Genomic DNA, 42184 nt, shown 5'->3' with positions numbered 1-42184 from the left:
GCCTTTGCGCGCCAGCGTGCGCCACGAAGACAGGTATTCGCCCGAACACCATAACGATCTGCGACTTGCTGAACCGTTACGCCTGGATGCAAGCTTTCTGAAACAAATCAGTGCCTTGAAAGCAGTCGACCACTGGCGAGGCTTGCCGCGCTTACTCTGATCGGTTGTGAGAAAATCTAATCGAGGCTCCATGGAGAAACTCCGCTATGTATATTGGCGAAATCTCAATGACAGATCAGAAAAACGAAAAATAGATGGGACCAAAACACCGCTACACAGCAGCAGAACAGCTCACCTGAAAGCTTCTTGCCATACCCTGGCCAAATGGCAACGATAGTTTCGAGTGATTTGCAGGTTAAGCAGTTCAGGCAAAAATAATTCGTGATTATTGGCGCAAGCAATTGGGCAAAAACCGTGACCAGACATTGGTCGCCAGGTATTGGCAAAAAAATGCTACTGGCTTTATGTCGGGTTAAGTTGCAGTCATATTGCCAAAATCATCTCAAATCGTGAAACTTCATATTTTGAGGCATTAGATAATTATTCAAACCATAATCATCTCTTCTTCAAGGTGAAAGTATATTCATCATTAAAACAGCCTGATGAACCCGGCTATGCATTATAATTTATCCGGCCGATTACGACTAAGAATAAAGATTATATACAACGTGGAAAGGCTGGATGGCGGAGTGGTTACGCAACGGATTGCAAATCCGTATAGTCTGGTTCGATCCCAGATCCGGCCTCCAATTATTTATATTATTGCAAATTCCCTTCCTATCCCAGCCATCTATACACTGCTGAATTTTGTCATTCATTATTTAATGATTGACAAAAAATAATACGTGAACAAAATAGCAACAACCTACTTGATGAGTCCAAAAAATCACTTGGATTGAAACATATTTCATTGCATTGGTTTGTTTATGGAGTGCTGTAGATTGCAAAAAGACAATGCACAATGTCTGTCATTTTATTAATTTAAGGAATACTCATGTTAAAAGTAATTGCGCAGGATTTTATAAAGCCAGAAAAAATCCAGATTGTTTTACCTCTTTACAAAGAGCTGGTTGAGAAAACCAAATGTGAGCCATTGTGCATTGCTTATGATCTCTACATAGATCAAAAAGACTCCGGCCATTTTATTTTTATTGAAGAATGGCCGGATAGAAATGCTCTGGATCAACATTGTGCATCAGAACATTTCATGCGACTTGTACCACAAATCAATGCGCACCAACGGCAGGCTCCGTCCTTTATCATGATGGACGGATTTCCGTTACCGTTTACAACATTTCCTGCTGGATAAAAATGACACTCATAATACGAACCGCACGGATTGATGATGCAGCAGGAATGAGCGCTGTACTGCGCGAAATTATTGCCAGCAACGGGCGTGAACGCCCCGCAGATATTGATTTTATTATTTTCAATTATATCAATAACCCGTCTAATATCTTATGTAGTGTCGCTACAGACGAAACTGCCGAAATTCTCGGCTTCCAATCGCTCATCCATGCACGCGAAGGAAATCGTTTTAATGTACCGCAAGGTTGGGCAATCATCGGTACACATATCAGTCCAAGAGCTCATCGACGAGGTGTAGGCAAAGCTCTTTTCTCTAAAAGCAGGATAGCTGCCGAAAAAGCCAATATCGAAAAAATTGATGCTTATATCGGTGCAGATAATATAGCCGCGCTATCTTATTATGAATCCATGGGGTTTAAGACTTATCGTGAACTGGATAACGTTGTACAAAAGGCCTACTCGGTTTGTTCAGATAGTTCGTAAAAACCGCGCTTCCATCCTGCAACCACATATCCAAAAAACATCTCAACCTGTCAGTTGACAATACTAATATGACGATAGAAGAAATCATAGCGACAGGTAAAGTTTCCTCCGGTAAAAAAGCGGGATATAATCTTGAGCATCCAAATGCCGAAATTAAACAGCCAATCTACCATTGGACAGACACCGCAACTGGTATTTGTAACTGACCGGGGTTACCTAAAACCTACGCTCTTCACATTGTGGAGTGCTTTGAACCATTTTTCGGGACCTGTAATTGTACATTTTTGGGGTGATCAACTAACTGAAAATGACTGGAGCGAGGTCAAACGGGTAGCGCAGACTAGCCCCCTTGTAACTCTCAATTGTTTAGCTTTAACCGATGAAGATATCGGTGGCAGAAAACAAAACGACACTCGGTTGACTGCTGCGATGTTGGGTCGTTTACGAATAGCTGAAAAACTTTCCGGTAGAATCCTCTATATTGATGGTGACACACATGTAAGAGGTGATCTGGCACCCTTGTTCTCAATCGATCTTAACGGCCATCTTATCGGTGCAGTTCGGGATTTTGTCGTTGCCAAATGGGCGGCGCTTGATCTTACGGTTACTAAAAAGCATTCTCACCGTATTGCATCACTGCAAAAACTTCTCGGCCAAAATGATATCTCAAAATATTTCAATTCCGGCGTTCTCCTCATTGATACGGATGCCATTCGGGCTGAGCCAAATGTTTATGAGGCGATGCGAAATGTTACTGCGGCCAATAATTACGAATTGGCTGATCAGGATCATCTGAACAAGGTCTTTAATGGCAGAACCCTTATGCTTAATCCCGCCTTCAATTCGTCGTGGTCGCGCACGAGGCGGCAAAGAAATAATAGTCTATCTCTGGGTGGCAGTCTTGATGAGTGCACGTCATCGCCAGATTGTATTGTCCATTTTCATGGCACGCCAAAACCTTGGATAAAGGCGCGAAAAGATATTTGGAAAGCCCGCGGACGCGCAGTTTGGCGCTACCGGCGCGCTCAGAAAGAATTCCAACGGATATTTCCAGATATTAAATTCTAGAACACTATAATTTCTTGATTGTTCAAAATTGCAGAGGCGGACACTCTTCCTGCCCTGCCAAAACCAGATACGTTTATATGATACACTGAAATCAAACACCGGCCATTAAAATAACCGGCATAGCCTCATTATCCAAACTGTCCCTGTTTAAAGACATTGTACCTTACTAACCATTCTCCCTATCGGTGAATGGCAGTAAAGGAACAGGATATGAGCATAATGTCTTCTGTCAAAGATTGCTTCGTACCCATTCATAAAAAGGGCTATCCATTTTTATGTCTAGGCCTTATTGCCACTGCCGGACTCAGCATGCTGTCCGCTTTTCTTTTCTGGCCAGCTTTCATCATTACTATCTGGGTCGGATATTTCTTCCGTGATCCTTATCGTATCACACCAGTATCCGAGGGCATTGTTGTTTCGCCTGCCGAAGGTCGTGTCAGTATGATTACTGAAGTGGCACCGCCACCAGAGCTTGGTTTGCCAAATGAACCGATGCTGCGCATTTCCATTTTCATGAGTATTTTTGATTGTCATATAAACCGCATTCCAGTCAGCGGAACAATTAGCCGTATCGCCTACAAATCAGGAAAATTCTTCAATGCAGAACTGGACAAAGCCAGCGATCATAATGAAAGAAACGGGCTGGTTGTTGAAACCCCATATGGCCTGATTGCAGTTGTGCAGATTGCAGGGCTCATTGCCCGACGTATTGAACATTGGGTCAGCGAAAATGAAAAAATGGAAGTTGGTGACCGTTTCGGGCTTATCCGTTTCGGCTCACGCCTTGATGTCTATCTGCCGCTTGGAACACCATTAAATGTATCAGTTGGTCAATTTGCAATCGTTGGCGAAACTGTGCTGGCGCATTTAAATGATAGAACAAATTCTAAATATTACAAAACCAGCTGAACACAACAACCACGCCCATGACTAAATGGGAGTGGTTGTTTTTGATCTGGCGAGACAGATTACTTTTTGCCGTAACCGCCACCGGTTGGTGTAATAACCGTAAAGGCTTCGCCAGCTTGCAACACGACCTGATCGCAACCTTGCAGAACTTGAAAGGTGCCGTCCAAGCGACGCACTTCATTACGCCCAAGTTCACCTTCTTCGCCGCCTTCCAGCCCGAATGGCCGCACGCGGCGATGTCCGGAAAGAATGGCAAATTCCAGCTCTTCCAATGCACGGATGGTGCGGTGAGTACCGTCACCGGCTGTCCATTGACCACATCCGCCTGAGTTTTTGCGTATATGGAAATCTTCCAACATAACAGGAAAACGCGACTCCAGAATTTCAGGATCTGTCAAACGTGAATTGGTCATATGTGTGTGCACCGCATCCGCGCCGTTAAAACCTGGCCCTGCCGGAGCACCCGAACAAATCGTTTCATAATACTGATATTCATCATTCCCGAATGTCAGATTATTCATTGTGCCTTGTGCGGCAGCCATCGCTTTGGTTGCACCAAACAAGCAGTTGGTGACAGCCTGACTGACTTCCACATTACCGGCAACAACTGCAGCTGGATAATGCGGCGACAACATCGAACCTTCTGGCACAACAATTTTAATCGGGCGCAAGCAACCGGCATTCATCGGAATATCGCCTTCAGCCAATACGCGGAAAACATATAGAACAGCCGCACGGGTTACAGGCTCAGGTGCATTGAAATTATTCGATTGCTGTTTTGAAGTACCGGTAAAATCAACGATTGCTTCACGGTTTACACGATCGACAGTAATATTGACTTCAATTTTACAGCCCTGATCCATTTCATAAGAAAAACCACCATCCGGCAATTGATCCAGCACACGGCGCACACTTTCCGCAGCATTATCCTGAACATGCCCCATATAGGCTTTCACGACATCTTCGCCGAAATAGCCAATCATTTTGCGCAGTTCAGTGACGCCTTTTTCATTAGCGGCAATCTGTGCTTTCAGATCATTGACATTTTGAGTCAAATTGCGAACCGGATATGTCGCACCGTTCAATAAATCAGCCAGTGCATCTTCACGGAAGTGACCTTGATCGACCAGTTTAAAATTGTCGATATAGACACCTTCCTGCTCGATATTGACCGCTAATGGCGACATTGATCCCGGCGCAATACCACCAATATCGGCATGGTGACCACGGCTGGCGACCCAGAAGCGGATTTCTGTTTCTGTATCATCGAAGACAGGTGTACAAACGGTCAGATCCGGCAAATGTGTTCCGCCATTATAAGGCGCGTTAATCAGGAAAACATCACCCGGTTTAATCACCGGATTTTCACGAATTGCAGTTGCAACTGATGCATCCATCGAGCCCAGATGCACAGGCATATGCGGTGCATTGGCAACCAGATTGCCGGTCGCATCAAAAACAGCACAGGAAAAATCAAGGCGCTCTTTGATATTCACTGAATAAGCAGTATTTTGCAGCGTTACGCCCATCTGTTCAGCAATCGACATGAACAGATTATTGAAGATTTCCAACATCACCGGATCAGCATCCGTACCAATCGCCACACGTTGCGGTAAGGCTTTTATACGGGTCAGCACCATATGATCATGACCGGTCAGACGTGCCTGCCAGCCATCTTCGATTACAATGGTCTGGTTTTTTTCAATGATAATAGCAGGGCCGGTTACGGTCTGGCCGCGCTGCATGGTTTCACGCACAACAACTGATGCATCATGAAAAGCGCCATGCGAATAAAAGCGGGTATGACGGGAGGCTGTGGCTTCTCCTGCTTCACCAGCAGAACTTTGCGCTTCGCCTTCACCAGCGCCACCACCGACGGTTTCAAGCTCTACCGCATCAATCACCAGTGCTTTATTTTCAGCAATAAAACCAAAGCGGCGCTTATGTGCCGCTTCAAACTCAGCGCGCAAACGTTCTGCTGCATCCACTGCCGGATAGGTAGCATCAATCGAAAGCACGGTATCTGTACCAGAATAACGGATATGCGCACGCAAATGCGTAGTTATAACGTCTTCTTTAACGCCTTGCGCCATTAATTCCGCTACACATTCTTGCGCCAATTCGCTACCAAGGGCGAATAATTGCACAGGCGCATCTTTATCAAGATCAACGCCCAAAGCTTTTTGGCGGGTGGCACGAATATCGGCCAAGCCCATTCCATAAGCAGATAGCAAGCCTGACATCGGATGAAGCAGAATATTTTTCATACCCAATGCATCAGCGACCAAACACGCGTGCTGCCCGCCTGCCCCACCGAAGCAGTTTAGCGCATAACGGGTGACATCATAACCGCGTTGTACTGAAATTTTCTTGATCGCTTCAACCATGTTGGCAACGGCAATGCGGATGAAGCCATCGGCAACGCTTTCAGGCGAACGGCCATCGCCGATTTCGTCCGCCATTTGCGTGAATAATTCACGTACCCGTTCCACATCGAGCGACTTGTCTTGATTAGGCCCAAAAATGGATGGAAAATAATCCGGCATCAATTTGCCAAGCATCACATTGGCATCGGTCACTGCCAAAGGCCCGCCGTTGCGATAGCAAGCTGGGCCCGGATTAGCACCAGCAGAATCAGGACCAACGCGGAAACGCCCAGCATCAAAATGGAGGATCGAGCCGCCACCGGCAGCAACCGTATGGATCAGCATCATCGGCGCGCGGACACGTACACCTGCAACTTCTGTTTCAAAAGCACGCTCATATTCGCCATCAAAATGGGCAACATCTGTCGATGTCCCCCCCATATCGAAACCAATAACCTGATGGAAACCAGCCGTTTCACCGGTACGCGCCAGACCGACCACACCGCCCGCAGGGCCGGAGAGAATCGCGTCTTTACCCTGAAACATATCCGCCGCCGTCAAGCCGCCGGACGACATCATGAACATGACGCGCGCACCCGTGCGCTCCACGTCCAGTTCGCGTGAAACCTGCGCCACATAACGGCGCAAAACCGGTGACAAATAAGCATCAACAACGGTTGTATCACCACGGCCAACCAGTTTAATCAGCGGGGATACTTCATGACTGACCGAGACCTGTTCGATGCCGATATCGCGCGCGATTTTGGCAACTTTGGCTTCATGTTCCGGAAATTTGTAAGCATGCATGAAGATGATCGCGACAGCATTATAGCCTTCAGCTTTAAGCGCGCGCAAAGCGCTTTCAGCCTGGGTTAAATCAAGCGCTGTATCAATGCTGCCATTAGCTAATATACGCTCGTCAATTTCCACAACCTGATCGTAAAGCGCTTCCGGCTTGATGATTTCAGTTGCAAAAATATTCTTGCGCTCCTGATAACCAATGCGAAGCGCGTCTCGGAAACCCTTGGTGGTCACGAGTGCCAGTTTTTCGCCCTTGCGTTCCAGCAATGCGTTGGTTGCAACCGTTGTGCCCATACGCACTTCACCGATAGCACCTGTCGGAACCGGTTCGCCATCTTGCAAGCCAAGATGTAAGCGAATGCCCTGAACAGCAGCATCTTTATAAGCGGACGGATTTTCTGAAAGCACTTTGCGGGCATGAAGCTGCCCTTGAGGGTCACGGCCGATAACATCCGTAAATGTACCGCCACGATCAATCCAGAAGTCCCAGACTTGCGAAATCTGTGGTGCCGTTCCGCTCATTATCGGATTCCTTGTGAAAAATTTACCATTATCCGGAGTGTTTATCAGAAAAGATTGTTTCATTTTATTGACAAAATGTCGATAAGATGGTGACATAAAATACATGAGTTTGGGAGCAAGGCAATATGAGCAATAAAAAAACCAGTGTGAAGGCCAGCGGGAAGGATGGTGGCAATTCAGCATTTGCAAACATGAATTTGCCCGAAAGTACTTTGCCAGAACATTTGCGCAATGCCCCCTCCATCACACCCATTGTTTCTTCTGCTCATTTAGCTGAAGGTGGTTCCACCGCATTATCAGAAGTCGAATATGGCTTGATTCTTGCCTCCCACGCCTTTTCCCGCTGGATGGTTCGCTGCATGGCGGCAGCAGGATTGCCGGGTCTCTCTCCGATTGAAATCCTGATTCTGCATTCCATCCGCCATCGCGGACGTGAAAAAAAACTTGCTGATATCTGTCTTGTTCTTGATATTGAAGACACGCATATTGCCACTTATGCCCTGCGGAAACTGGAAAAAGCCGGACTGCTCACCACTGGTAAAGCAGCAAAAGAAAAAACTGTTCGTATAACAGAAAAAGGTGCTGAAGCCTGTGCGCATTACGCGCAAATCCGCGAGCGCTTGCTTGTGGGACCAACGGCAAGTGCACGCCCATCTGAAGAAACCCTGTCGGAAGTAGCGGCTCTGCTACGTTTCATGTCAGGTGCATTTAATCAGGCAGCCCGTTCTGCCATTACACTATAAAGGATGACCGGAGTGAACGACGCACAGCTTCGCCAAACAGCTGAAATCCAGCCATTGCTGGAAGTCAAAAATCTCTCCGTCGAGTTCGGCACTGCGCGGGTCGTCGACCAATTGAGCTTTTCTGTCAAACCCGGCAAAACTTTAGCCATTGTTGGCGAATCCGGCTCCGGCAAATCCATCACATCGCTTTCAGTAATGCGTCTGGCTGACATGCAAGGAGCGCAATATCCGGAAGGCGAAATTCAATTTACTGGTTCCAAAGGCAGATTAGACCTGCTTGAAACTGAGCAGAAAACGATGCGTCGCATTCGTGGCAAAGAAATTGCCATGATTTTCCAGGAGCCGATGACCTCGCTTAATCCGGTTTTCACCATTGGTGACCAGATTGCCGAAGTGTTGATGTTGCATGAAAAATTATCGAAAAAAGATGCGTTGAAAGAAGCGCAGCGCCTGCTTGAAATGGTGCGCTTGCCCGATGCGGCAGGCTTGTTGTCACGCTATCCGCATCAGCTTTCCGGCGGCATGCGTCAGCGCGTGATGATTGCGATGGCGCTCGCCTGCCGCCCAAAACTTCTTATTGCCGATGAACCAACCACAGCACTGGATGTCACCATTCAGGCGCAGATTTTGCACATCATTCGTGATCTCCAAAAAGAACTGGAGATGGCCGTGATTTTCATCACCCATGATATGGGTGTTGTCGCTGAAATGGCCGATGATGTGGTGGTAATGTGGAAGGGCAAGAAAGTTGAGGAAGGCACGGTTAATGATATTTTCGCTAATCCTCAGCATGCTTATACAAAAGTTCTACTCTCTGCCGTGCCAAAACTTGGCAGCATGGCCGGTGAAGATTTCCCGATCAGAACACCGGTCACGATCCTTGAAGACGGCAAGCCTGTTCAGGTCGGCGAAACGCGTATTCAAAATACAGCACGCCCTGAACAGCCGCCGCTCTTGTCGGTACGCGATCTTTCCGTTCGCTTTAATATAAAGAAGAATATTTTCGGACGTGTCACTCATGTCTGTAATGCTGTGTCGCAGGTCAGTTTTGATATTCATCCGGGCGAAACGCTGGCATTGGTGGGTGAATCCGGTTCGGGCAAATCCACGATCGGGCGCACCATCCAGCAGTTGCAGCAGCCTCTTTCCGGCGATATGCGTTTTAATGGCAAAGCCTATTCCGAAATGAGTGCCGCTGAACGTTTCCGTATGCGCCAGCAAGTGCAATATATCTTTCAGGATCCGTTTGCGTCGCTTGATCCACGTAAAACCATTCGCTTTTCCATTGCCGAGCCAATCCGCACGCATGGTCTTATTCTAGATGAAGCTTCCATTACCAAGCGCGTTGACGAATTACTTGAGCGGGTCGGCTTAAGCTCTGCTGTTGCCAACCGCTATCCGCATGAGTTTTCCGGCGGACAGCGTCAACGTGTATGTATCGCACGTGCGCTTGCATCAAACCCGAAACTCATCATTGCAGACGAGGCTCTTTCCGCACTTGATGTGTCCATTCAGGCGCAAATTATCAATCTGTTCATGGATTTACAAAAAGAGCACGGGCTCGCATACCTCTTCATCAGCCATGACATGGCAGTGGTTGAAAAGATGAGTCATCGCGTTGCGGTTCTTTATCTCGGCCAGATCATGGAGATGGGGTCACGCCGGCAGGTTTTTGAAACGCCGTCTCATAATTATACTCGTCGTTTGCTTTCTGCCGTTCCTGTGGCCGATCCGCTGGCACGTACCAATCGTGTTATGCTGGAAGGTGAAATTCCAAGCACCACCAGACGGATCGAAGACAAGCCGCAAATATGGCAATATGAAGAAGTGGCCAATGGCCATTTTATTGCACTCAACACATAAAACCAGACAGCTGAATATTTAAAAAAGGGAGTCGAGAGCATGAGACTAAAAACCATTTTCTCCAGTCTGGCATTGGCGACAGCATTATCTGCCGTTGCCCTGTCAGCCTCACCGGCATTTGCTGCCGGCAAAATGACCGTATCCTCACCGCAAGATCCGGGCAGCTGGGATCCGATTGACACTTTTTTGGTCAACTGGGCATCCGTTGCCACCAATATCTATGACGGTCTGGTCTATCGCGGCCCTGATCTGAAAATCGTCCCGGCTCTGGCAACATCATGGGAAGAATTAGACGAAGGCAAGCGCATTCGTTTTCATCTTCGTGAGAATGTAAAATTCCACAATGGCGAAGACTTTAATGCTGAAGCCGTAAAATTCACTTTTGAACGCCTGCTCGGTGAAGAAGGCGGCAAGGGCCCGCAGCGCTCCAATTATGTAGCGATTGATAAAGTTGAAGTCATCGACGATAAAACCGTTGATTTCCACCTGAAAGACACCGATCCGGTTTTGATGACCAAGCTGGCCGGTTATGGTGCGATGATCGTCCCACCAAAATATATTCAGGAAAAAGGCGATGATTTCTTCAACGCCAATCCTGTCGGTACCGGCCCGTTCAAAGTCACCAGCTATAAGCCAAAAGTCGGCATCCAGATGGAAGCATTTGCAGACCATTGGGGCGGCGCGCCAAAGCTTTCCGAACTGGAATATCGCTTTATCACTGAGCCTGCAACGGCTGTTGCAGAACTGCAAGCCGGTCGTGTTGATCTCGTGATCCCGCCAACCATTCCAATCAGCATGATCCCAACCATTCAGAGCGATCCGATGCTTGAGATCGTGACAACTGCCGGCCCGACCGTTCATTCTTTACGCTTTAACACCCGTGACGGCATCACCGCTGATCCGCGTGTGCGTAAAGCTTTAATCCTCGGCGTTGATCGCGACACCATCATCCAGTCTATTTTGGGTGGTCAAGCAGAACCGATCGGCAGTCTGCAAGGCTCATTATCTTTCGGTTATGATCCTGAACTGAAGCCGCTTCCTTATGATCCGGAAGCTGCCAAAAAGCTGCTTGCTGAAGCAGGTGTTAAACCAGGCGCGAGTGTTCAGATCGATATTCGCGGTAATGATGCGACTTTGAACGAAGTTGTTCAGGCAATCTCCAGCTATTTGCAGATGATCGGCATTACGGCGACCATCAAACCATACGAAACCAACGTTCTTCTGAATGACATCATTCCGCAGGGAAAAACCGGCGCGATGTTCCAGCAGTCATGGGGCGGTTGGACATTCGATTATGATAATACAGCTTATTCCATGTATCACACCGGTGAAAAGTGGAACCCGTATGATGATGATCCGAAGATGAATGAAATGCTTGAATCCCAGCGCGCGATCACTGATCGGGTAAAGCGTGAAGTCATCTTGAAAGACATAGCAAAATACGCCGCCGAACGCGCTCTGGAAATGCCGCTTTATAACCAGAAAGCAATTTACGGCATCAACAAACGCGTCAAAGATTTCGTACCGGCACCAGACAGCCGTCTGCGTCTGAATGAAGTCAGCGTCGATTAATACAACAATAAACCGCGCCGATTTTGATCGGCGCGGCAATTCCTTGATATTATAAAGGATCATCATTTTGGCCGGTTTTCTGATCAAACGAATTTTACAGGCGATCTTTGTCGTCATTGTTGTGACACTGACCGTCGCTTTTGCAATCCGTCTGACCGGTGATCCGGCGCTGATGCTCACCCAAGGCGCAGGCAGTGTCACCGAGGCCGATCTGGAGCGTATCCGTGAAGGTTTGGGCTTGAACCAACCATTCATCGTGCAATATTGGAACTTTATTAAAGGCCTGTTCACGCTTGATTTTGGGCGCAGTTTCCTTGGCGGAACACCGGTCAATGTGCTCATTAAAGACGCGCTTCCTGCCACTTTGAAGCTTGCCTTTGCCTCGATGATTGTTTCTATTATCGTATCCATTCCGCTCGGCATTAAGGCCGCAACATCGCGCGGCAAATGGGCAGATCAGCTGATCCGTATCCTATCGCTCGTCGGCCTGTCATTTCCAAATTTCTGGCTTGCAACTATGTTGGTGCTCGTCTTTGCCGTCAGCGTACAATGGCTGCCGCCAAGCGGCATGAACGGCTTTGAAAGTTACATCATGCCTGCGGTCACGATGGGCATTATTCTCACCGCCACCAATGTGCGACTGGTGCGCACTGCGATGCTCGAAACTTTACAATCGCAATATATCATGGTTGCCCGTGCCAAAGGTTTGAGTGAAAACAAAGTTCTCTACAAACATGCCTTGCGCAATTGCGCTATTCCACTGATCACTTATTTCGGCCTTCAATTTGGTGGTCTGCTTGGCGGCATTGTGGTCGTTGAGCGCGTGTTCAGCTGGCCGGGCATGGGAACGCTGGCTTTTGATGCCGTTTCCGGCCGTGATTACCCAGTATTGCAAGCAACCATCACCGTATTGTCGCTCTTGATTATCGGTGTCAACCTTCTGGTCGATATTGCCTATGGCCTTGTCGATCCACGCATCCGGACGGAGTAGAATATGGCCGCGAAAACTTCCTCTTCCCTGCTGTTCTCCCGTTTGCTCAGTCTTGAATTTATTCTTGGCGTTGGTCTGACAGCAATCATCTGCTTAGCCGTTCTTTTTTCCGGCCTGCTCTTTCCAAATGGCGCGGATAAAATTGATCTGATGGCGCGTCTTACCCCGCCATTTACCAACATCGCGCATATTTTCGGCACTGACCCCCTTGGGCGTGACGTGCTGGCGCGCGTGGTCACAGGCGGTAAAATCTCGCTGATGGTCGGCTTTATATCAGTCGCTGGCGCTGTGGTTTTTGGCGTTATCATGGGGCTGATTGCCGGTTATTATCGCGGGTTCTGGGATATGTTGGTCATGCGCTTTGCTGACGTGCAATTAGCGCTTCCTTTCATCCTGCTGGCGATTACTTTTATCGCCATTGTCGGAGGTGGGCTGGTGAATACTATCGTCCTTCTGATTGTCTCACAATGGGTGCAATATGCCCGCCTTGTCCGCGGTTCGGTACTGGCATTGCGTGAACGCGAATTCATCCTTTCTGCGCGTGCAATCGGCGTGAAAGACTGGCGCATCATTTTCCAGCATCTACTGCCTAACTTATTGGGTCCTGTTATCGTGTTAATGACCCTCAATGTTGCCAATAATATTCTGCTGGAATCCAGTCTGACATTTTTGGGTCTCGGTGTTGATCCGACCATTCCAAGCTGGGGCGGGATGCTGGCTGATGGCCGCACCTATTTGCAAACCGCATGGTGGGTGAGCGTTTTCCCAGGGTTAGCAATTTTGCTGACCGTTCTAGGTCTTAACCTTCTCGGCGACTGGCTGCGTGACAGCCTTGATCCGACAGGGAGAACATCACGATGACCATTATTTTTGAAAATAGCTTTGAACGCAGCATTGATCAATTACTGGCTTTATGTGGCTCTCCGGCAATGCACGGCGCTTTCATTGAAGCATGGCTTTTTGACGACGAACAAAGCCGTAAAACAACAGAAAAAAAGCTGAACGCACTTGGTGTTGAGGCTAAAATACATAGTGCCTATAAGCCACTTGTGCATTTTTTTCTTGAGGGTGTTGATTGTACATCCGTCAAAGACATCAAAATCGCTTATCCATCGCATGAAGCCTGCGCGCCAAACCGCTTTTTGCTGGAAACCTATCCGCTGACAAAATTGGTCGGTCGTGCAAGTGTTGATTTTACACCGTCCGGCAAAGAAGACTTCATCTATTACGTCGAGCTGACCTATCAGGACGGTCGCGTAGAGAGCCACGAAGTCTTTGCACCCAATCGCGTTCATCAAGATGCTGTTGGCGAAACACTTTTGTCACCAACAGGCTGGCTAAAAATTACCCGTACAGATGGCACAACATCAGAGCGCTTTGAAACAGATTATGAAAAGATGTTTCATGCCGGTATTACAGCTGTCACTACCTATCCATGGGGGGTGAGCGAGCCATATTTTGAAGAGCTTAATATTAGCGTTCGTCTGCCTGCAAAAGACAAAAAGCTGGCCTATGCCGAAGAAGCCATTAGCTTAAGCGAAGCTTTGCATGAAGATTTCTATTTCTCTCTTTTAGAAGTTTTTCAGAAAAAATCCGGTCGCCCACTCGGTGATCGCGGGCTGCAACCGGGGCAAATTGTACCTGAAATCACCTATGCAGACCAAGCACCTTCCATCTGCATCACCATCCGCCCGCTTTCGACCATTGATGCAACAGGCGACGATCAAAAGCTTGAAACAGCTCAAACGCCTCTTTTTGCGGCTCAAATTTTAGCAGAACTTGAGCAAATCGGTGGAGAAATTTATCAAAGTAAATCCCGTTCCGGCCGCACGGTTCATGGACGCTATATCAAAGGCAGTGATCAGCCAATGATCATCAGTGCCGGCCAACATGCCAATGAAACAACAGGTGTTGTTGGTGCCTTGCGTGCGGCTCGTCAGCTGAAAGCCCGCAGTTCGGCGCATTTCACCATTTCGCCGCAAGAAAATCCGGACGGCTACGAGTTACACCGTCGTTTATGTGCCGCTAATCCGAAACATATGCACCATGCAGCGCGCTATACCGCGATGGGTGATGATCTGGAATATCGCAGTGTTGAAAATAATGGCGACAAGCTTTGGGAAAAAGCGATCCGCATTCAGGCCGAAAAATTAACGGGTGCAAAACTGCATGTCAATTTGCACGGCTATCCGTCGCATGAATGGACACGCCCGCTTTCAGGTTATGTCCCACGCGGTTTTGGCATGTGGACACTACCTAAAGGCTTCTTTCTGATTGTTCGCCATCACAGTGAATGGCTAAAACAATCCGAAGAGCTGGTTGATCATGTCACCCGCCACCTATCCGCCATTACAGGACTTGTTGACTATAATAATTCGCAAATTGCATTGTTTGAAAAGCATGCCGGCGAAACCGGCTTTCGTATCATCAATGGCTTTCCGTGTCTGATCAGTGTCGATGACCGTCATATGGTGCCGATGACACTGATTACGGAATATCCGGATGAAACCATTTATGGTGACGATTTCATCCGCGGTCACACTGCACAGATGGAAACCGTTCTTTCCGCTTATGATGCTTTGCAAAATTTAAGCAGAAAAAACTTGCTGGTATAAATTATGAACGGCGTTTCTTTCACTAAGACGCGCCTTTACTTTAAAAATCATTTTGGAGATTTTAATTAGCGGCGTTTGAATTTTTAGTACAAATTTCACTCAAATAATGAGCCGTCGTTTTGTTCTCGTAATTCCTCCTCACTTGAGGCGAACAGGTACGCTCCAGAATGAATGCTTGCATTGATAATTTACTATTATCAATGCAAGCCGTATTTCAAACCTGACCCCACCTATTCGCGTTAAAAATTTATGCATTAACGCCTGTCGGCTCGCCAATGGATAACATTAAACGATTGGCCCAATTGAAAAATGCCGCACCATGAATGACATCGCTTATTTCTGCATCATCAAAACCGGCTGCACGTAAACGCACGACATGATCTTTATTAAAGGCAGGTGGTGTTGCGGTGAGCGCAACAGAGGCAGCAACGATCGCATTCCATCGCTCTCCCAGATCAGCATCAATCCCCTCATCAAGCAAGCGCTGCACATCTTCTTCCCGTTTGGAAAAATGCGACGCAAAACGTGCATGAACTGATGCGCAATAAATGCAACCATTAAATCGCGACGCGGCGGTTGCTGCCAACTCACGCTCTGCACGGGCTAGGCCATCCTTGGTATTGTAAAAAATATCTTTGTCTGTTTTTGTGCGTGTTTCCAGAATATCCGGATCCCGCACCAATAATGTGAAATATGGATTTTTGGCACGAGCAGGCTCTACCAGAGCTTGCCTGTGTCTTTCGCTCAGTTCACCTTCTGCCAAAGGTGCCAGCCAAGGCGTCCAGCCGACTTGAGCTTGTGTAAAAACAGTCGGTCCGTTCTCAATATGGGGTTCGATCACTTGTTCTGTCATGGAATTGCTTTCAAAAATTAAGCTTCGGCCAATATTTTCAGTCCGCTGACCACACGCAACTGGAAAGCCAGAAAGGATATAAGCTGGGACAAGGTGATAATGCCGGTTGCTGACCAACCAGCATTGGTGAGAATTTTCAAACGGTCAGGGTTTGCATCACGCGGATGAAAAACGAGAAAATGTGCGTGCGTTAGAGCTGCCCACAAGCGCTGTGACACGACTTGCGCATGTTCTTTAGATTGTACAAAGGACGGGCCATCCTGATCTTCTGCACTTAATGGCCCTTGTGGGAAGTGCCCATAAGGCCCTTCTGCTTTATTTGTTTGCGCAATTTTTCTGATTATATCAGCAAGTTGTTCACCATCAGGCTGATTTTTCAGCTTTGTTTCATAAAGTTTGCGGCTGGCCACGTCCCCATGTAGCTCTGAAACAAAAAGTCCGACTGCAAGGCGCTCGGTAATTGAAATTTCGGTCTCGTTGGCGGGTTGAAACAAAACCTCCCAACTTGCTTGTGCCTGCTCTTTGGTAACAGGTCGTCTTGCCCTCAAATGATCAAGTGAAGAGCCGGCTTTAACACCGGCCAGCTGATCAATAATATCCTTATTATGCGCGCTCATGTTTGCTCCTCATTCTGCTGCTACAAGCTTTGATGATGATTGTTTGTGCCAACCCAATGCCGGAGCGACATATTGCGCAGTCAGTTCAATAGAACGCAAAATATCTTCATGCGGCGGATCAATTGAATGCACCTGAAACACCAGATCGGTGCTGCGTGCCAAAGCAGTATCCTGCTTTAATGATGCGATAACATCGTCGGGTGTGCCGACGTGACTATCAAATACGCGGATCAGATCTTCGACATTGCGTGCTTGAACAGGGAGCCCGCGTGCTGCCATTTTAGCCGCAAAATCACTCAAGCCATATTCTGCCAATTGTAGTGCACGTTTGCGATCTTCTGCAACAAACAAGCTGCGCGAACCAAGGATTCGCGGCGTTTTTCCTTCCGGAAGTGCATTCAGATAAGCATCGATGATCGGGTTTTGAATATCGGACAAAGACGCATCCGGATTTTGGGGATCGCGCGGTTGGGTGCGTGACAACATCAGCCCGTCACCACTAAGTCCTGCTAATTTTGAGCCTAAAGCGGAAAATGTTGCGAGCCAGACATGATTGATGAGATGTGGCGCTGTCGGATAAAGATGATTGCCACCATTTAAGCGAATGCCACTCCAAGCGTCACGCACAAGCTGAAGATTGGCAGCATAAACCTCGCCTCTTTTGTCGCTGTCGACCCCGAAAGTTTCAAAAGATTCCCGTGTGCCACCGGTACCAAAGCCTACTTCCAATCGGCCATTGGACAGCAAATCCAGAACTGAGGTATCTTCCGCCACACGGATCGCGTTTTCCATCGGCAGTGTAATAACACCAGTGCCAAGACGAATATGCGATGTACGGGCACTGACATGCGCCAGAAAAACGGCAGGGGACGGCAAGCCGCCTTCGTCGGCATGAAAATGGTGCTGAGCCACCCATGCACTGTCAAACCCGTGTTTTTCAGCATGGATTATTTGTTCACTTACCAAACGATAACGCTCGCCCGCATCGGCCTGATCCAGCACCCGCGTAAAAAATCCGAGCCGTTTGGGCTTGGTTGAAATCGTCATAATCTAATCCTCGACCTATCAGAAATCAGTTGATGCAGTATGTGTGCTTTTCATCATGAAAAACCCAAAGATCGACATCATTCATGCAACCGCTGATACAGTTCCTTGTAAAACCGGCAGCAAATATTGTTTTTCACTCAAACGCCTAACCTGTGGTGTCTTCCCCGAAAAACGCTCATTGCGTCGTTCAGCTTGTTTTGCAGGATCAGCCACCGGCGCACTGGCAATAAGCTGGCGCGTATAAGGATCCTGCGGATTATCCAATACGGAGCTGACAGAGCCGGTTTCAACGATGGCACCATTACGAAGCACAATGACCGATCGGCAAATATTACGCACCACCGCCAAATCATGACTGATAAAAAGACAGGCAAAACCATATTCATTTTGCAAATTTTCCAGTAATTGCAAAATATCTGCCTGAACGGATACATCGAGTGCCGATGTCGGTTCATCGGCAATCAATAATCTTGGTTTTAGAGCCAAAGCACGGGCAATCGCGATACGTTGGCGCTGACCACCTGAAAGTTCGGACGGTAATCTCTTTTCCCAACCGCGCGGCAACCCAACCTGCTCAAGCAATTCCGCAACACGCGTTTTAATCTCTTGCGCGGTGAAATCAGTCTGCGTTTGCAAAGGTTCGGCAATGGATTGCCCGATTGTCACGCGCGGATTGAGTGAGCTTGCAGGGTTTTGAAAAACCGCTCCTATATGCTTGCGCCATTGTTTAGATTGGGCTTTTAAACCACCATCAATAAAGGCATCCGTGAAGCGGATGGAACCTGCATTGGGTTTCAGTAATCCCAGCAGACTTCTGCCAATCGTGGTTTTGCCTGAGCCGGATTCCCCGATCAGCCCCATGAAGGAACCGGCATGAATGTCAAAAGATACACCTTTGACAATCTCTGTGCGCCGTCCAAAGCCACTTGCATAGGCAAGACGCACATCACGCAGCTCGACAATGACCGGTGCATTTTTTGCCGATATGATTTTTGGTTTTGATCGTGCAGTTTGCTGATCCGGCACTGCTGCTAATAATTGGCGCGTATAGTCTTGTGATGGTTTGGCAAATAATGTGTTTGCTGATGCAGTTTCGACAATTTCACCCTGACGCATCACAATGACACGGTGCGCCAAATCAGCGACAACGCCCATATCATGGGTGATCAACAATAGTGCCATTTGCTTCTCTTGGTTGAGGCGATAAAGCAGATCAAGAATGTCCTGCTGCACGGTCACATCCAAGGCCGTTGTTGGTTCATCGGCAATCAGAATTTCCGGATCTCCGGCCAGCGCCATTGCAATCATGATGCGCTGCAACTGACCACCGGAAAACTGATGCGGGTAGCGCGACAGTCGTTTTTGTGCATCATTAATGCCAACCTGATTTAACAATTCGGCAGCACGCTCCAACCGGGCCTTTCGGGGCATTTCCGGTTTGTACAGGCGAATGGCTTCATCTAACTGAAAACCTATTGAAAAAACCGGATCAAGTGCGCCAGCCGGATCTTGAAAGATGACCGCAATGCGTTTGCCACGAATATCCCGCATGACTTGCTTGTTTATATTAATCAGATCATGCGTAGCAAAACCTACAAATCCTGTAACTTTTGCATTGCCCGGCAACAGGTTAAGAATAGCCATCGCAGTTGCAGATTTTCCTGAACCGCTTTCGCCGACAATGGCTAATATTTCACCTTTTGCCAATTCAAAGCTGATATTTTTGACTGCCTCAACATAGCCATTTCCATCCTGAAAACGAACCGACAAATCATTAACCGTTAAAATTTCCTTTTTAAGCGCTAGCGGCATGTCACACCAACCCTTCATCTACCCAGCGGTCAAGGCGTGGCAGGGTAACGGCATAAACCAGCAAAGCTTTGCGCAGATTTTCAATTGCTACAAACTCGTCAGGGCCATGTGCCGACCCGTTTTCAGCCGGAATGAAATCCGGTCGTGCATTCACAGCCTCGCCTTGAAACAGAAGCGACGGATCGCGTCCGAAACCCGGACCAAAGGTGATTGAATTTGGCAACACGCGTGCATGGGTTCCGCCACCCATGGAAAAGGGTTGGGTTTTTGCTTCAGCCACTGTGTCAAAACTATTTTGCAGCAATTGTACCAAGGAGCTGTTCTTGTCAAAATGAACGGGTTTGGCGTCGCGCTCAATGTCAATATGACCTTCAAACGGACGGATATTTTCTTCCAAAACTGTCAGTAATTGGCCAACATTGGTCGATATCGGATAACGTATATCCAGATGCAATGTGATACCATTTTCATCACCACTAATAAGACCACCATTGAGGGTCAGTTTTCCTGTTTGTTCGTCCTCATCAGCCACACCGGCACCTTTGCCCCAAGGATCGGCCAAAAGACCTGCGATCAGTTTGGCAAGTTCAAGATCGGCACCTTGCAATGTGTCTGCTTCAATCAGTGCACGTAACAAAAGCGGAATAGGATTAAGCGTATTTTCCGGAAATGCTGCATGTCCTGATTGCCCGCGCGCATGCAAGATAAGGTCGGCGCCATCTTGTCCTACACTAATCTTTTCCCTCAGATCAGCTGAAAGGGACGCTATTTTTTCTTCCCACGTTTTAATATCTCGATCTTTTAAGGCCAAAGTTGCTGATGCAGGCACCGCATTGGCGGCCACACCTGCTTTTAATCCCGCAAGGACAGATCCTTGAACAGGCAAGCGAACCACAAGATTTAGCCCGCCTTTTTGTGCATAATTTACCGGAAACCCGCCGTCAGTAATGATGGACAAGCGCGGCACTGGGCCGTGTTCGGCAAAATACGCAATATCTGCCATCGATGTTTCTTCCGCCCCGCCATAAACAATGCGCAAACGACGTTTGAAACCAACACCAAGCTCACGAAAAGCGCGCAGCAAATAAAGGTCGAGTAAGGCTGGCCCTTTATTATCCGATGATCCTCGACCAATAATGAAGCCGTCCCGCTCAAATGGTTGATATGGCTCGAAAGTCCAGTTTTCACCCGCTGGCACGACATCAAGATGAGACACCAAGCCGATATCTTCATCGATAGATCCATCATCACCCAAGATTGAAATGGCATAACCATCATGACGCTCTGTTTTAAAACCGAGTGCATGTGCGCGTTCAATCACGCGATCAAATAAACGTGCCACTTCAGGGCCGAAGGGCGCATCAGGCGCGGCTTTATCGGCGTCACTCACACTTGGATAGCTCACCCAATCAATCAGATCGGCAATAAATTCTTGTTTATGTGCTGCAAACCATTCATCGATACGACCGAGAAAAGCCTGTTCGTTGGGAGAAAGAACACTTGCTTCTTGTAACTGATTTAAAAAATCGCTCATCTTAATTTCCTTTCAAAACCATATACGAATGGCTGTTATGGCTTCAGATCTTTGATCGGAGTGATGGGGCGGGCATTAAGGGTGCGCGCCAAACCTTCACCAACAAAATTAATGGAAAGAACCATCGCAACAATCGCGATGCCCGGCGGCACCCATAGCCACCATTGATAGCTGATTACGCGCATACTCTGCGCTGCAGAGAGCATATTGCCCCATGAGGCTTGCGGCTGGCGCACACCAAGACCTAAAAAGCTTAGCGCTGCCTCTGCCAAAATACCGTGTGCTACTGCCAAAGTGGCATAGACCAGAATGGGACCATAGGCATTGCGCAGCAAATGATGTGCTATAATACGAACATGGCTGACGCCCATCGCTTTGGCGGCCAAAACATATTCACGCTCGCGCAGCGACAATAATTCAGCACGTACAAGACGCGCCAGACCGGTCCAGTTCAAAATGCCGATAATGAGAATAACATTCCAGACACTGGCACCGAAAATCGCTGCAAGCGTAATTGCGATGGCATAGAACGGAAAGCACATGACCACTTCAGTCAAGCGCATGATACCTGCATCAACAATACCGCTGAAATAACCGGCAAGACTGCCAAGAAAAACGCCGATGACCAATTGCACCAACACAGCTGAAAGGCCGACAAGAACCGAGACACGACCGCCATATAAAAGACGCGACAACACATCACGACCAATTTCGTCGGTACCTAGCCAATGAATGGCATCCGGCGGTGATTCAATCGAAAAAAGATCAACATCTTCCGGATTGAAAGGTGCAAGCCAGGGGGCAGCAACGGCAAGACCAGTCAGAGCGAACAAAATCACAAAGCCGCAGAAAAAATAGCGGTCAGCAATGAGGCGTTGCCATATTGTGCGGCTTACAGGCAAAGTTTCTGCAACAATTATACTCATCAGCCGAGCCTCACACGTGGGTCGATCAGGGCGTAAAGCACGTCAGCAAGCAGATTGGTCAGCAAAGTGATCAATGCCAGAAACAGCACAATGCCCATCAAAAGTGGATAATCCCTGCCCTGCACCGCCTCAAAACTAAGACGACCAATGCCGGGCCAGCTGAAAATAGTTTCAGTTAAAAGGGTAGCCGAGAGTAAGGCAGGTATTTCCAGACTGACAATCGTGATCAACGGCTTGGCGGCATTGCGAAGCAAATGCGGCGTAATCACGGATCGGCGTGTCAAACCTTTGGCAAATAAAGCCCTGATAAAATCCTGTTCAAGAATGTCACTGATGCTGGAGCGCAAATAACGGCTTAAAATGGCAATATTGGTGAGCGCCAAAACAGATGCAGGCAATATCAAATGACTAATAACATCAATAACATGTGCCATACCGGTATAATTGGTACCTAGTGTTATGACACCCGATGTTGGCAACCAACGCAGATTAACCGCAAATAATTTGATAAAGACGATTGCCAGAAAGAAGGCCGGTATTGAAACCAGTATAAAAGACAAGACCGATGCAATGACATCGACACTGCTATTGCGGCGCAGGCCAACATAAAGTCCAAGCGGCAAAGCAATCACAAGTGTCAAAGCAAGGGCTGCGCCAGCCAGCAATGATGTGTTGCCAAGACGCTCGCCGATAAGCTTTGTCACCGGTGTGCCGTGCTGTAAAGAATAACCAAGGTCACCCGTCACAGCGCGTGTTGCCCAGCGCAGATATTGTTGCCAAACCGGATCGAGATAACCGGCACGCAATAACATTTCCTGTTTTTCTTCCGGTGTCGTTTCCGGACTGATCATACCGACAAACGGATCACCCGGCTGAAGTTTGACCAGCACAAAAACCACAATCGAAATACCGACAATGACCGGTATCGCAATCAATAGACGGCGCAGAATATAAACAATCATAAAGCAAGCCTTTAATGGAAGCCGGATATTTTTATATCCGGCTCTTCATTATTTACTGACAGTCCACTCAGCTATGTCGGCGAATGGTTCATAGGGGCGCGCAGAGTGATTTGTTACGCGTTTACCCAGTGCAAAGCCTTCATTCGGAATGTAGAGCCAGACATGTGGCACTTCATCATTGACACCGCGCAACCAGCCTCCAACGTTTTTTTCAAGCTCTTCAGGGTTGATGGTAGAGTTAAAAGCAGCCGCCAATTTATCGAGTTCCGGTGTTGAAAACCGTTCCCACCAAAAATTGTTTTCATACTGTGCAGGCCGGAATGTACCGCCCATCAACACACCATCATAGCTCTGTTTCGGATCCTGCAAGATTGCCAGCGTCGTATTAAAATCAGCGGAGTTGAGAACCACGTCAATGCCGATTGCCTTGAGATTTTGCTGAATAATAGGTGCTGATAATTCACGGGTGCGATTGCCGGTCGGATAATTCAGCGTAAATGTAAATTTCTTTCCGTCTTTATCGACAAAACCATCATTGTCGCTATCCGTCCAACCAGCTTCCGCGAGCAGCGCTTTGGCTTTTTCTGGATCATAATCGTAAGGATTAAGATCAGATGGATAATAAGGGCTTTGAGGATGAGCCTTGGCATTGAAAACCTGTCCATGACCGAAAAGCAAACGATCAACAATTGCTTGACGGTTAATGCCGTAAACAATCGCTTGACGCACTTTTTTATCTGCGAGTTTCGGATTGCGGGTATCAAAAGGCATATATTGCCCGCCCGGGCCATATTGCTCGACAATTCGAATGCCCGCATCACGATAAGTTTGAAGATCGCGCTCGTTCCATGATGAAATTTCTGCGATATCGAGCTCGTCGTTAATCAACTCGCTTTGAGCCGTCTGCGCATTGGAGATTTTAAAAATAATGGTTTCAGTTTTTGGCTGACCACCAAAATAATCATCATTACGCACCAGTTTAACATATTGATCGGAAAGAAATTCAACAAATTTATAAGCACCCGTTCCAACCGGATTACGCAGTTGCTCTGTTGCTTCATTCCATGTTTTAACAGGCACCTTTTCCCAAATATGTTTGGCCAATACAGGCTTATCGGTAAAATGCGCAAAAACGGCTGCATATGGCGCTTTGAACGTAAAGCTGACAGTATTGTCATCGATGACCTTTATACCGGAAAGCTCCTGGCTTTTGCCTGAGTGATAGTCTTCATAACCTTCCAGTTGCTTGACAAAATCAGGTGTATCACGCGGAAAATCAGGATGTGCCTGTGTGCCATATGTGAAAGCGACATCCTCGGCCGTAAAGGCTTGCCCATCATGCCATTTCACATCCTCGCGCAAATGCAACGTCAATGTGCGACCATCCGTTGAATATTCATGAGATAACGCCAAGGATGGCACAGGTTGCTGCTTTTCATCCAGTGTATAAAGGCGTCCAAAAACCGAAAAAATAATCGCACGGTCATAGTCAGTAAAATAAAGTGTTGGATGAAATGTCCCGCGCGGATTGCTCCATAAGGCATAACGGATCACGTCGCCGTTTTCTGCAAAGGCCGGCAAAACACCACCCAGTAAACTGACTGAAGTTAGAAAGGATATTAAAGTCTTTTTCATTGCATGATCCTGTATGATTAGGCTGGTGCTCTTCGACACTGATGCCTAATTCTTGACCATGAAGCTCCGCCATGAACAGAAAGAAAAAATCATTTTATAAACAAATCTAAGAATATAATTTCTTAAATGGGTAGCGGTAAAAATATTACCGTAAAATATAAAACTACATTAAAATATAAATATGAAAATAAATCCTAAAAATATCCAAATTTATAAAATTAAAATAATTCAATATAAAAAAATAGCCATCAATCAATACATAAGAATTATTTTAATTCATTAAAAAACACCCAGATTCGGCCTCTCCGAGTGTAATACGGAAAACTAAATTATCATATAATCAGAGTAACGCTTTACAATCTTTAGCAAAAGAAAATTTAGCTTATCACACGTAAAGCTCATGCGAGCATTTATTTCTTTTATCCGGCAAAGGTGGAAGGATTGCATCTTTAAGCGCTATAGATGCTTTATGCTTCAAAGTTTCTATTTGACCATTATCCTGTTCCTCTACCAGACGGCCATCTTCCATGACGATAATACGATCGGCAAATCGTTCGACTAACCTCAAGTCATGTGTCACAAACAGATATGAAACACTTTGACTCTCTTGCAGTTTAGCGAGCAATTTCAGAGCAGAAGCTTGCAAATGCGTATCAAGATTTGAAACTGCCTCATCAAGAATGATCAATTTCGGGTTGGCTGCAAGCGATCTGGCGATACAAACACGTTGCAACTGGCCACCACTGATCTGTGACGGCAACTTATTGATTAAGTCTTTCGGCAATTCGACCATTTCAAGGAGTTCGGCAATACGTTTAAGTCTTTGTTCAGAACGCAGTTCAGTAAGATGCCTTAAAGGTTCTTCAATGATCGAGCGGATTGTCATACGCGGATCGACAGCACTTGGTGAATCCTGGAAAACCATCTGCACGTCGCGTCGAAACAAACGGGTTTGCTCGCGGTCAAGCTTGCGCGTTGACGTAGCCCGATAAAGAATTTCGCCTGTTTCAGGGTATTCCAAACCGCAGATCTGTCTTGCGAGGGTACTTTTACCACAACCGCTGCGTCCTAATAATGCGATTGTCTCGCCTTCTTGAATAACAAAAGAGACGTCATCAAGAATAAGACGTGGCTCGCTTGCCCCCATCAGAGAATGCGTTTGGTAATATTTACTGATATTTTTTACTTGCAATAACATCAGACTGCCAGCTCCATGCCGTATAGCGATAAATGAGCAGACACCAGCATTCGCGTGATGGGGTCTTTAGGTGTTTGAAAAATCTTTTCCACGGGTTTTTGTTCGACCAAGATACCGGTATCTATGACGGCAACCTCATCGGCGACTTTTGCAACAACACCCATGTCGTGCGTGATCAACAAAATGCCGAGACCTCTTTCATGTGCAAGTTTTTCGAGTAGCTCCAAAATTTTTATCTGAACGATCAGATCAAGATCTGTGGTCGGTTCATCGGCAAAAAGGAATTGCGATTTACTTAGCAAAGCAATGGCAATCATCATGCGTTGCAGCATACCGCCGCTCATTTCGAACGGATAAAGATCAAGTATCCGTTCGGGCTCATCAAGCTCAACCGCTAGCAAGGTATCATTGATCTCAACCATCTCGTTATGGCTGTTACGTCCGAGCGCTGAAAGTGTCTCGGCAATATGCTGGCGCATTGTACGCACAGGATTGAACGCACTGCGTGGGTTTTGCATAATACTAGCCACGCTACGCCCCCGCAATTCTTTGGGGGGTACTTGTTTGCCGTCAAGATGAATGGTTCCGTTAACTGTCTTGACACCCGGCGGCAAAACATCGAGCACTGCTGAACATGTCATCGACTTGCCCGAACCACTTGCGCCGACAAGAGCGAGTATCTTTCCTCGTTCAATCGTCAACGACAAATCCGCTACAATCAAATGAATATGGGTATCGTGATAATAACCGACGGAAAGATTGCGAATTTCCAGTATTTGAGAATTTAATGACATGTTTCTGCCCTCAGATTGGGATCTAGTCTGTCTCTCAGGGCGTCGCCCAGAATGTTAAAAGCCATAACACTGAAAAACAAAATGAGGCCTGGCCAGAAAATAAGCATCGGTGATGTCCAGACAAACTGCCGTGCATCATTGATCATTACCCCCCATTCTGCAGTGGGCGGAGTAACACCAAGACCAAGAAAAGACAGTCCGGAAACATGGAGCATCATATGACCGATATCTAAAGTTGCTAAAACCATCAACTGCGCGATTGTTGCGGGAAACAGATGCTTCATGAATACACGCAGACGGCTGGCTCCGCTGAGCCTTGCAGCGAGAATGAACTCTCTGTGTCGAAGCGAAAGCACGATGCCGCGCACGATACGCGCGTACCATGCCCAGTGAGACAAGGCGATGGCAATGATTACATTGACAATTCCGGTTCCAAGTATACCGATCATAAAAAGTGCCAGCACCAAAGTTGGAAATGTCAGGAAAACATCTGTAACACGCATAATGATCTGATCGGTACGTCCTCCTACAAAGCCCGAGAAACCGCCGATGCTGATACCAAGGGTAAGTATAATCACCAGGGTTATTGCAACTGCGCCTAAGGAAACACGCGCCCCTGCTATCAAACGGGAAAAAATATCTCTGCCCAGATGATCTGTGCCCAGCCAGTAAGTGCTGTCAGGAGATTGTAAGCGCTGCCCGATATCAACAAAATCCGGATCGTGCGGAGAAATCCATGGTCCGGCGATTGCTGCCATCACGAGTAAAGCAATAATGGAGAAAGAGAACCACAAAAGTAAATTGCGGCTTAACGTTCTTGATGCACTTTGTGCAATGATCTGATTTTGCATCATTACTGTACACCCTCTGCTGAAAGCCGGATTCTGGGGTCTGCGATGGCGTAGATGATGTCGACAATCAAATTACACAGAACAAAAATAACGACCATGAGCAATGTGAAACATTGAATGACAGGGTAATCTCTGTTGAGAATAGCTGAAACAGCATATCGCCCAACACCTGGCCAGCCGAAGATGCTTTCGATGATCAATGCGCCCCCGATCAGTTCGCCAATATGCATGCCTATTGCTGTGATGATCGGAAGCCAGGCGTTACGCAAAATATGTGAATGCTCAACACGTCTTTCCGACAAGCCTCGCAATCGTGCATAACGCACATGACGCTGTCCGCTGACCTCAAGCATACTCGCACGCAAAAGCCGTGCGTTAATTGCCAAAGACATGAAGGAAATAGCGATTACCGGCATTATAATATGGGAAATGCCACCTTTTCCCATCGGAGGAAGCCAGCCGAGGTAAACCGAAAAGACCAGAACCAATAAAAAACCAAGCCAGAAGTTCGGCATGGAAACGCCGACAAAGGCGATTAAGCGTACAATCTGATCCGGCCATTTCTCACGATGACGTGCAGCCCACATTCCAAGCGGAACAGAAAGGCCTATGGTTAACAGAAGGGCAACACCGGCAAGTTGAAGCGTGGCCGGAAGAAAGTGAAGAATATCAGGTAATACAGGGCGCTGTGTGGCGTAAGATATGCCGAAATCCAAACGGAGAGCGTTCCACAACCAGTCTAAATACTGAAAGATGATCGGTTGATCAAGCCCCAGTAATTGCCGGGCATGCTCCAAAGCCTGAGGTGTTGGCGGAACCTTTGACAGCCGAAGATAATCCATTGCCGGGTCGCTAGGACCCAGCCTCAGCGTTAAAAATATAAAGAGCGATGCACCAAGCAACATCGGTATAAGAAAAAGTACCCGCCTGAAAATGAAAGCTGCCATGTCATTTAATCTGCTTTTGGCTTGAGTTGTTCAAAAGGTACTTCACTCGACATTGCACCAAATGGAATTACGCCAACTTCCGGCTTTGCAACGGCAATTGCTGTCACAAATGTGAGCGGCAGATAAACAGCCTCTTCATGCAGACGGCTAAGAATGTCCTTATATAGTTGTTTTCTGGTTTCTTCATCACCTGTCGTAAAGACCTGTCCGATTTTGGCATCAATTTCCGCTTTATCTGCCAATCCTTGCTGTGCCTGAAAATCTGCATGGGAGGGAATACGCATTGAACTTACAAACGCATGAGGATCAAAAGGCGAGCCCCATGTACGATTGAAGATCAAACCAAATCGACCGTCACGCTGACGTGCATAAACACTGCTTTCTTCTTCCCCGGTCAGTTTGACATCGATTCCGATCTGTCGAAGATCAGCCTGAACAACTTCGGCAATTGATTTTGCGATTGCATCGGTGCCAATAAAGTTCAGCTCAACGGTTAGTGGTTCCCCGTTTTTCTGACGAATATCTCCCGGTTTGGCTTCTTTCCAGCCCGCTTCATCCAGAAGATCTGTCGCAATGCCGACATCATATTCATATGGTTTAAGGCCGATATCGGCATAAGGAACGTTGGTTGAGAAAAGCGTGTCCGCTCGCTTTTGGGTGCCATAAAGCACCTTATCAATCATCTTGTCCTTATTGACAGCATGATTGATTGCCTGCCTTACAGAAAGATCGTGAGTTGGCCCGGTCTTTGTATTAATCGCAAAAACCCAGGTTTCCATCGGATCAGATAATTCTGTCGTATAGAGTCCCATGTTTTTGAAACGTTGAAATGTATCAGGATAAAGTGGCCCGTCCAATCCATAGATAAAGTCAACTTCACCTGTCTCAAATGCAATAGCACGCGTATTTGGATCAGGAATGACTTTTACCGTAATATGTTCATATTCAGGCTTGGCGCCCCAATAGAGATCATTGCGGACAAATTCATCCTTTTCGCCAAGCTTTGTTTCCGTGAGCTTCCATGGTCCGGTGCCAACCGGTGCAACGATACCATCTTTTGTACCGCCGTCTTTAAATTGAGAAGGCGCAATAAATCTGAACGGACGCGGCAAAGCCAATTCCTGAAGAATCGGATAATAGGCACCTTTAAGCGTTAGCTTTAACTTGTACGGTTCAATCGCTTCGGCCGAAACAATCTGATTGGCAAGCTCGAGCCATGCATGTCGTTCTCTGTTTGCCAAAACGGCGTCAAAATTTTCTTTTGCAGCCTTGGCATCAAAAACTTCACCATTTGAAAATTTAACATCCTCACGGAGTTTGAAAATATAGGTTTTGCCGCCATCTTCAACCTCCCATGACTCTGCCAGCCATGGCTGCACGCTACCGTCGCTCATATAGCGGACCAATGGCTCATAGACCATATTCTGTCCGATCATTTGATTAGGCGTGTAAAGATGCGGATTGAGAGGGCCGACATTAACTGGCCATGCGAAATTAAGTTTGGTTTCAGCTGTCGCAATTCCAGTAGCTGAAATTGTCAAAGCGAGAGACATTGCAAGCGAACGAATGAATTTATTCAATGTAGTTCCCCTCAATAAGTATGACGAATCTTATTAAAGTGCATACTCGTAAAGCAGGCAAGCGGAAACTTAAGAATATTAAGCGTTCGACAAAGATATTTTATTTAATAAAAGTCTTTATTACTGTTTCTTAGATTGGATAGCCAACCTCACAGTGTTGCTACCAGCAACGCGAATAGCCTAGCAACGAAATACCCAATAGCTTTATCATCCATTCGCTGAACGACATGAAGGCAGCCAAAATGTGCAACGCATGGATGCTTATCTTTTTTTGCTGGTGCCGGTTGGCTGCTGGCACCCATGTTTTTAGCTAAAGGCATATATAAAAAGGGCAGTCATCAATTGGTTCACAATCGGCAAAAATCCGATCGCGACAATAGATACATAATTGCATAGGTCAGCTGTTAGTCCGCCCATAAAAATCTTTTATGCGTCGTGATATACAACCGTTATTCATACATCTTTTTAGACTATGGCAGATAAATATAAAGCACTATGCGCAGGCATATTGGCTCAAGTCTGCCAGTGGTTTTCTCATCTGTAATTTTCATATTTTATTTTGAAAAAATTAGATGATGATTGATTAATTCAATAACTTATCTAACGTATATGAGGAATAATTATAAATCTTTATACGGTGTGGGGTGAATATGTGCACGCGAGTTCTTTGGTCCGACACGCAAGGCTTAGTGATCGTTGGCAGAAATATGGATTTTCATAAAGATCTTATGACAAATCTTTGGACGCAACCACGAGGTATCGAAAGAAATGATGGCGTTTACGGAGATCTGAAGTGGACCTCCCAATACGGAAGTGTCGTCGCAACATGTTTCGATATGATTTCAGTAGATGGTGTGAACGAAGCCGGTCTTGCAGGGCATATTCTATGGCTGACAGAATCCGATTATGGTGAAATAAACCAAGATCGGCCTAAACTCAGCCAAGCCATCTGGCTCCAATATTTCCTCGATAATTTTGCAACCGTTGCGCAAGCCGTTGCATGGGTTAAAGAGACAAATGTGCAAGTTGTACAAATGAAAGATCCGACAGGAGGCGTCGCGCCTGCTTTGCATCTGGCGATTGAAGATTCAACGGGTGACTCCTGTATTATAGAATATGTTGCCGGGAACCCTGTTGTTTATCATAGTGCCGATTATAAGGTGATGACAAATTCACCAACCTATGATCAGCAACTGAAAATACTTAAAGGAATTAATGGCTTTGGTGGTTCACAACCATTGCCGGGCTCAACGAAAGCAACTGATCGTTTTGCACGAGCCAGCTATTATGTCAGCCGTTTGCCTGAAGCCAAAAATCAGGTTCAGGCGGTTGCTTCCATGTTGAGTATCATGCGCAACACGGCTCAGCCGTTCAGAATTCCGGATCCAGAGGCACCGGAAGCATCGCAAACTTTATGGCAAACCATCATTGACCTGACAAACAAACGATATGTTTTTGAATCGACCACCCGCCCGAACATTGTCTGGGTAGATTTAAAAGATTTGAACTTCTCAGAGGGCTCAGATCAAATGAAGCTTAATCTGGTTGATGATTTAGCTATTGAGAACGGAATTGTAAGTGAAGTCAGCAAAGACTTTTCAAGTGCCGGAGAGTTAAAATTTCTCACCGTTACGTAAGCAATGAGATTATCTAATATTTGATAACAAATAGCATCAGGCATTAGGATTCTTCTCTATTGATAATTTAAATGCCTGATGATTTATTATAAAGAATAAAAAGACAAAATAATAGCTGAATGAGGTTTTAAATATTTTTAGAGCTATCCAAGAAAAACTTACTGATTGCAAGAACGGACACTAGAGCGTGTAGCACATTATCTTATCCACTCCGCTTACTCTAACAGTTTGTTTTTACGCATGTCTTTATCCCAAAACCGATGCCCACTTTTGGGAGAGATGCTTTAGTGCCCTGCCAGGCAAAGAACCCATTGATTTTGAATTATCAAATTGTCCATTTTCGGTTAAGGACAGAAATCAATCTTCACGATCTGAACAAAAAGAATAAATGTCACGCCTTTATCCATTTTTCGCGAAAAAACTTTGAAAACCACGCGTTGATGACGGATGCATTTTGAATGGATTGCTCGTCGTCATATAGAATGGGACATCGGAGCATTTTGAGTTTTGAAGCCTCTGGTTTGATTTAATGCTTCATTATGCGGCTTGTTTTTAATGTTGCAAGCGGCGTTGTCGAATAGTCAGATTTATGATTTTCTGCCTTTCTCTCCGAATTGTCTTATCGCGTCCGAAGTAGACGTCAGCAGCTGTGACGTTACTTAAACTTTCGTGGTAACCCTGATTGTTGTAATATTCCACGAAGGCTCAGATTTGGTGCTCGAGATCTCCTGGCAGGCAATAGTTTTCTAATAGAAAGCGATTTTTCATGGTCTGATGCCAGCGTTCGATTTTCCCTTGGGTTTGGGGGTGGAAGGGAGATCCGCGGATATGCGGCATTTTTTGTTCATCCAATCATTCAGCTCCCCCCAAGATGTAACAAGAGCCATTATCACTGAGTAAGCGCCGTTTATTGCAAACAACGGCCTGATCACAGCCTGACGCTTACAAGGCTGGCTTTATCGTGTCTGTGACGGCATCAGCACGCATGTTTATGATAGCTTCCAGGCGATGATGTAACGGCTATAATCATCCGGAACTGTGCCGAGATTATACCAACCCCACCCCCAGCCGATGATCTTGAAGTCGGTAAAATTTGTCTGCCACAGCTGATTGATAGCAGTGGTTTTATCGTGGAATTCCTTGGCTGCCTTTATTACCACGTAATCAGGTGCCGTTATCAGGTCTGCCGCCTTCAATATGCGGTAAGTTGATGATTCAGATATAAAATACCGCTTCTCCCTGTATGCCCTTACTCGATATGGAGCGGCACAAGCGAGATCGAGGGCAGCTCAATCTCCCAATCGAAAGCAAAATACGAAGTTCCAATCTCGTTAAGATCAAGAGCGAAACTCTCATCACGGGCCAAGAGATCTGAACACAAGTAATGATCATCCAGCAGGAAACCGGACGTCCCGTACGATTCGAGATTAAGGCGGAGGTCAGGGCAAATTTGTTCGGCTGGCTTCAGCAAAAGTGGCGGCGTTCGAGCATCTGAACGGGGGTGCGTAAGTAGCAGTGGCTGACGGTATCCTCGCTGAGCTCTAATAAGCTTGCACGACTTTTGAGCTACAAACCGGACAAGCAACTCACGGCCCCCATTGCGTTGTATCCTGATATTATCACTTATGGCAAAAGGGCCATTTTGCCATGAGTGATTATGGCGGCAACATTATAAGTGATTAAGGCCTACATTTAGCGTGTGCCAATTTTTAACCCAAGGACACGCGGTATTGCTGCTGCAGCACGCATCGCCCAAGGTGCCTGCACACCATTTTCATCAGCTTCCTCACATGTAATGATTGCTTTACGTACCAATCGACCACCAATAGTACGGAATGGTTCCGGTGGCAATTTAGGCACCGATCGAGTACAAAATGGCAAACTTGTCCATTCATCCTTAATATCTAGCACAAGTGAGGCCAAACACTGCCCGCCAATATAGGTAGGGTTCACACCATGGCCTGAATAACCACATCCATAATGAATCCGAGTTCCTGGTCGTGTACGGAAAAAAGGTAATCTATCGGCAGAAATTTCAATCCCACCACCCCACACCTTTGCAATCCCAGTATCATCAAACATCGGCAATAATCGCCTTAGCCCTCTGGCAGCTCGTTGCGCAGAACTTAGATCATTTGTCAGTTCAGGCGCTGTAGAATTGCCATTAAAGCTAATTGGTCCAGAACCGGAACCCATCAACATACGGCCATCTGCGGTTTTACGAAAATAATGAACGAACATTCGCAGATCAGCGATCCCCTGATCCCCTGTCCATCCCATTTCCTCCAACTTATCTGGCGCTTGTTCTGTCATTAAAGCATAGCTGGAGAAAACCGTTAAATGTGGCTTCATATCCGGTTCGTTTGCCAAGGCAGTATTAGTTGCCAAGACAATATCACGCGCAAGAATTTCGCCTTGCGGAGTGCGTAACCGATTAATCGTCCCCTTATCCAAACCTAGCATAGGGGTATTTTCATAAACCGATACGCCTAATTCAATGACAGCCTTCCGTAAGGCACGAGCTAGCCGAGCAGGCTGAACATTTGCACCTTCCGGCAAATACATACCACTTAGAAACGCCGGCGAAGAACAGTAATCGGCAACCATTTCTTGTGTCAGTGCCTGTGCAGTATCACCAACACCTAATTCTTGTGCAACTTTCACATGTGGAAGGATCTTTGCTTCCTGAGTTTTTGTTGTAGCAACACGAACATTGCCGGCTTCGCGCCACCAAACATCCCGCCCCGGAGCTGTCGCAAAAGTTCGTATACCATCCTGAGCTTTTGTTCCGGCACGCGCAACAGCAAGTGCCGCATCACGACCTATTGTCTGTACCATTCCAGGAAGACTAGCCCAATATCCGTGAACCTTACCGCCATTTTTACCACTGGCGCCTGCCCCACAAATCGATGATTCAATCAAACCAATTTTTAAATCGGGTGCACGTTCTTTAAGAGCAATCGCAGTCCAAAGCCCCGTAAAGCCTCCCCCCACGATTGCTACATCAAACTCAACCTTCCCAATCAGTGGTGCAGCAGAAGAAATGCTCCCTTCTGCCTTCAGCGCTTCATCCAGCCACCAAGACTGCTCAGATGGGATTATGCTATCTTTTTGCACAGACCTTATCTCCGCGTGATTAATAACCACTCATTGGAATGAAAAATCAGACGAGTGCCTGAACCTGAATTTCGACGAGAATATCATCTGCTGCCAGACGAGATTCTACAGTTGCGCGAGCTGGTGTCGCATCACGATCAACCCATGCTTCCCATGCGCCATTCATCGCATTAAAATCGCCGACATCTTTAAGCCAGATATTCGCATTAACGATTTTTGTTTTATCGGTACCTGCCATCGCAAGATAAGCATCTATCTGTGCAAGAATATCCGCTGTCTGTTGAGCGACATCTCCGCTGCGATCTTTTGCTGTCAAACCAGACATAAATGCAAAACCATTTGCAACCAAAACCTTACTCAAACGGCCGGTATTTTCGTGGCGTATAATCATAGAAACAGTTACCCTTATGCTAAGCGTTTAGTGTGAATTTTCAGCTATTAAAGATGAGAATCGTGGATACCGATTATCCAAATAATCCGCGTTGTATCCGCGCCCGAATTCTCGATATTATGATTAAGACTGCTGGAAAATTGAAAGCTATCGCCCGTAGCCAGCTCTGCTGTTTCAGATCCCACTGTCAGCAAAGCCGTACCTTCCAATACGTATCCACCTTTATTCCCCGGCCCGCTCAACACATCTTCACTACGTGCACCAGGGGGCAACGTCAGGATCATGAAACGCATATTATGATTAGATTGTGGAGACAGTAATTCTTTAGAAAAACCGTTGGTACCAACCACAATTTTAGGCCGGCTATCTGCACGACGAACGAACGAAGGATCCGCGACAAGTCTTGACTGGGTCATATCTGTAAATTCCCAGACATTAACACCCAATGCGTCACGTAGTTTTTCCATCGTCTTCATAGAGGGATTTGAATTACCACGCTCAATCTGACTGATTAACCCTGAAGAAACCCCTGCTGCGTCGGCCAAATCCGAAATTGTCATATTTCGTTCCGCACGCAACTCTCGCAAACGCTGACCGATTTTTTCTGATCGCTCCTGCTGTGGAACGTCACTTTCTTTCTGTTTTAAATCAACCATCATTTTTCACGTCTATTTCACTATATTGAAAATATATAAATCACATAAAAATAAAAAAGCAACTCATTTGACATCAATACATATAGATATACCCTACAAATAATTGTAAAACAACAATAAAATTCAACTTATAAAATTTTTTAGGCGGCACGGAATTCAAATAACAACAAACGAGCTTGACATAAATTTCATTATAGTGAAGATTTTCATTTAATAATTTCGCTCAACCATGCGCTTTTATAGAGGGGGAGTCATAATGAAACTGAGCACTCATAAAAACATCACCAATCAAAACAAGATTGATCGTCGTCATTTTTTAGGGCTGGGCATTGGGGGGCTTGCGTCTGTAGCATGGGGACTGCCCTCATTGGCACAATCATCATCCAATGCAGGCACTCCGCCTTCCAAGCCAACAGGCGTGGTAATTGTTGGCCTGTCGCAAGAGCCGGTCGCCTTTCACCCTTTGATGCCAGGCGTTGAAGTTGACGAGGTCGTATGGACTAATGTTTTCAATACTTTATGGGTTGCTCAGCCGGATGGGACTTTAATGCCAGATTTGGCAATTGAAGTTCCGTCCGTTGAAAATGGTGGCATTGCTGAAGATGGCCTCCTTTGGACAGTCCGTTTACGGGAAGATGTCAAATGGCATGATGGTCAACCCTTCACAGCAGAAGATGTTCAGTTTTCACTAAACCTCATCAATGCTGACGGCTTTCGTTCCAGAACACGAGTAGGCCATGAGTTAATCACAGAGATAAAGGTCAAAGGCACACATGAAATCTCATGGAGAATGTCAAAAGCCTTTTCACCTTATCTTGCTCTGATGGCCAATACACAAATTGTACCTAAACATTTATTGGATGGCGAAGCTGATCCGAATGTAACAGCATTCAACAATGCTCCTGTCGGAACAGGCCCATTCAAATGGGAAAGCCGCACACCAGGCGACAACATCACCTTAACTGCAAATGAAAACTATCATGGTGACGGGCCTTATATGGCTAAGGCAGTTCTCAAATATGTCCCAGACATGACCGCTCTCTATGCACAATTCCGCACCGGTCAGGTTGATACAGTCATTATTTCAGGCATTCCTCAAAATTTCTATGAAGAAGCAAAAAAACTGACCAATCAGACGGTCTTCATTTCGCCAAGCGGCAACATCGAATGCGTTATGCCCAATATGGAGCATCCTGCAATGCGCGATAAGGCAGTTCGGCAAGCGCTTTATTATGCCATGGATAAACAGGCCATTATCGATGCTCTTTATTATGGCGTACCCGCGGGTACAGAATCTTTTATGCCCCGAGAGTCCTGGGCTTACAATCCTGACTTGCCTTCGCAAACATATGATCCAGACCATGCGAATAAGCTGCTGGACGAAGCTGGTTGGGCAATTGGCACCAACAATATTCGCAGTAAAGATGGCATCCCTCTAGAATTCACGATCTCAACGACCACTGGCCACGAAATTCGTGAACAAGTTCAGCAACTACTTATGCAAGATTGGGAAAAAATCGGTGTCGCACTAAAAATTTCCAATATGCCAGCAGCAGTAATCTGGGGTGATTTTTATGTACGCTCACAATTTGAATCGCTGCTGGTTGGCACAGCATTCCGCACCGGCATGGATCCAGATCCCGCAGCCCGTTTTGCCAGCGATGCAATTCCGATCAAAGGCGGGAGTGGCGGCAATTACATGCAATGGCAAAATGCAGAAGCCGACAAGTTAATGCGTGATGCTCAAGCCAGTTTCAATGCAGAAGAACGCAAGGCGCTATACCACCGCCTTCAAGAAATTACGCGTGAAGAGTTACCAATACTCCCAATCTTTCAATACGCACCAATCGAAGGCATCAAAAATGGCCTGCAAGGTTTCCGCCCAAATATCAATGCCCGTCAAAATGCATGGAATATGGGGCAATGGTATTGGCAAGCGTAAATTCAGTTAATTAAGATAAAAAGCGGGTTTCCGACGTGAGCACATTTGTTCTTCAACGTTTAGCACAAGCGGTTGTATTACTGATAATCGTATCGATAATCGGTTTTACTATATTGCATATGGCTCCAGGGGGCCCGCTTTCTCAGTTTGCAGCTGATGGCAGCATGACCCAAGCAGACTTAGATCGTCTAGCTGATCAGCTAGGGTTAAACCGCCCACTACCGGTACAATATCTCGAATGGTTTTATCGTATGCTTCAAGGCGACTGGGGGGTATCATATCGCGATAAACAACCAGTATTGAATGTTATATTCTCGCATCTTGGTGCAACTTTCGAATTGATGCTCGCCTCCACCTTCCTTGCGGTCATACTAGGAATTTGGATCGGTACAATCGGGGCGATCCGACGCTATTCGCTTTTTGATAGTATCACTACTATCGGGACAATGATTGCACTTTCCATTCCTACATTTTGGTTTGGCTTGGTTATTATCTATGTTTTCTCGGTCGATCTTGGATGGCTACCTGCAGGTAATCGCTACACAATCGGTGATGGCTCATTTCTTAATCGCCTCCATCACCTTATTGGGCCAACCATTGTCTTGGCCTTAGTCTCCACAGCTATATGGAGCCGTTATATGCGCTCCTCAATGCTTGATGTCATTAATCAAGACTATATCCGTACCGCCCGCGCCAAGGGTGTAAGCGAACGCAATATTTTGCTGCATCATGCAATGCGCAATGCACTCTTACCAATGATTACAATTGCCGGCATACAAATTCCAAGCCTTTTATCGGGCGCGCTTGTGACAGAAACCGTATTTGCATGGCCGGGCATGGGACGCTTATTTCTCGACTCTATAAGCTATCGCGACTACCCCGTTGTCATGGGAATTTTGATGTTCGCAGCAGTCCTCGTCATTCTTGGCAGTCTGCTTGCGGATATATTTTACAGTGTCGCCGATCCGCGTATTTCAAGGTAGCACGATGACCACCGTTGAGACAATCACACCATCACGTCGTAGCTTGTTGCAAAGCCCTTTCATAAAACGATTTATGCAGCATCGCTTGGCAACATTCGGCTTCGCAACCATCATTTTTATGGCACTGGCCTGCGCGATAGGACCTCTGCTCCTGCCTTATTCAGATACATTTATTGATATCAAGCAACGCTTTGCGGCACCATTTAGTGGCACACATATATTGGGCACCGACCAAATGGGCCGTGATATACTTGCACGCTTGTTGATGGCTGGGCGTATCTCGCTATCAATTGGCTTTTCCGCGATGCTTGTCAGCATGGTCATCGGTATTTGTGTTGGTTTAGTTGCTGGTTTTTATGGCGGAGCAATCGGTGCAATTTTAATGCGTGTTGTCGATGCAATGTTATGCTTTCCATCAATTTTTTTACTACTCGCCATTTCAGCGATGATTTCGCCATCAATTCCCTCAATCATTTTGCTGATCGCATTCACCTCATGGATGGAAGTTGCTCGCGTTGTGGAAGCACAAACCCGCTCATTACGTAACCGAGATTATGTGATGGCCGCTCAATCCTATGGTGCCTTGAACAAACGTATTATGTTGAGAGAAATACTGCCCAACGCAATCGCACCTATTGTTGTGGCTGCCACTTTGAATGTAGCGCATGCCATATTAGCTGAAAGTTACATCAGCTTTCTCGGCTTTGGCATCCAGCCCCCAACTCCAAGCTGGGGCAACATGTTAAACAGTGCCCAAAGCTATCTCACCAGCGCTCCTTGGTTAGCCATTATTCCAGGTCTCGCCATTACACTCGCCGTAACTTCTTTTAACTTCCTCGGAGATGGTTTGCGTGATGCCCTTGATCCGAAAATCAATACTCAATGAGAAAGGCGGCGACCCGATGAACATATTAGCAAAGTCTGCCACTCTTCTTTCCGTAAAAGATTTAACGGTCAAATTTCGCAACGATAAAAGCTGGACACAAGTTGTTCACGACGTTTCCTTTGATGTCATTAAAGGTGAAACCGTTGCGTTGGTTGGAGAATCCGGTTCGGGAAAAAGTGTGTCCGCCATGACAATCATGGGACTTTTTCCAGCTACACAGTCAATCAGCTCCGGCTTGGTCAACTTTAATGGATATAACCTCAATACATTATCCACTGAGGAGCGGCGTGCATTTCGCGGAAGCGAAATGGCAATGATTTTCCAAGAACCAATGACTTCTCTGAACCCTGTGCACACAATCGGCACGCAGATCAGTGAAGCTTTATTGTTGCATTGCAATATGAACAAACAAGAAGCGCGCCTAGAAACGCTCCGTTTATTAGATCGCGTTCGTATCCCTGATGCAACCCGTCGTTTCGATGAATATCCACATACATTATCAGGTGGCATGCGCCAACGCATTATGATTGCCATGGCACTAGCCAGCCGTCCTAAACTCCTGATCGCGGATGAGCCAACAACCGCACTCGACGTCACCATTCAAGCGCAAATCTTGTCACTCATTAAAGAACTGCAAGATGAAGATGACATGTCTGTGCTTTTCATCACCCACGACATGGGTGTTGTTGCCGAAATTTCTGATAAAACTGTCGTGATGCATCATGGCCGTGTTGTTGAGACGAATGACACCAAAAAAATATTTTCTATGCCTGAAAAACCCTATACACAGGCACTTCTGTCAGCGGTTCCAAGATTAGGTTCAATGGAAAACGCTACTTTACCAAAGCGTTTTCCAATTGTTGACCACACAACCGGCATCACAAAAACACCGCCAGAAACACGAAACACAGTATCACAAGATGCTCAACCATTATTAGACGTTTGCGGCCTTACAACACGTTTCAATCTCACGGGTGGTTTTTTTAACCGCACAGTCGGACGTGTACATGCTGTTGAAAATGTATCCTTTCAGCTTAAAGCTGGTGAAACCCTTGCTTTGGTTGGCGAGTCCGGTTGCGGAAAATCGACAACAGGCCGCTCAATCTTAAGGCTTCTCGAGCCAATGAAAGGGCAAATCAAATTCAACGGCACAGATATTTTAAATCTTGATCAAAAAGCCATGCGGGCAAAGCGCCAGCAAATGCAGATGATCTTCCAAGACCCTGCTTCCAGCCTCAATCCAAAACGTAATGTCGGAGCCTCGATCATTGAGCCGCTTTTAGTAAACAACTTAGCGACTTATGAAGATGCGCGTCTTAAGGCAGAGGATTTATTAGAGCGGGTAGGTTTACAAGCATCTATGTTTGAACGCTATCCGCATGAATTTTCCGGAGGTCAAAGACAAAGAATTTGTATCGCACGCGCCTTGGCCTTGTCCCCTCAAATGATTGTTGCTGATGAAGCAGTTTCAGCCCTCGATGTCTCGGTGAAAGCGCAAGTCATCAATCTTATGCTGGATCTCCAAGATGAAATGAACATCGCCTATTTATTCATTTCACATGATATGGCCGTTGTAGAACGTGTCAGCCATCGTGTAGCCGTCATGTATCTTGGTGAAATCGTGGAAATTGGCCCACGTTCCGTAATTTTCAATAACCCTCAGCATCCATATACGAAAATGCTTTTAGAGGCTGTACCCGTTCCGGATCCGGAAAGACGTCAGCTGCGTTCGCCCCTGTTGAATAAAGAATTAGCTAGTCCAATCCGTCCAAAAAATTATATACCACCGGTTCGTAACTTCATATCAGCGGCGGAAGATCATTATTATATGGAGTGGAATTGAAAAATTCGACACATACACTAGCATATTCAAGGTAAGTCGAACTAGAATGACAGTACCAGTCTTGTTGTATCAGACGTCAGCAGCGCATTCCTAAAATTACAGTAAATAATGAACAATAATACCCAGACAATTTTACTCTATCAGCTGTCTTCAAGCTATATTAGAGCGAGGCGTCCAATTGGGATCAGTATAAAACGTGTATCATAACTAAATCGCGCCTGCATGACAGCAAGATCATTTATACTGGCTGTTAATAACTTATACCAGTCTTACCAGAATAGACGGAAAAAAAATGATGGGCATTAAATTAAATTCGAGGGTTTTAATTTCCATCCTTCAGTATAATCCACTTTAAATAATGAAATAATTGCAATAATTAAATCAATGCAGAAATTAAAAGGATATAACCTTCGATTAATACTCATAAATTATTCATTGAAACTCATATGAACATGTAATTCTGGCTCTGTTCCCTTAGTTTCGGCGTAAACATCTGCAGCGATAATAGGGAATGACCGACAGCCGCCCATCTCTTTATCACCGCCATCGTTTTCCTGCCGAGATTATCGCGGAAGCGGTGTGGCTGTATTTCCGCTTTCCGCTAAGTTTCCGCATGGTTGAAGACATGCTCGCCTATCGTGGCATTCTTGTTACCCATAAAACGGTACGTGAATGGGCGGAGAAATTCGGTTGAGATTTATGCCAATACAATCTGGCGTCTCACCCCACGTC

32 protein-coding genes, 1 tRNA gene and 2 pseudogenes are annotated in these 42184 nt (G+C 46.4%); 17 read left to right on the top strand and 18 right to left on the bottom strand.

Going from position 1 to position 42184, the window contains the following annotated elements:
* The first annotated feature begins 675 nt into the window (after window positions 1-675).
* The 5 genes from ACI0FR_RS13505 to ACI0FR_RS13485 all read left to right on the top strand — a co-directional run bounded on the left by ACI0FR_RS13505 (window position 676) and on the right by ACI0FR_RS13485 (window position 3768).
* Window positions 676-749: transfer RNA gene (locus tag ACI0FR_RS13505), tRNA-Cys, on the top strand.
* Window positions 750-994: 245 nt separating this feature from the next.
* Window positions 995-1309: a putative quinol monooxygenase gene (locus tag ACI0FR_RS13500; RefSeq protein WP_404907107.1), complete on the top strand. Its 315-nt coding sequence runs from the start codon at window positions 995-997 to the stop codon at window positions 1307-1309.
* Between the two features lie 47 nt (window positions 1310-1356).
* Window positions 1357-1791: a GNAT family N-acetyltransferase gene (locus ACI0FR_RS13495; RefSeq protein ID WP_374833400.1), complete on the top strand. Its 435-nt coding sequence runs from the start codon at window positions 1357-1359 to the stop codon at window positions 1789-1791.
* Between the two features lie 132 nt (window positions 1792-1923).
* A complete protein-coding gene (locus ACI0FR_RS13490) occupies window positions 1924-2859 on the top strand; it encodes a glycosyltransferase family 8 protein (protein WP_404907111.1) in 936 nt (311 codons plus the stop codon).
* A 210-nt stretch (window positions 2860-3069) separates the two neighbouring features.
* Entirely contained in the window at window positions 3070-3768 is a 699-nt protein-coding gene (locus ACI0FR_RS13485) for a phosphatidylserine decarboxylase (RefSeq protein WP_374833396.1), read from the top strand.
* A gap of 59 nt (window positions 3769-3827) precedes the next feature.
* On the opposite strand, the gene ACI0FR_RS13480 is transcribed toward ACI0FR_RS13485, so the two are convergent.
* Window positions 3828-7457 (bottom strand): hydantoinase B/oxoprolinase family protein, encoded by a 3630-nt coding sequence (locus tag ACI0FR_RS13480; RefSeq protein ID WP_404907114.1) that lies wholly within the window; start codon window positions 7455-7457, stop codon window positions 3828-3830.
* Window positions 7458-7648: 191 nt separating this feature from the next.
* Here ACI0FR_RS13480 and ACI0FR_RS13475 point away from each other — a divergent pair, with 191 nt between their 5' ends.
* The 6 genes from ACI0FR_RS13475 to ACI0FR_RS13450 all read left to right on the top strand — a co-directional run bounded on the left by ACI0FR_RS13475 (window position 7649) and on the right by ACI0FR_RS13450 (window position 15241).
* Window positions 7649-8200, top strand: coding sequence for a winged helix DNA-binding protein (locus ACI0FR_RS13475; RefSeq protein WP_374833496.1), 552 nt, complete (start codon window positions 7649-7651; stop codon window positions 8198-8200).
* A 12-nt stretch (window positions 8201-8212) separates the two neighbouring features.
* Window positions 8213-10063: an ABC transporter ATP-binding protein gene (locus ACI0FR_RS13470; RefSeq protein WP_404907116.1), complete on the top strand. Its 1851-nt coding sequence runs from the start codon at window positions 8213-8215 to the stop codon at window positions 10061-10063.
* A gap of 39 nt (window positions 10064-10102) precedes the next feature.
* The gene (locus tag ACI0FR_RS13465; protein WP_404907118.1) at window positions 10103-11635 is read left to right on the top strand and encodes an ABC transporter substrate-binding protein; all 1533 of its coding nucleotides are present in this window, start codon (window positions 10103-10105) and stop codon (window positions 11633-11635) included.
* Window positions 11636-11702: 67 nt separating this feature from the next.
* Complete coding sequence (locus ACI0FR_RS13460; RefSeq protein WP_374833388.1) at window positions 11703-12626, top strand: ABC transporter permease; 924 nt, start codon at window positions 11703-11705, stop codon at window positions 12624-12626.
* A 3-nt stretch (window positions 12627-12629) separates the two neighbouring features.
* Entirely contained in the window at window positions 12630-13487 is an 858-nt protein-coding gene (locus ACI0FR_RS13455) for an ABC transporter permease (protein WP_374833386.1), read from the top strand.
* Complete coding sequence (locus tag ACI0FR_RS13450; RefSeq protein WP_404907120.1) at window positions 13484-15241, top strand: M14 family metallopeptidase; 1758 nt, start codon at window positions 13484-13486, stop codon at window positions 15239-15241. Before ACI0FR_RS13455 ends, ACI0FR_RS13450 begins: the two co-directional genes overlap by 4 nt.
* 247 nt (window positions 15242-15488) lie before the next feature.
* On the opposite strand, the gene ACI0FR_RS13445 is transcribed toward ACI0FR_RS13450, so the two are convergent.
* The 13 genes from ACI0FR_RS13445 to nikA form a co-directional block, all read right to left on the bottom strand.
* Entirely contained in the window at window positions 15489-16094 is a 606-nt protein-coding gene (locus ACI0FR_RS13445; protein ID WP_374833382.1) for an alkylhydroperoxidase domain protein, read from the bottom strand.
* A gap of 17 nt (window positions 16095-16111) precedes the next feature.
* A complete protein-coding gene (locus ACI0FR_RS13440) occupies window positions 16112-16711 on the bottom strand; it encodes a CMD domain protein (RefSeq protein ID WP_374833380.1) in 600 nt (199 codons plus the stop codon).
* Between the two features lie 9 nt (window positions 16712-16720).
* Window positions 16721-17758 carry a putative FMN-dependent luciferase-like monooxygenase gene (locus ACI0FR_RS13435; protein WP_404907123.1) on the bottom strand — a complete coding sequence of 346 codons (1038 nt, stop codon included), beginning with the start codon at window positions 17756-17758 and terminating at the stop codon, window positions 16721-16723.
* An 81-nt stretch (window positions 17759-17839) separates the two neighbouring features.
* Window positions 17840-19570 carry a dipeptide ABC transporter ATP-binding protein gene (locus ACI0FR_RS13430; RefSeq protein ID WP_404907125.1) on the bottom strand — a complete coding sequence of 577 codons (1731 nt, stop codon included), beginning with the start codon at window positions 19568-19570 and terminating at the stop codon, window positions 17840-17842.
* Between the two features lies 1 nt (window position 19571).
* Window positions 19572-21104, bottom strand: a complete 1533-nt coding sequence (locus tag ACI0FR_RS13425; RefSeq protein ID WP_404907126.1) for a Sapep family Mn(2+)-dependent dipeptidase — start codon at window positions 21102-21104, stop codon at window positions 19572-19574.
* A 35-nt stretch (window positions 21105-21139) separates the two neighbouring features.
* On the bottom strand, window positions 21140-22030 hold the full coding sequence (opp4C, locus tag ACI0FR_RS13420; protein WP_404907128.1) for an oligopeptide ABC transporter permease: 891 nt from the start codon (window positions 22028-22030) through the stop codon (window positions 21140-21142).
* Complete coding sequence (locus ACI0FR_RS13415; protein WP_404907130.1) at window positions 22030-22992, bottom strand: ABC transporter permease; 963 nt, start codon at window positions 22990-22992, stop codon at window positions 22030-22032. Before ACI0FR_RS13415 ends, opp4C begins: the two co-directional genes overlap by 1 nt.
* A gap of 48 nt (window positions 22993-23040) precedes the next feature.
* On the bottom strand, window positions 23041-24627 hold the full coding sequence (locus tag ACI0FR_RS13410) for an ABC transporter substrate-binding protein (protein ID WP_404907132.1): 1587 nt from the start codon (window positions 24625-24627) through the stop codon (window positions 23041-23043).
* Window positions 24628-25012: 385 nt separating this feature from the next.
* On the bottom strand, window positions 25013-25828 hold the full coding sequence (gene nikE / locus ACI0FR_RS13405; RefSeq protein ID WP_374833494.1) for a nickel import ATP-binding protein NikE: 816 nt from the start codon (window positions 25826-25828) through the stop codon (window positions 25013-25015).
* Entirely contained in the window at window positions 25825-26619 is a 795-nt protein-coding gene (gene nikD / locus ACI0FR_RS13400) for a nickel import ATP-binding protein NikD (RefSeq protein WP_404907134.1), read from the bottom strand. The genes nikE and nikD overlap by 4 nt, the downstream gene beginning before the upstream one ends.
* On the bottom strand, window positions 26610-27473 hold the full coding sequence (gene nikC / locus ACI0FR_RS13395; protein WP_374833364.1) for a nickel ABC transporter permease subunit NikC: 864 nt from the start codon (window positions 27471-27473) through the stop codon (window positions 26610-26612). Before nikC ends, nikD begins: the two co-directional genes overlap by 10 nt.
* A complete protein-coding gene (gene nikB, locus ACI0FR_RS13390; RefSeq protein WP_404907136.1) occupies window positions 27473-28417 on the bottom strand; it encodes a nickel ABC transporter permease subunit NikB in 945 nt (314 codons plus the stop codon). The genes nikC and nikB overlap by 1 nt, the downstream gene beginning before the upstream one ends.
* 5 nt (window positions 28418-28422) lie before the next feature.
* A complete protein-coding gene (gene nikA / locus ACI0FR_RS13385) occupies window positions 28423-29970 on the bottom strand; it encodes a nickel ABC transporter substrate-binding protein (protein ID WP_404907150.1) in 1548 nt (515 codons plus the stop codon).
* A 677-nt stretch (window positions 29971-30647) separates the two neighbouring features.
* On the opposite strand from nikA, the gene ACI0FR_RS13380 reads away from it, so the two are divergent.
* Window positions 30648-31634: a linear amide C-N hydrolase gene (locus ACI0FR_RS13380; protein WP_404907138.1), complete on the top strand. Its 987-nt coding sequence runs from the start codon at window positions 30648-30650 to the stop codon at window positions 31632-31634.
* Between the two features lie 552 nt (window positions 31635-32186).
* Here the strand turns inward: ACI0FR_RS13380 and ACI0FR_RS13375 are convergent.
* The 4 genes and pseudogenes from ACI0FR_RS13375 to ACI0FR_RS13360 all read right to left on the bottom strand — a co-directional run.
* A pseudogene (locus tag ACI0FR_RS13375) lies at window positions 32187-32887 on the bottom strand (transposase); the annotation flags it as partial.
* Between the two features lie 439 nt (window positions 32888-33326).
* A complete protein-coding gene (locus ACI0FR_RS13370) occupies window positions 33327-34751 on the bottom strand; it encodes an NAD(P)/FAD-dependent oxidoreductase (protein ID WP_404907140.1) in 1425 nt (474 codons plus the stop codon).
* A 46-nt stretch (window positions 34752-34797) separates the two neighbouring features.
* The gene (locus ACI0FR_RS13365; RefSeq protein ID WP_404907142.1) at window positions 34798-35142 is read right to left on the bottom strand and encodes a RidA family protein; all 345 of its coding nucleotides are present in this window, start codon (window positions 35140-35142) and stop codon (window positions 34798-34800) included.
* A gap of 47 nt (window positions 35143-35189) precedes the next feature.
* On the bottom strand, window positions 35190-35801 hold the full coding sequence (locus ACI0FR_RS13360; protein ID WP_404907144.1) for a helix-turn-helix domain-containing protein: 612 nt from the start codon (window positions 35799-35801) through the stop codon (window positions 35190-35192).
* A gap of 253 nt (window positions 35802-36054) precedes the next feature.
* Here ACI0FR_RS13360 and ACI0FR_RS13355 point away from each other — a divergent pair, with 253 nt between their 5' ends.
* The 5 genes and pseudogenes from ACI0FR_RS13355 to ACI0FR_RS13335 all read left to right on the top strand — a co-directional run.
* A complete protein-coding gene (locus tag ACI0FR_RS13355; RefSeq protein ID WP_461667954.1) occupies window positions 36055-37740 on the top strand; it encodes a peptide ABC transporter substrate-binding protein in 1686 nt (561 codons plus the stop codon).
* Between the two features lie 35 nt (window positions 37741-37775).
* A complete protein-coding gene (locus ACI0FR_RS13350; RefSeq protein ID WP_374833350.1) occupies window positions 37776-38723 on the top strand; it encodes an ABC transporter permease in 948 nt (315 codons plus the stop codon).
* A 4-nt stretch (window positions 38724-38727) separates the two neighbouring features.
* Window positions 38728-39609 carry an ABC transporter permease gene (locus ACI0FR_RS13345; RefSeq protein WP_374833348.1) on the top strand — a complete coding sequence of 294 codons (882 nt, stop codon included), beginning with the start codon at window positions 38728-38730 and terminating at the stop codon, window positions 39607-39609.
* 16 nt (window positions 39610-39625) lie between these two features.
* On the top strand, window positions 39626-41452 hold the full coding sequence (locus tag ACI0FR_RS13340; protein ID WP_404907148.1) for an ABC transporter ATP-binding protein: 1827 nt from the start codon (window positions 39626-39628) through the stop codon (window positions 41450-41452).
* Between the two features lie 511 nt (window positions 41453-41963).
* Window positions 41964-42143, top strand: a pseudogene (locus ACI0FR_RS13335) (IS6 family transposase); the annotation flags it as partial.
* Window positions 42144-42184: the final 41 nt, after the last annotated feature.

Source organism: Paenochrobactrum sp. BZR 201-1 (genome assembly GCF_044987585.2).
Classification (GTDB): domain Bacteria; phylum Pseudomonadota; class Alphaproteobacteria; order Rhizobiales; family Rhizobiaceae; genus Paenochrobactrum; species Paenochrobactrum pullorum.
The sequence above is the reverse complement of the archived record's forward strand: the minus strand, read 5'-3'. Positions and strand labels throughout refer to the sequence as shown.

Coding starts and splice junctions, on each gene's coding strand:
- nikB (WP_404907136.1), bottom strand. CDS start 28,417: ATGGCAGCTTTCATTTTCAGGCGGGTACTTTTTCTTATACCGATGTTG.
- ACI0FR_RS13485 (WP_374833396.1), top strand. CDS start 3,070: ATGAGCATAATGTCTTCTGTCAAAGATTGCTTCGTACCCATTCATAAA.
- nikA (WP_404907150.1), bottom strand. CDS start 29,970: ATGTCTCTCGCTTTGACAATTTCAGCTACTGGAATTGCGACAGCTGAA.
- ACI0FR_RS13455 (WP_374833386.1), top strand. CDS start 12,630: ATGGCCGCGAAAACTTCCTCTTCCCTGCTGTTCTCCCGTTTGCTCAGT.
- ACI0FR_RS13355 (WP_461667954.1), top strand. CDS start 36,055: ATGAAACTGAGCACTCATAAAAACATCACCAATCAAAACAAGATTGAT.
- ACI0FR_RS13340 (WP_404907148.1), top strand. CDS start 39,626: ATGAACATATTAGCAAAGTCTGCCACTCTTCTTTCCGTAAAAGATTTA.
- ACI0FR_RS13435 (WP_404907123.1), bottom strand. CDS start 17,758: ATGACGATTTCAACCAAGCCCAAACGGCTCGGATTTTTTACGCGGGTG.
- ACI0FR_RS13450 (WP_404907120.1), top strand. CDS start 13,484: ATGACCATTATTTTTGAAAATAGCTTTGAACGCAGCATTGATCAATTA.
- ACI0FR_RS13480 (WP_404907114.1), bottom strand. CDS start 7,457: ATGAGCGGAACGGCACCACAGATTTCGCAAGTCTGGGACTTCTGGATT.
- ACI0FR_RS13410 (WP_404907132.1), bottom strand. CDS start 24,627: ATGAAAAAGACTTTAATATCCTTTCTAACTTCAGTCAGTTTACTGGGT.
- ACI0FR_RS13360 (WP_404907144.1), bottom strand. CDS start 35,801: ATGATGGTTGATTTAAAACAGAAAGAAAGTGACGTTCCACAGCAGGAG.
- ACI0FR_RS13430 (WP_404907125.1), bottom strand. CDS start 19,570: ATGCCGCTAGCGCTTAAAAAGGAAATTTTAACGGTTAATGATTTGTCG.
- ACI0FR_RS13445 (WP_374833382.1), bottom strand. CDS start 16,094: ATGACAGAACAAGTGATCGAACCCCATATTGAGAACGGACCGACTGTT.
- ACI0FR_RS13425 (WP_404907126.1), bottom strand. CDS start 21,104: ATGAGCGATTTTTTAAATCAGTTACAAGAAGCAAGTGTTCTTTCTCCC.
- opp4C (WP_404907128.1), bottom strand. CDS start 22,030: ATGAGTATAATTGTTGCAGAAACTTTGCCTGTAAGCCGCACAATATGG.
- nikC (WP_374833364.1), bottom strand. CDS start 27,473: ATGATGCAAAATCAGATCATTGCACAAAGTGCATCAAGAACGTTAAGC.
- nikD (WP_404907134.1), bottom strand. CDS start 26,619: ATGTCATTAAATTCTCAAATACTGGAAATTCGCAATCTTTCCGTCGGT.
- ACI0FR_RS13380 (WP_404907138.1), top strand. CDS start 30,648: ATGTGCACGCGAGTTCTTTGGTCCGACACGCAAGGCTTAGTGATCGTT.
- ACI0FR_RS13495 (WP_374833400.1), top strand. CDS start 1,357: ATGAGCGCTGTACTGCGCGAAATTATTGCCAGCAACGGGCGTGAACGC.
- ACI0FR_RS13475 (WP_374833496.1), top strand. CDS start 7,649: ATGAATTTGCCCGAAAGTACTTTGCCAGAACATTTGCGCAATGCCCCC.
- ACI0FR_RS13440 (WP_374833380.1), bottom strand. CDS start 16,711: ATGAGCGCGCATAATAAGGATATTATTGATCAGCTGGCCGGTGTTAAA.
- ACI0FR_RS13345 (WP_374833348.1), top strand. CDS start 38,728: ATGACCACCGTTGAGACAATCACACCATCACGTCGTAGCTTGTTGCAA.
- ACI0FR_RS13500 (WP_404907107.1), top strand. CDS start 995: ATGTTAAAAGTAATTGCGCAGGATTTTATAAAGCCAGAAAAAATCCAG.
- ACI0FR_RS13415 (WP_404907130.1), bottom strand. CDS start 22,992: ATGATTGTTTATATTCTGCGCCGTCTATTGATTGCGATACCGGTCATT.
- ACI0FR_RS13365 (WP_404907142.1), bottom strand. CDS start 35,142: ATGATTATACGCCACGAAAATACCGGCCGTTTGAGTAAGGTTTTGGTT.
- ACI0FR_RS13465 (WP_404907118.1), top strand. CDS start 10,103: ATGAGACTAAAAACCATTTTCTCCAGTCTGGCATTGGCGACAGCATTA.